At 34.7% G+C, this 57,671-nt stretch carries 61 protein-coding genes (2 of these 61 only partly in view); 31 read left to right on the forward strand and 30 right to left on the reverse strand.

Annotated elements, in window-relative coordinates:
• From treB to treR, 6 genes are all read right to left on the reverse strand, one after another.
• Window positions 1–1,098 carry the 5' portion of a PTS trehalose transporter subunit IIBC gene (treB, locus tag AC5LW9_RS02095; RefSeq protein WP_493456244.1) on the reverse strand. 330 nt of this gene lie to the left of the window's left edge, so the window shows 1,098 of its 1,428 coding nt (coding positions 1–1,098); the start codon lies at window positions 1,096–1,098; the stop codon falls past the left edge of the window.
• Window positions 1,099–1,272: 174 nt separating this feature from the next.
• Window positions 1,273–1,443, reverse strand: coding sequence for a hypothetical protein (locus AC5LW9_RS02100; RefSeq protein WP_493456245.1), 171 nt, complete (start codon window positions 1,441–1,443; stop codon window positions 1,273–1,275).
• Window positions 1,444–1,480: 37 nt separating this feature from the next.
• Window positions 1,481–2,443, reverse strand: coding sequence for a 5-methylcytosine restriction system specificity protein McrC (locus tag AC5LW9_RS02105; RefSeq protein ID WP_493456246.1), 963 nt, complete (start codon window positions 2,441–2,443; stop codon window positions 1,481–1,483).
• 125 nt (window positions 2,444–2,568) lie between these two features.
• On the reverse strand, window positions 2,569–4,956 hold the full coding sequence (locus AC5LW9_RS02110) for an AAA family ATPase (RefSeq protein WP_086327468.1): 2,388 nt from the start codon (window positions 4,954–4,956) through the stop codon (window positions 2,569–2,571).
• A gap of 195 nt (window positions 4,957–5,151) precedes the next feature.
• Entirely contained in the window at window positions 5,152–5,475 is a 324-nt protein-coding gene (locus AC5LW9_RS02115; RefSeq protein WP_493456247.1) for a winged helix-turn-helix transcriptional regulator, read from the reverse strand.
• A 191-nt stretch (window positions 5,476–5,666) separates the two neighbouring features.
• The gene (treR, locus tag AC5LW9_RS02120; protein ID WP_493456248.1) at window positions 5,667–6,635 is read right to left on the reverse strand and encodes a trehalose operon repressor TreR; all 969 of its coding nucleotides are present in this window, start codon (window positions 6,633–6,635) and stop codon (window positions 5,667–5,669) included.
• A gap of 616 nt (window positions 6,636–7,251) precedes the next feature.
• Here treR and AC5LW9_RS02125 point away from each other — a divergent pair.
• Window positions 7,252–7,464 carry a hypothetical protein gene (locus tag AC5LW9_RS02125; protein ID WP_411627547.1) on the forward strand — a complete coding sequence of 71 codons (213 nt, stop codon included), beginning with the start codon at window positions 7,252–7,254 and terminating at the stop codon, window positions 7,462–7,464.
• A 46-nt stretch (window positions 7,465–7,510) separates the two neighbouring features.
• Here the strand turns inward: AC5LW9_RS02125 and AC5LW9_RS02130 are convergent, their stop codons facing one another.
• Window positions 7,511–7,855 (reverse strand): winged helix-turn-helix transcriptional regulator, encoded by a 345-nt coding sequence (locus AC5LW9_RS02130; protein WP_086325988.1) that lies wholly within the window; start codon window positions 7,853–7,855, stop codon window positions 7,511–7,513.
• A gap of 189 nt (window positions 7,856–8,044) precedes the next feature.
• On the opposite strand from AC5LW9_RS02130, the gene AC5LW9_RS02135 reads away from it, so the two are divergent.
• The 3 genes from AC5LW9_RS02135 (at window position 8,045) to AC5LW9_RS02145 (ending at window position 11,817) form a co-directional block, all read left to right on the forward strand.
• A complete protein-coding gene (locus AC5LW9_RS02135; protein WP_493456249.1) occupies window positions 8,045–8,680 on the forward strand; it encodes an NAD(P)-dependent oxidoreductase in 636 nt (211 codons plus the stop codon).
• 340 nt (window positions 8,681–9,020) lie between these two features.
• Complete coding sequence (gene allB / locus AC5LW9_RS02140; protein WP_493456250.1) at window positions 9,021–10,388, forward strand: allantoinase AllB; 1,368 nt, start codon at window positions 9,021–9,023, stop codon at window positions 10,386–10,388.
• A gap of 46 nt (window positions 10,389–10,434) precedes the next feature.
• The gene (locus AC5LW9_RS02145) at window positions 10,435–11,817 is read left to right on the forward strand and encodes an NCS1 family transporter (RefSeq protein WP_493456251.1); all 1,383 of its coding nucleotides are present in this window, start codon (window positions 10,435–10,437) and stop codon (window positions 11,815–11,817) included.
• Window positions 11,818–11,867: 50 nt separating this feature from the next.
• On the opposite strand, the gene flhA is transcribed toward AC5LW9_RS02145, so the two are convergent.
• The 5 genes from flhA to flgA form a co-directional block, all read right to left on the reverse strand.
• Complete coding sequence (gene flhA, locus AC5LW9_RS02150) at window positions 11,868–13,958, reverse strand: flagellar biosynthesis protein FlhA (RefSeq protein WP_039126503.1); 2,091 nt, start codon at window positions 13,956–13,958, stop codon at window positions 11,868–11,870.
• A gap of 17 nt (window positions 13,959–13,975) precedes the next feature.
• On the reverse strand, window positions 13,976–15,106 hold the full coding sequence (gene flhB, locus AC5LW9_RS02155) for a flagellar biosynthesis protein FlhB (protein WP_493456252.1): 1,131 nt from the start codon (window positions 15,104–15,106) through the stop codon (window positions 13,976–13,978).
• Between the two features lie 151 nt (window positions 15,107–15,257).
• Window positions 15,258–15,692, reverse strand: coding sequence for a flagella synthesis protein FlgN (locus AC5LW9_RS02160; RefSeq protein WP_039126497.1), 435 nt, complete (start codon window positions 15,690–15,692; stop codon window positions 15,258–15,260).
• Between the two features lie 22 nt (window positions 15,693–15,714).
• The gene (flgM, locus tag AC5LW9_RS02165; RefSeq protein ID WP_039126494.1) at window positions 15,715–16,014 is read right to left on the reverse strand and encodes a flagellar biosynthesis anti-sigma factor FlgM; all 300 of its coding nucleotides are present in this window, start codon (window positions 16,012–16,014) and stop codon (window positions 15,715–15,717) included.
• Window positions 16,015–16,087: 73 nt separating this feature from the next.
• Window positions 16,088–16,741, reverse strand: a complete 654-nt coding sequence (gene flgA / locus AC5LW9_RS02170; protein ID WP_493456253.1) for a flagellar basal body P-ring formation chaperone FlgA — start codon at window positions 16,739–16,741, stop codon at window positions 16,088–16,090.
• A gap of 166 nt (window positions 16,742–16,907) precedes the next feature.
• Between flgA and flgB the strand changes: the two genes are divergently transcribed.
• The 9 genes from flgB to flgJ are packed head-to-tail and all read left to right on the forward strand — an operon-like array spanning window position 16,908 to window position 24,104.
• Window positions 16,908–17,318 carry a flagellar basal body rod protein FlgB gene (flgB, locus tag AC5LW9_RS02175; RefSeq protein ID WP_086325981.1) on the forward strand — a complete coding sequence of 137 codons (411 nt, stop codon included), beginning with the start codon at window positions 16,908–16,910 and terminating at the stop codon, window positions 17,316–17,318.
• Between the two features lie 2 nt (window positions 17,319–17,320).
• Entirely contained in the window at window positions 17,321–17,728 is a 408-nt protein-coding gene (gene flgC, locus AC5LW9_RS02180) for a flagellar basal body rod protein FlgC (RefSeq protein ID WP_144092480.1), read from the forward strand.
• Window positions 17,729–17,741: 13 nt separating this feature from the next.
• On the forward strand, window positions 17,742–18,455 hold the full coding sequence (gene flgD / locus AC5LW9_RS02185) for a flagellar hook assembly protein FlgD (RefSeq protein WP_039126483.1): 714 nt from the start codon (window positions 17,742–17,744) through the stop codon (window positions 18,453–18,455).
• Between the two features lie 16 nt (window positions 18,456–18,471).
• The gene (flgE, locus tag AC5LW9_RS02190) at window positions 18,472–19,683 is read left to right on the forward strand and encodes a flagellar hook protein FlgE (RefSeq protein WP_086325979.1); all 1,212 of its coding nucleotides are present in this window, start codon (window positions 18,472–18,474) and stop codon (window positions 19,681–19,683) included.
• 14 nt (window positions 19,684–19,697) lie between these two features.
• Window positions 19,698–20,453, forward strand: a complete 756-nt coding sequence (locus AC5LW9_RS02195; RefSeq protein WP_493456254.1) for a flagellar basal body rod protein FlgF — start codon at window positions 19,698–19,700, stop codon at window positions 20,451–20,453.
• Between the two features lie 12 nt (window positions 20,454–20,465).
• Complete coding sequence (gene flgG / locus AC5LW9_RS02200) at window positions 20,466–21,248, forward strand: flagellar basal-body rod protein FlgG (protein WP_039126475.1); 783 nt, start codon at window positions 20,466–20,468, stop codon at window positions 21,246–21,248.
• A gap of 10 nt (window positions 21,249–21,258) precedes the next feature.
• Window positions 21,259–21,948: a flagellar basal body L-ring protein FlgH gene (locus AC5LW9_RS02205; protein ID WP_039126472.1), complete on the forward strand. Its 690-nt coding sequence runs from the start codon at window positions 21,259–21,261 to the stop codon at window positions 21,946–21,948.
• An 11-nt stretch (window positions 21,949–21,959) separates the two neighbouring features.
• Window positions 21,960–23,069 (forward strand): flagellar basal body P-ring protein FlgI, encoded by a 1,110-nt coding sequence (locus AC5LW9_RS02210; RefSeq protein WP_493456255.1) that lies wholly within the window; start codon window positions 21,960–21,962, stop codon window positions 23,067–23,069.
• Window positions 23,070–23,084: 15 nt separating this feature from the next.
• Window positions 23,085–24,104 (forward strand): flagellar assembly peptidoglycan hydrolase FlgJ, encoded by a 1,020-nt coding sequence (gene flgJ, locus AC5LW9_RS02215; protein ID WP_493456256.1) that lies wholly within the window; start codon window positions 23,085–23,087, stop codon window positions 24,102–24,104.
• Between the two features lie 129 nt (window positions 24,105–24,233).
• On the opposite strand, the gene flgL is transcribed toward flgJ, so the two are convergent.
• The 8 genes from flgL to AC5LW9_RS02255 form a co-directional block, all read right to left on the reverse strand.
• Window positions 24,234–25,172, reverse strand: a complete 939-nt coding sequence (gene flgL, locus AC5LW9_RS02220; RefSeq protein ID WP_086325976.1) for a flagellar hook-associated protein FlgL — start codon at window positions 25,170–25,172, stop codon at window positions 24,234–24,236.
• Between the two features lie 15 nt (window positions 25,173–25,187).
• Window positions 25,188–26,831 (reverse strand): flagellar hook-associated protein FlgK, encoded by a 1,644-nt coding sequence (gene flgK / locus AC5LW9_RS02225; RefSeq protein ID WP_493456257.1) that lies wholly within the window; start codon window positions 26,829–26,831, stop codon window positions 25,188–25,190.
• A 164-nt stretch (window positions 26,832–26,995) separates the two neighbouring features.
• The gene (gene motB, locus AC5LW9_RS02230) at window positions 26,996–27,889 is read right to left on the reverse strand and encodes a flagellar motor protein MotB (protein ID WP_086325974.1); all 894 of its coding nucleotides are present in this window, start codon (window positions 27,887–27,889) and stop codon (window positions 26,996–26,998) included.
• Window positions 27,889–28,776, reverse strand: coding sequence for a flagellar motor stator protein MotA (gene motA / locus AC5LW9_RS02235; RefSeq protein ID WP_039126458.1), 888 nt, complete (start codon window positions 28,774–28,776; stop codon window positions 27,889–27,891). The genes motB and motA overlap by 1 nt, the downstream gene beginning before the upstream one ends.
• 43 nt (window positions 28,777–28,819) lie before the next feature.
• A complete protein-coding gene (gene flhC / locus AC5LW9_RS02240) occupies window positions 28,820–29,425 on the reverse strand; it encodes a flagellar transcriptional regulator FlhC (protein WP_086325973.1) in 606 nt (201 codons plus the stop codon).
• A gap of 15 nt (window positions 29,426–29,440) precedes the next feature.
• Window positions 29,441–29,761 carry a flagellar transcriptional regulator FlhD gene (gene flhD / locus AC5LW9_RS02245; protein ID WP_039126561.1) on the reverse strand — a complete coding sequence of 107 codons (321 nt, stop codon included), beginning with the start codon at window positions 29,759–29,761 and terminating at the stop codon, window positions 29,441–29,443.
• 184 nt (window positions 29,762–29,945) lie between these two features.
• The gene (locus AC5LW9_RS02250; protein ID WP_144092472.1) at window positions 29,946–30,662 is read right to left on the reverse strand and encodes an RNA polymerase sigma factor FliA; all 717 of its coding nucleotides are present in this window, start codon (window positions 30,660–30,662) and stop codon (window positions 29,946–29,948) included.
• A 175-nt stretch (window positions 30,663–30,837) separates the two neighbouring features.
• The gene (locus tag AC5LW9_RS02255; protein WP_039126453.1) at window positions 30,838–31,650 is read right to left on the reverse strand and encodes a flagellin N-terminal helical domain-containing protein; all 813 of its coding nucleotides are present in this window, start codon (window positions 31,648–31,650) and stop codon (window positions 30,838–30,840) included.
• A gap of 335 nt (window positions 31,651–31,985) precedes the next feature.
• On the opposite strand from AC5LW9_RS02255, the gene fliD reads away from it, so the two are divergent.
• Genes fliD through fliT form a run of 3 tightly spaced genes read left to right on the forward strand, consistent with a single transcriptional unit; the run spans window position 31,986 to window position 34,168 of the window.
• Window positions 31,986–33,419 (forward strand): flagellar filament capping protein FliD, encoded by a 1,434-nt coding sequence (gene fliD, locus AC5LW9_RS02260; RefSeq protein WP_144092470.1) that lies wholly within the window; start codon window positions 31,986–31,988, stop codon window positions 33,417–33,419.
• Window positions 33,420–33,428: 9 nt separating this feature from the next.
• Entirely contained in the window at window positions 33,429–33,806 is a 378-nt protein-coding gene (fliS, locus tag AC5LW9_RS02265) for a flagellar export chaperone FliS (RefSeq protein ID WP_039126450.1), read from the forward strand.
• Between the two features lie 14 nt (window positions 33,807–33,820).
• The gene (fliT, locus tag AC5LW9_RS02270; RefSeq protein ID WP_493456258.1) at window positions 33,821–34,168 is read left to right on the forward strand and encodes a flagellar protein FliT; all 348 of its coding nucleotides are present in this window, start codon (window positions 33,821–33,823) and stop codon (window positions 34,166–34,168) included.
• Between the two features lie 680 nt (window positions 34,169–34,848).
• Here the strand turns inward: fliT and fliE are convergent.
• A complete protein-coding gene (fliE, locus tag AC5LW9_RS02275) occupies window positions 34,849–35,154 on the reverse strand; it encodes a flagellar hook-basal body complex protein FliE (protein ID WP_493456259.1) in 306 nt (101 codons plus the stop codon).
• Between the two features lie 172 nt (window positions 35,155–35,326).
• Between fliE and fliF the strand changes: the two genes are divergently transcribed.
• The 13 genes from fliF to fliR all read left to right on the forward strand — a co-directional run bounded on the left by fliF (window position 35,327) and on the right by fliR (window position 46,232).
• Window positions 35,327–37,039, forward strand: coding sequence for a flagellar basal-body MS-ring/collar protein FliF (gene fliF / locus AC5LW9_RS02280; protein ID WP_493456260.1), 1,713 nt, complete (start codon window positions 35,327–35,329; stop codon window positions 37,037–37,039).
• Window positions 37,039–38,037 (forward strand): flagellar motor switch protein FliG, encoded by a 999-nt coding sequence (fliG, locus tag AC5LW9_RS02285; protein ID WP_039126443.1) that lies wholly within the window; start codon window positions 37,039–37,041, stop codon window positions 38,035–38,037. The genes fliF and fliG overlap by 1 nt, the downstream gene beginning before the upstream one ends.
• Entirely contained in the window at window positions 38,030–38,782 is a 753-nt protein-coding gene (locus tag AC5LW9_RS02290; protein WP_493456261.1) for a flagellar assembly protein FliH, read from the forward strand. The genes fliG and AC5LW9_RS02290 overlap by 8 nt, the downstream gene beginning before the upstream one ends.
• Before the next feature lie 8 nt (window positions 38,783–38,790).
• Window positions 38,791–40,155, forward strand: a complete 1,365-nt coding sequence (gene fliI, locus AC5LW9_RS02295; RefSeq protein ID WP_198236508.1) for a flagellar protein export ATPase FliI — start codon at window positions 38,791–38,793, stop codon at window positions 40,153–40,155.
• Window positions 40,156–40,173: 18 nt separating this feature from the next.
• Window positions 40,174–40,635 carry a flagellar export protein FliJ gene (fliJ, locus tag AC5LW9_RS02300; protein ID WP_039126434.1) on the forward strand — a complete coding sequence of 154 codons (462 nt, stop codon included), beginning with the start codon at window positions 40,174–40,176 and terminating at the stop codon, window positions 40,633–40,635.
• Complete coding sequence (locus AC5LW9_RS02305) at window positions 40,625–41,839, forward strand: flagellar hook-length control protein FliK (RefSeq protein WP_493456262.1); 1,215 nt, start codon at window positions 40,625–40,627, stop codon at window positions 41,837–41,839. The genes fliJ and AC5LW9_RS02305 overlap by 11 nt, the downstream gene beginning before the upstream one ends.
• Before the next feature lie 173 nt (window positions 41,840–42,012).
• Window positions 42,013–42,480, forward strand: coding sequence for a flagellar basal body-associated FliL family protein (locus tag AC5LW9_RS02310; RefSeq protein WP_411627564.1), 468 nt, complete (start codon window positions 42,013–42,015; stop codon window positions 42,478–42,480).
• A gap of 5 nt (window positions 42,481–42,485) precedes the next feature.
• On the forward strand, window positions 42,486–43,532 hold the full coding sequence (fliM, locus tag AC5LW9_RS02315; RefSeq protein WP_493456263.1) for a flagellar motor switch protein FliM: 1,047 nt from the start codon (window positions 42,486–42,488) through the stop codon (window positions 43,530–43,532).
• Complete coding sequence (gene fliN, locus AC5LW9_RS02320; protein WP_493456264.1) at window positions 43,525–43,905, forward strand: flagellar motor switch protein FliN; 381 nt, start codon at window positions 43,525–43,527, stop codon at window positions 43,903–43,905. Before fliM ends, fliN begins: the two co-directional genes overlap by 8 nt.
• Complete coding sequence (gene fliO, locus AC5LW9_RS02325) at window positions 43,905–44,345, forward strand: flagellar biosynthetic protein FliO (RefSeq protein WP_144092456.1); 441 nt, start codon at window positions 43,905–43,907, stop codon at window positions 44,343–44,345. The genes fliN and fliO overlap by 1 nt, the downstream gene beginning before the upstream one ends.
• Window positions 44,346–44,390: 45 nt before the next feature.
• Entirely contained in the window at window positions 44,391–45,092 is a 702-nt protein-coding gene (gene fliP / locus AC5LW9_RS02330; RefSeq protein ID WP_370528576.1) for a flagellar type III secretion system pore protein FliP, read from the forward strand.
• A gap of 64 nt (window positions 45,093–45,156) precedes the next feature.
• Complete coding sequence (gene fliQ / locus AC5LW9_RS02335) at window positions 45,157–45,426, forward strand: flagellar biosynthesis protein FliQ (protein ID WP_039129046.1); 270 nt, start codon at window positions 45,157–45,159, stop codon at window positions 45,424–45,426.
• A gap of 2 nt (window positions 45,427–45,428) precedes the next feature.
• Window positions 45,429–46,232, forward strand: a complete 804-nt coding sequence (gene fliR / locus AC5LW9_RS02340; protein ID WP_493456265.1) for a flagellar biosynthetic protein FliR — start codon at window positions 45,429–45,431, stop codon at window positions 46,230–46,232.
• 230 nt (window positions 46,233–46,462) lie between these two features.
• On the opposite strand, the gene AC5LW9_RS02345 is transcribed toward fliR, so the two are convergent.
• The 3 genes from AC5LW9_RS02345 to AC5LW9_RS02355 form a co-directional block, all read right to left on the reverse strand.
• Window positions 46,463–46,798, reverse strand: a complete 336-nt coding sequence (locus AC5LW9_RS02345; RefSeq protein WP_065602954.1) for a zinc ribbon domain-containing protein YjdM — start codon at window positions 46,796–46,798, stop codon at window positions 46,463–46,465.
• Window positions 46,799–46,899: 101 nt separating this feature from the next.
• On the reverse strand, window positions 46,900–47,679 hold the full coding sequence (locus AC5LW9_RS02350; protein WP_039129052.1) for a class I SAM-dependent methyltransferase: 780 nt from the start codon (window positions 47,677–47,679) through the stop codon (window positions 46,900–46,902).
• A gap of 11 nt (window positions 47,680–47,690) precedes the next feature.
• Window positions 47,691–48,038 carry a cupin domain-containing protein gene (locus tag AC5LW9_RS02355; protein WP_493456266.1) on the reverse strand — a complete coding sequence of 116 codons (348 nt, stop codon included), beginning with the start codon at window positions 48,036–48,038 and terminating at the stop codon, window positions 47,691–47,693.
• 165 nt (window positions 48,039–48,203) lie between these two features.
• On the opposite strand from AC5LW9_RS02355, the gene AC5LW9_RS02360 reads away from it, so the two are divergent.
• A complete protein-coding gene (locus AC5LW9_RS02360; protein WP_144092453.1) occupies window positions 48,204–48,920 on the forward strand; it encodes a Crp/Fnr family transcriptional regulator in 717 nt (238 codons plus the stop codon).
• A 180-nt stretch (window positions 48,921–49,100) separates the two neighbouring features.
• On the opposite strand, the gene tuf is transcribed toward AC5LW9_RS02360, so the two are convergent.
• The 4 genes from tuf to rpsL form a co-directional block, all read right to left on the reverse strand.
• On the reverse strand, window positions 49,101–50,285 hold the full coding sequence (gene tuf / locus AC5LW9_RS02365) for an elongation factor Tu (RefSeq protein WP_065737967.1): 1,185 nt from the start codon (window positions 50,283–50,285) through the stop codon (window positions 49,101–49,103).
• A 69-nt stretch (window positions 50,286–50,354) separates the two neighbouring features.
• Window positions 50,355–52,457, reverse strand: a complete 2,103-nt coding sequence (fusA, locus tag AC5LW9_RS02370) for an elongation factor G (RefSeq protein ID WP_334321363.1) — start codon at window positions 52,455–52,457, stop codon at window positions 50,355–50,357.
• Window positions 52,458–52,566: 109 nt separating this feature from the next.
• Window positions 52,567–53,037, reverse strand: coding sequence for a 30S ribosomal protein S7 (rpsG, locus tag AC5LW9_RS02375; protein ID WP_065737965.1), 471 nt, complete (start codon window positions 53,035–53,037; stop codon window positions 52,567–52,569).
• Between the two features lie 100 nt (window positions 53,038–53,137).
• Window positions 53,138–53,512 (reverse strand): 30S ribosomal protein S12, encoded by a 375-nt coding sequence (rpsL, locus tag AC5LW9_RS02380; protein WP_025316630.1) that lies wholly within the window; start codon window positions 53,510–53,512, stop codon window positions 53,138–53,140.
• 441 nt (window positions 53,513–53,953) lie between these two features.
• Between rpsL and AC5LW9_RS02385 the strand changes: the two genes are divergently transcribed.
• Complete coding sequence (locus tag AC5LW9_RS02385) at window positions 53,954–55,144, forward strand: XylR family transcriptional regulator (RefSeq protein WP_493456267.1); 1,191 nt, start codon at window positions 53,954–53,956, stop codon at window positions 55,142–55,144.
• A gap of 80 nt (window positions 55,145–55,224) precedes the next feature.
• Here AC5LW9_RS02385 and AC5LW9_RS02390 read toward each other — a convergent pair whose 3' ends face one another.
• Window positions 55,225–56,460: an MFS transporter gene (locus AC5LW9_RS02390; RefSeq protein ID WP_334321365.1), complete on the reverse strand. Its 1,236-nt coding sequence runs from the start codon at window positions 56,458–56,460 to the stop codon at window positions 55,225–55,227.
• Window positions 56,461–56,476: 16 nt separating this feature from the next.
• On the reverse strand, window positions 56,477–57,671 hold the 3' portion of the coding sequence (locus AC5LW9_RS02395; protein ID WP_493456268.1) for a glycoside hydrolase family 43 protein. It continues 455 nt past the right edge of the window; only the last 1,195 of its 1,650 coding nucleotides appear in the window; its start codon lies beyond the right edge, outside the window; the stop codon is at window positions 56,477–56,479.

Below are 57,671 nucleotides of genomic sequence, written 5' to 3' on the forward strand. Positions count from 1 at the left end.
TTTACTCACTAAAATAATACCCACGACAGCAGATGCTTGAGCAATATTGGATAAGGCGATAATCGGCCAAATCGGTGTTCCACCTATACTTTCAGTCATCTGCATATCGATAGCTAAAGTGGTATGGTGAATGCCTGTAATCACTAGTGGTGAATAGAAGAATCCAAAAATAGCCGATCCAATGAAAGCATAATCACCCGTCATTAAATATTTAACGATGTAGGCAATACCATTACCTAACATACGACCGAAAGGACCTAACAAGAAGTGAGCTAAAAAGACAGAAAGCAATAATGCAACAATTGGCACAATCACTAACGTCAAATAATCAGGTACGATTTTGCGTAAACGGGTTTCAATCCAGCCTAATGCTAAACCAGCAAAAATAGAGGGGATCACTTGCGCTTGATAACCAACCTTTTCAATGCTAAACCAACCAAAATCCCAGACTTCAGGTATTTTGCTACCAAGATCATAAGCATTCATCAGTTGTGGTGAAACTAATGTGATGCCTAATACAATTCCTAAAATAGGTGATCCACCCATTTTTTTCACCGTAGACCAGCAAATTGCTACCGGTAAGAAGTGGAAAATAGCTTCACAAGGTAGCCAAAGAATATTATAGATAGGCACTAACCAAGCATAAGTTTGAATAAGAGGCTTATCATCAATGGTTGGCATTTCACCAATAATGTTACGCAATCCAAGCAATAAACCACCCGCAATTAAAGCGGGTAAAAGTGGCACAAATATTTCAGCAAGATTAGAAATAAATCTTTCAAAGAGAGACATATTCTTTTTAGCTGCCGCTTTTGTTTGTTCTTTGCTTGCTTCATCTAAATTTAATTGTTGAATTAACGATTTATAATAACTATCAACATTGGTACCAATAATGACTTGAAATTGCCCAGCATTGTTAAAACAACCTTTCACAAAAGGGAGTTCTTCAATGGCATCCACATTCGCTGCTTTGGGATCGACCAAAGCAAACCGTAATCGTGTTAAACAGTGGGTAACACTGGCAACATTCTCTTTTCCTCCTATTAAATCGATAAGTTTTGTTATCGCTTCGGTTAGGTTTTTTGAATCTTTAGCCATAAAAGTCTCCTTGTTATTAGAACATTAGCTTTTGCTCTATCAATAGTTTGGCTATTTTTTAATATTTATTAAGCATAAATTGAATTTGATTAATAATAAATGGGAACGTTCCCTATTTGTGATTGAACTCACAAATTTTTATTTAACTTAAAGAATTTTAATGAATTATGTTATTCAGTTAATAGCTTGCTGACCAAAAGACGCATTTGCTAGAATAAAATCAATATATTCACCTTCAGACAGATAAGGTTTGATTATTTCAGCTAAATTCTGAAAGATATTTTTTGGAGCAACATCTTGATTGATATCAATGACAGTTAAGTGGCATTCTTGTCGATTTTGCAACATCAATCTTAAATAAGAAGATTGTACTTTAGCTTGGCTATAGATTAGAAAATAGAGAAAATAAATTTTTTTTAATGGAGTTAGCATTTTGAGTTAAATCAATAGTACAAAAAATTAATTTATGTTCTTGAATTGTCACCTGTTCATTTATTGATTTGTTTATTGTTGGATATAGTAACATTCCTGATGCCGATAAAGATAATGGATCATTAATTTGTTCTTGGCTTCTTACATAAGCATAAAGCTGATAAAGATGAGATGTTTTAAATGAGTGGCTTTTTTTCGAAAAAATTGAGGTACATTTTGTATCAACAATTAATCGATAATTTTTCTTTGTATTTTCAATAATTAAATCAGTTATCATATCAGGCATAAATTTTTCAATATTTGCTGTTGACTGTGTGCATGGCCATTTGAATTTTTTATTCGATAATATCGAGTATTTAGAGGAATCAAAATTGACATGACAAAAACCAACTATTGCTTTTTCAAACAAATTTCTTAACCATGCATCTGTTTTATCGATTTTTTTAAATATATAGTTACCTGATAATTCAGTGGGAATAGATAAACTAAATATAAGGTTTGCCAATGAAATTAATAAAATATCTTGACGATTAGATCGATTAAAATAATCTTCTTTATAATTATAGTTTTTTGATTGTTCAATTTTGAACTCATTAAAACGATTTATAATTTTTTTACATTGATAAATTAACTCATTTTCGGTTAACTGATTTAATAAAACATGAGCAGCAGCATGAATATATTGATTTTTAGGTATATTGCTTGTTAAATCGTTATATAAGCATTGAACTTTACCCTTTTCTAATAATAATTTTCTTGCTGTAACTAAAGTATCAATTTTTCCTCTAATTCTCGATAACTTCTGTTTACATGGTTTATAACCTTTAGATAATGAAGAACGAAATCGTTTATTAACCTCTTTAAAATAAATTTTTGCAACAAGATCTATTATTTTCTCTGGGTTTTTTTCCAATGCTATTCTTTGTTGTTTATCTATTTCCTTATAAAGTCTTGAAGCATAAAGTATAAGTAACCATATATTTGTTATAGGTATTTTATTAATGGTTGTATAAGATGAATGATTAAGATCCATATTTTTTATAAATTTTTAATAAATAACTTTTTCAAAGCAGTATCAAGCTTATTGCTATCATCAAACCAATATTCTTCTAATAAAGGTTTAATTTCTGAATCAATAATATCTTTATACCATGACATCGCATCAGGTATCACGCTATCACAAGTTAAATAACTATGACCGATAGTAAATGCATTTCCTAACATTTCTTCTTTTGCAATATATTGATTTAAATTATTCATTACATGTCTAATTTTTTCTAAACTTTTGCGAGAAAGTTTGGTTTTATCAATCATATAATTCAACCATTTCTCATCAAAGTTAGGTGCTAAATAAAAAAAGGCAAAACGGCGACGCAATGCAAAATCAACCATTGCCAGTGATCGATCAGCAAGATTCATCGTTCCTATCACATATAAATTATTAGGAATGAAAATACCATTTTCATGTTCTCGTCGATAAGTTAATTCTAAAGCTTCTGTAGGTGTTCGTTTATCAACTTCAAGTAAAGTTAACATTTCACCTAAAATTTGGGTTGGATTACCTCGATTAATCTCTTCGATCACCATTACATAATTAGATTGAGAGTCATTTCTTGCTTTGTTGATCATCTCTAAAAATGGACCATCTATAAGCGCTAATCTTCCATCACCAGAAGGACGATAACCACGAATAAAATCCTCATAAGACATATTTGGATGAAATTGTATTGCTTTAATATTATTTGAATTTTTATAGCCGACAATAATATTAGCAAGACGCTTAGCAAGCCAAGTTTTACCTGTACCAGGTGGTCCTTGTAATATAATGCTTTTCTTTCGATTTAAACTGGATATTATTTTAGATAATTGTTCCTCTTCTACAAAACAACCTTCTTTTATTAAATCTTCTAAGTTATAAATTTCCTTAACAATTGATTGTTCGATTATATTTTCATTATCAATATCTTCATCTTCTTCGAAATCATTATTTAATAATTGATATTTACCTTTTTCCAAAAAAGACAAATTATTTTTTTCTCTTAGCCTTTGTAGAGTATTGCTTAAAGATTCACCTATGGTTTTATTATTTGGAAATTTTTCTTCAAATTGTTCGATGTAATTATTGAGTAGATCTTGTCTGGTAAATATATTTGTTCCATTTTTTTGACATAATTCTTTTATAAACTGCAATACAACAACTTGCCATTGATTATTAGATAAAAGTTCTTCATCATTGGTTACATAGCTTTCATATTTACGCAAAGCTGTTAAATATAGTTCTGGAAAAGAGTGAGCAGGAAAATAAATTTCTTTAAATCGAACTGACAAATCATTGAGTAAGTTAAGATAATCCTCTCCATTAAAATAACTTTTACTTAGATTTTTATTTTTAATAAAGCCTAAATCATCAGATAAATAGATTTTAGATATTTTGTCTAATACCGCGTAAGCATTAGGACGAATCCAAAATAATCCATTGGTTAATTGCCAAGAACAACAGGGTTGAGCTATAACATTATCAAATTGTTGTTTAAATTGCTCTTGATAACTCTCATTGGCATTTGAAAAATTTAATGCAACAACATAAAAATCCCATAAATCATTAATTTCTTTCTGCTGATTTTCAGAATTAGAAAAAAAACAAGAAAGCTGATTATTTAACAATGGGATACCCTCGAAAGAGTTAGGTATAGATTCTTTTACATCTAGAAATGTAGCCCATTTTTTTGCTATTTTTTTTCTAGTGGATTCTTTAATATTTCGATTAAAAGTACCTAAAATAGTGAAAGGGCAAATATCTTTTAATTCTTTATTGAGTAAATAAGATAAATTAAATTCTGTAGCCAGTTTATTAACAAATGAGATTAATTTAAGGCGTTTTTTCTTATCATGATAAACTGAGAGCTTATCAGCGATTTCTTCATAAAATGGTATCCATCTAAAAAATTGATTATTACTTTCATCTCCATAACGTGATTTCCAATAGGGTGCATTGCGAAAATAATCTATGTCTTGTGGTTTATCATAAAAAGTAAAATCAATTAACTGTTTCGATAACCAAAAATCATCTTTAACACGCCAAATAGATGCTATATTGGTATAAAAGTACCATTTTTTATTTAAATTAGTTTGTTGCCAGTCAATTTCTAATAATTTACCGTCTTGGTGGTTTTTAGTTACTATGCCAATGGCTTTAATTTCCATAACGGACACAGGCTGCCCTTTATTATTAAAAGGTAAATTATTTTTTAAATTATAAGTAGATTTGATAGCAACTTGATCACCAACAGAAATAGAACGAACTATATTTAGAAACTTATTTTCATAACCATTTTCCCAAATACCCATTTTAATAAATCGTTCTGTTTGATCTAAGCCACCACTAAATTTAGCACTTAAAAACCAGTATGTATTTACTCCGCCCAATTTGATTCCTTATATCCATTTATTTGATAATTAGCTAATTGAAAATTATTCTACTAAAACAGTTAATTTAAATTTATATAATTTATTTATTATTATTTGTGATGATATTTTAATATATACAATATTTATAGTTAATTTTATTACATATTGAATTTATATAATTACAATAAGAAATCGTAATTATAATTTCATCAATTAACTGTTTGATATTGATAACTTTCCCCAATCTAACATTGCATCGTGTACTTGCTTTAGGCTCTGTCCAACCCCAGTTAAGGTATATTCCATTTTAGGTAGCACTAGGGGAAACACTTTGAGGATGATTAAGCCATTTTTTTTCATAATGCGAAAATGTGAAGTGAGGCCTTTTTGTGATATAACGTTTATTGATTTTTTTAATTCACTAAAGCGTTTTGTTCTTGTAAGTAAATCTTGAACAATCATGGTTTTCCATTTGCCGCCCATTAACATTAATGTCGTTTCGATAGGGAAAGGTAGTAATTTTTCATTTAATGACATGACTAATAATTCCTTTAAATTCAATAACAATTTCCAATTAGAACATTAGCTTTTGCTCTATCAATAGTTTGGCTATTTTTTAATATTAGTTAAGCATAAATTGAATTTGATTAATAATAAATGGGAACGTTCCCTATTTGTGATTGAACTCACAAATTTTTATTTAACTTAAAGAATTTTAACGGATTATTTTATTCTTGAAAAATTAATCTGGATGGCACGGTTATGGTTTTAGCTAAGGCGCTATTTTGTAACATACAGAGTAATTCTTTAGCTGCATAGGTGCCCGCTTTATCAAAACCAAGCTCAACCGTCAGCGTATTAGGAAAAAGAAAATTAAGTAGCTCACTATTGCCAATGCTCGCCACAGTAATATGTTCTAATCGATTCTGGTGTAAATATTTGTTCAAGCCCAATGCGATGGCATCAGTGGCACAAATTATGGCTGTGGGGGCGTGTGATAAAATTGATTGTGCGAGTTCATAGCCAGAACGATAACTTAAATTGCCTAAATAGGCATTTGGGCTGATTTGATTTTGCTGGCAATAATCCATATAAGCTTGATAACGTAGTGCACCGGTTGTTTGGTCATGTTGCTCAATACCAATAAAACCGATTTTTTGATGGTGCTTTGATTGGTGTAAATATTTGAGTAACGTTGTGACTGCTCCAATATCATCATAGCAAACACAGGTAAAATCAGGATACGATCTTGCCATTATGACACTTTTACTTTTCCAGAATGATAATAATGAAGGTTCAAGCCCGGTAAAAGCAAAAATAATTACGCCATCTGCTTGCTTCTCTTTTAACATGGTTAAATGTTCTTCAACTTTATCAACGCTGAATTGACTTTCAATGATAATAGGATCGTAGCCAAACTGGTATAAGATAGGTAACATTGTGCGGACAGCTTGATTTTCTGACATTGAATCAAGGCGAGTAACAACAATGCCTATCACTTTGTTTCCATAACCTCGCATTGCTCTTGCCGACTTAGATGGCGTAAATTGATACTGCTCAACGATGGCCATTACTTTATTACGGGTGGTCTCTTTAACCATAGGATCATGATTAATAACCCGTGAAACAGTTGACTTGCTCACGCCACTCAATTTGGCAATATCTTTAATGGTTAAATGGTTAGAAAACTCATTCATAATCACATCATTATACGAAAATCAATTAAATCATAGTAATATAGATTGAAGAAAATAGCGATATTGACGTCTATTAAGTGTTTGCAAAAACGACTTCATTCCTCATACAGAAAATAAGATTAATATATTGTTGTATATCATTTTTAATTAAAACACTCAATGTGGTTTCTAACAATATTTTTAATTATTACATTAGAATTTTTCATACTGAAATTAATTATTCTTTTGGCAGCTATCATTTAAAAAATTAGATTTGCTCAATGAATCAGTATTGATCAACGTTATTTAGGTTATTAAAAGTAAAAAATGCAATGGCCATTTTTATTTGTAGCTAGCATGCTGTTTACCTTAAATTTATCAACATCAGTGTCAGCTATGGAAAAAGATCACACCATAGAATCTCAATTTGAAAATACTTGATTATCTTTAGCCGATGCTATTAATGGTAGAGAGCCAGAGATAGTACAAAAGTTTAAACAGCATAATATTGCTGTCAAAAATTTAGATGAAGATGGGCTTATTTATTTAGAGTATTACTTTACACAACCAGTCAAAGTCATGAATTAAATATTGGGGAAATAGTGGCTCACTCTTTTTAGCTATAGCTAAAGGTAATATGGATGAACTTGCCAAGTCTATCGATACCAAAATTATTCCAAATAACTTAAAAGATACCCTAATTGGTGAATATTATAAAGAAACCGCATTGCCAACGATAGAAGACCCTTTTGCAAATACGATAATTATTGGTCGTGATAAAAATCTAATGCCAGAGCTAAATCCAAATCCAAATCAGTTTTATTTTGGCTGCCAAATATTGGATAGATAATCATATTTATTTAAAAAAGGGTAAATATACCCTTTTCTAATTTAGATTAAGCTATACTGGTTCTCGCACTATATTTTAATTTATAGACACTTCCCCAATCTAACATCGCATCATGTACTTGCTTAAGGCTCTGTCCAACCTCAGTTAAGGTATATTCCACTTTAGGTGGCACTTGAGGATACACTTTGCGGGTGATTAAGCCATTTTTTTCCATAATGCGTAAATGTGAAGTGAGGACTTTTTGTGATATACCGTTTAGTGATTTTTTTAATTCACCAAAGCGTTTTGTGCCAGTCAGTAAATCTCGAACAATTAGGACTTTCCATTTGTCACCCATTAACATTAATGTCGTTTCAACAGGGCAAGGTGGTAATTTTTCATTTAATGACATTACTAATAATTCCTTTAAATTCAATAATAGTTTCTTGATAGATACTATGTTACATAGCGGTACCTACTTTACAATAGATACTTTGAATATTAATCTAAAAACATTCACTAAGCAAAAGACTTTTTTGTTTATAAGACAATATTAGAATCAAATTGAATACTAGCTTAAATAATATGACAGGAGTAAATAATGAAAATAGCTGTAATTGGTGCAAATGGTAAATCAGGTTCATTAATCGTTAAAGAAGCGCTTAGCCGTGGTCATGCAGTCACTGCAATTGTCCGTAAAGCTGATGCTAAAGTTGATCCTAAAGCTGATGTGTTAGTTAAAGATCTGTTTGATTTAACTTATGATGATTTAAAACCTTTTGATGTTATTGTTGATGCTTTTGCTACTTGGACACCTGAATCACTACCTTTACATCAAACGAGCTTAAAACATCTTACTGATATTTTAAGTGGTAAACCTAACCGATTATTAGTTGTTGGTGGTGCAGGTAGTTTATATGTCAATCCAGAACTTTCTGTTCGTTTAGTTGATACTCCTGAATTCCCAGAAGAGTTTAAACCGTTAGCAACTAATATGGCAAAAGCGTTAGATGAACTTAAAAAATGTGACAATGTTAACTGGACATACTTAAGCCCAGCGATTGAATTTGTTGCTGATGGTGCAAGAACAGGTCATTATACCGCTGGTGGTGAGCAGTTTATGGTTAACAGTCAAGGTAAGAGCCAAATTAGCTATGCTGATTATGCCATCGCTATGGTTGATGAAGCTGAAAATGCTAAACATACTAAACAACGTTTTACGGTTGTTGCTGAATAATCTATTTTTTAAGCCTTACATTAAGATAGTCTATAATCAAATCGCTATGTTATATGTAAGGCGATTAATTTAATCCGCACATATCAAAAATTTTTGATGACTTTTATCTATTCTAATATCCAATCATATTCTAATTTCCAAAAATGTAGCAAAAAATAATATTGCTATCCGTCGTTGGATCATTTTAGTGCATCACTAATCGAAATTATCAAACTATCATCGTGATGCTTAATACTTGATCCATTGGCATGTTAATTGCATTCATATTCTTATCAATCTTTCATAGTTGTATTAATTGTACTGTTTTTTATTTGTTATTATTTAACTTGGGAAAACTGTTATGCAATACGATCTAATCATAAAAAATGGTATTGTCATTCTCGAATCTGGTGAAACACATACCGACATTGCCATAAAAAACGGCAAAATTGCAGCTATTGGCCCTGATTTAGGGCAAGCCGATCAAACTATTGATGCTCATGGTTTAATTGTTAGTCCTGGTATGGTCGATGTTCATGTGCATATTAGTGAACCTGGTGGCGTTCGTCATGAATGGGAAGGCTATGTCACAGGAACCAAAGCATGTGCAAAAGGGGGGGTTACCACCTTTGTTGAAATGCCACTTAATCAACTTCCTGCCACAACGAGCGGTGAAACACTTCGTCAAAAATATGCTGCTGGAGACGGAAAACTTTATGTCGATGTTGCTTCTTATGGTGGCTTGGTTCCTTACAATTTAACCAATAATGGTATTGCTGAACAAGTTGCAGAAGGGGTCGCTGCCTTTAAATGCTTTATGGCGACCTGTGGCGATCCAAATCTTGACGGCGATTTTGCTAATGTAAATGATTATGCATTGTGGGAAGGGATGCGCCAAATTGCTAAGACTGGTAAAGTGTTAGCCATCCATGCAGAAAATGCTGCCATTACAGATATATTAGGGCAACAAGCCAAAGCACGAGGGGAAAGCAAATTATCACAATATGTAGCAACTCGTCCGGTATTTACTGAAGTCGAAGCCATTCGTCGAGCCATCTTTTTTGCTAAGCAAACGGGTTGCCCGATTCACATTTGCCATGTGGCTTGCCCCGAAGGGGTTGAGGAGGTGATCAAAGCTCGTCAAGAAGGCGTGAATGTGACGTGTGAAACGTGTATCCATTACCTCTATTTCACTACCGATCAATTAGATGCGATTGGACCTATTGCGAAATGTTCACCGCCAATCCGCGATCAGCAAGCTCAAGACGGATTATGGAAATACCTTTTTGCTGGACACATTATTACCGCCGTATCTGACCATTCACCTTGTACTTATGACTTAAAAAATAAAACCAATGCGTTTGATGCTTGGGGCGGAATTTCTGGTGTTCAAAATAATGTGGATATCTTTTTTGATGAAGCGGTACAAAAACGTGGGATGTCATTAAAGCAGTTTGCCGATATCATCGCCAAAAATCCCGCCGAACGATACAACTTACCCACCAAAGGATCAATTCAAGTTGGTAAAGATGCCGATCTCATCTTTATAAAACCTCATTCACACTATGTATTAAAAGAACAAGATCTTGAATATCGCAATAAATTTAGTCCTTATGTGGGTAGGGAAATTGGTGCACAAGTCATTCAAACATTGTTACGAGGAAAGACCATTTATCAGATTGATTCTGGTATTGATTTAACGCCAAGAGGGACATTTATTCGCCGTTAATCATAAAGACATAATAAAAAAATTCAGGTAATTAAGGGATAGGATTATGAAAAATCACACAAAGCAGTCATCATCTGATTCACTAACCATTGACAGATCATTACTACCTAAAGACAACAAAGATCGAACCATGAATTGTTTTACCTATGCGTTTATGTGGATCGGTGATGGTATGAATTTGGGTAATATGACTTTAGGTGCAAGCTTGGTCGTTGCGGGCGTTGCTACGATGAATATTTTTCAAACTTTCGTTGCAACATTCATAGCAATATTAATTATTACCACAATTTTTGTCTTTAATGATCGGTTAGGGTATCGCACTGGAATTCCTTATGTCGTGCAACTGCGAATGTCATTTGGAATAAAAGGAGCCATTATCTCATCGTTGCTGCGTGGTATTCCTGCTATTGTCTGGTATGGCTTTCAAAGCTGGATTGGTGCAACAGCACTTAATGAGATTATCAAAATATTGTCTAATGGCGAATTTAATCAGGTATTTATCTGTTTTCTTGTTTTGCAGTTTTTCCAAATCGCCCTCTCGCTCTATGGATTTCATGCCATAAAGTGGGTTGAAACCTTAATTTCAGTGGTTATTATTTGTGCATTAATTTATGTCTTTATTCTATTACTCAATAATCATCAAGCTATTATTATAGATAAATGGGTAAAACCTGAAGGAACTTGGGGACTGCCTTTTTATGGCTTTATTATGATGTTTTTAGGCAACTATGCCGCAATTTTTCTTAGTGCGGCCGATTATTCTCGAGAACTTAAATCAGGCTTTAGCAATCGTAAACGAGGATTACTCTATTTTCTACCGATTTTTATTGCTTATGGATTTATTATTACGATTGGGGTGATGTTGGCATCTGTCACAGGTAACTCCAATCCAGTGAAAGCCTTTGCAATTGTGGTCGATAATGCCTATATCACTCTGGTCGTATCAACTTTTATTGTGTTAGGAACTATTGCGGTAAATATTGTCGCTAACATTATTCCTCCAGCCTATGTGATTACTCTGTTAACTAAAGCCAATTATAAATTGGCGGTAACCATTACCGGGTTATTAGCGATTGCTTCTTTCCCTTGGATTTTAGTGCAAGATACATCAGCACAAGGATTAGGGTTATTTATTCTCATTTACTCCGCATTTTTGGGCCCCATTGTTGCGATATTATTGGTGGAATATTATCTATTACGTCGTCAACAAATTAATATAAATGCCTTATACGATAATAAAGGCCAGTTTGCAGGTTATAACCCTGCTGCTATTTTAGCGATGCTGATTGGTTCTGCAGCGGCATTTTATGAAGTAAGTTTATCGTGGGTTGTCGGTTTTTTTGTTGGTGGAATAAGTTATATCTTATTAACCAAATACGCGTTTAAGCAATCTCTTTTCAAAAAAGGGACGATCTTTGAAAAGAGATAGAGAGTTTAAAATAGCAAGCAAAACTGCTCTTTAACTGTCCTATTGTTATATTACGTTTCGCTGCCAATTTGACAGGTTACTTTGATCTCTCGATTATTTGGAATTTCTAAATTTGACAATACCGCTAATTGAGGAAAATTAGGTCTTAAAAATTGTGCAAGCATTGCTCGTAATGAGTGATTAACCAATAAAACAGGCGGAGCACCAATTGCTTCTTGTTGATGAAGAGCTTGTTGTAGTTGTTGAATGAGGTGTTCTGCTAACCCGGGCTCGAAATTACTGGTATTTTGTAGCGTTTGTAATAACAATCGTTCTAAATTGATATTTAAACAGATCACATTGATTTGCTCACTATCAGAAAACCATTGTTGTGTGATAACGCGTCCTAAAGCAATTCTGATCATGCTAAGTAATTGGTAAGCATCATTCTGAGTGGGTGCATGCTCACAAATGGTTTCTATAATGGTGCGCATATCACGAATAGAGACTTTTTCAGCAATCAAATTTTGCAATATTTTATGAAACGTTGTTAAGGTTATAACGCCCGGAATAAAATCTTCAACAAGTTTCGGTACTTCTTGCTTAATTCGATCGAGTAGTTCTTGCGTTTCTAATCGACCAAGTAAATCGCTCGCAAATTGTTGTAACAAGTGATTAAAGTGCGTTGCAATCATGGTACTGGTATCAACAACGGTATAACCTAATATCTGCGCATTTTCTTTATCATTTTTATCGATCCAAATAGCAGGTAATCCAAAAGCAGGTTCAATCGTTGGTGTGCCTTTAATGGTTTCAGTTACATTACCAGGATTAATGGCTAACCATTTGTTATTAACAATTTCACCTTTGCCAATCTCACCGCCTTTGATAAAGATTTTATATTGATAAGGCGCTAATGAAAGATTATCGCGAATATGCACTTGAGGCGGTAAAAAGCCGAGTGTTTGAGCAAATTTTTTGCGTAAACTACGAATTTTACCTAATAATTCGCCGTTCTGTGTTTGATCAACCATTGGGATAAGTCCGTATCCGACTTCCATAGCTAAAATATCTTCAATATTTACATCTGACCACGTTGCCTCTAAATTTGCTGGTGCAGTAGCGGGCATCTCTGTGGCTTTTGTGGTGTTTTGCGGTTCAGCACTTTTATGTTTGTTTAGCCACCATGCCAGTACGGTTAAAAAACCTGTGAACATTAAAAATACAATATTGGGCATGCCCGGAATCAATCCAAGTAAACCAATTACAACCGCTGTTAAAATTAATACTTTAGGGCTATTAAATAGCTGGTTAAGCATTTGCTCACTGATGCTATCTTGTGAGCTGACTCGAGTTACAATAACACCTGCTGCGGTTGAAATAATTAATGATGGGATTTGTGCAACTAAGCCATCACCAATTGTTAATAACACATAAGTGTGGCTTGCATCAGCAAAGGTCATGCCATGTTGCATAACACCGACTAATAAGCCACCAATAATGGTAATTGCCATAATGAGTAAACCCGCAATAGCATCACCGCGTACAAATTTACTGGCACCATCCATTGAGCCGTAAAAATCGGCTTCTTGGGTCACTTCTGCTCTTCGTGCTTTAGCTTCATCTTCACCGATTAATCCAGCATTAAGATCCGCATCAATGGCCATTTGTTTACCCGGCATACCATCTAATGCAAAGCGAGCGCCCACTTCAGCAATTCGCCCCGCACCTTTGGTAATAACCATGAAGTTAATGATGACCAGAATAATAAAGACCACGATACCAATTGCAAAATTTCCGCCAACTAAAAAATGGCCGAATGCTTCAATCACTCGCCCTGCGGCATCACTACCCGTATGACCTTTTAATAATACTACTCGTGTCGAGGCAACATTAAGCGATAAGCGCAATAAAGTAGCAAATAATAAAACCGTTGGAAATGCCGCAAAATCAAGCACTCTTTTAGTGAATAAAGCTACAATTAAAATAATAATGGATAAGGCAATATTAAATGTAAAAAAGAGGTCTAAAATAAATGCTGGCAAAGGTAATACCATCATCGACAGAATCAATAATATGAGTATTGGACCTGCTAAAATTTGATATTGACCGTTTTTTAAATTATTAAATGATAATAATGTCTGTAGCTTTGATTTAATCATAAAATTAGTAATTACTGTTATTTATTTTGGGATAGCGATTCAGGTACAGGTAAATTATTCGGCGCTAATGGCTTGTCACCACCATATTTATGCCAACGTTTTAACTGATAAACCCAAGCTAAAATTTGTGCGACAGCAGTATAGAGCTCGGTTGGAATCGTTTCGCCAATTTCACCATGATGATATAAAGCACGAGCTAATGGCGGTGCTTCTAATAAAGGGATATTATGTTCGCTTGCTATTTCTTTAATACGTTGCGCAATTTTGTCCGTACCTTTCGCCAATAATTTTGGCGCTGCCATGATTTTTTCATCATATTGTAGGGCAACGGCGTAGTGGGTTGGGTTAGTTACGATAACATTGGCTTTAGTGACATCTTTCATCATTCGACGTCTAGCTACCGCTTGTTGCATTTGTCGAATGCGTCCTTTTATTTGCGGATCACCTTCTTGTTCTTTAAACTCATCTTTTATCTCTTGTTTGGACATTTTTAATTTTTTTAAATTACTCCAAATTTGATAAAAAATATCAAATCCCACCATTGGTATTAAAGATAATACACTTAATATTCCACAAATAATGATTAACTGTATTGCATTGGTTAATGCATTATTTAAATACATATTGGGCAAGGAAAGTATATTTGGAAAATAATGCAACAAAAATAGGGCAACCGTTGTTGCAATCAATATAACTTTAAGTACGCTTTTAAGTAGTTCCGAAAAAATTCTAATGCTAAATAGCCGACCAAACCCAGCAATAGGGTTAAGTTTTGAAAAATTTGGTTTAATGGATTGTAGGCTAAAAAGCAATCCCCCGATAGCAAGGGGAGCAAATATGGCTGTAATGGCCAACCCTATGAGAATGGGCACAATAGACCAAATACCCGCTGTAACCAAATTAACTAAATATAAAATGGTTAATGAGTCATCTTTTGGTGAGTGTGATACTTTGATCGCCATTTTTATAATGGTGATCAATTGATTAATGGTATAAGGTCCGATTACTAAAAGTAGTGAAATACCGATTAACAGAATAAACAGCGAAGTTAATTCTCGAGATCGTGGTATTTGCCCCTTTTCCTTAGCCTTTTTTATTTTGCTATCCGTGGGTTGTTCGCTTTTATCTAGATCACTATCATTAGCCATGGCGAAAATAAAATTATACTGTTAAACGCGTTTTTGCATGTTAACAGTATGAACTTATTACTTAAGAATTATTGCTTTGAAAAGGCGATGATTTATGGGGTATTTATCTCGTTTAATGGTTTTCAATATCAATAGTTTGTTTCTTCTAATTTTAAACTTTCGCTCTTTTAGATGAAATAACTTCGGTTTGCTGATAGCCATTATTTGTATAAACTGCTGGATTATTTAAATTTTTAAGATAATTAATTGATTGTTCTGTCATGTTCATACGATTTTCAATAATCAAACCATTATCACGATTAATGTTTGCCAATAACTTGGTGGTATCGGTAATTGATTGCCATTGAGCAGCAACCGTTGGATTTTCACTATATGGTGGTTGCATATTCAGTTTTTGGCTTAATTTAACTCGTTTTTCATCCAATAATTTTAACTCAATAAGTAACTGACTTTTTCTATCGATAATATCAGGTAATTGATTGATTAACTTATTATCAATTAGTATTTGTTGTTCTGTTTGCAGAATTTCAGAGAGAGTTTGTAACATTTTTGTTACGTTATTTAAAATATCCTCTAATTCTAACATGTTTGCATTCCTTAAATTTTCATTATTTTTCAATGTTTTGTAGTATTTGCTCAATGAGTTCTTTAGCAATTTTTTGTGAATCAATCACTAATGAACCATCGGCAATGGCTTGTTTTATTTTTTCTATTTTTTTTACGTCAATATCATTGCTGGTCGTGCGTAATAGTGTCCTTGCATTTTGTGATAGGTTCACATTAGCACTTACTTTGGTATCATTTTGGGCAGGTATTACCGCTGTCTGATTTTTTTGTTGCTCAGTAATTGCATCACGACTAATAAGTCCTGATATGGCGGTAATAGATTTTGTTGCATCAATGCTCATAAAGTACCTTTAATCATATTTACGTTTTTATATAATTTGTTTAGTCCTATTATCGGCAATAATAGAAAAATCATTAGTATTTTTTGTTGAAAATTATTACACCTTGGTTTGTTAATATCCCCTCAACAATATTACCGGAACTAAGTTTAACACTGATTTTATCGTCTAATATGGCATTATTGAGCGCTTTACCATTTGTCGTTACTTGGTAATCTTCGCCATCAATAATAACCTTAACCATTTGACCGACTTTAACCAGCCAAATTTTTTGGAGTATTGCCGTTTTTATGGTTTCATTCTGATTGATATTGCGTGAAGCAATATGATTAATGGCATCAGATTTATTTAAAATCACTGAAGAGGGGAGTTTATCTAACCAACCAAATTTTAAATCTAGCAAATCTTCAGTGATAACAGAGCCTGCCGTTATAGGTTGTTTAGCAATAAGATAATGTCCGCTAACGGCAACATAAATTTGCATAAACCTTTTTTTATTTTCACATTGCACACTGATGGTCATATTGCCCCATGGCTTATTTTTATTAAGTAAAGATAAGGTGGGGGTGTCACAACTTAATTTAGGAATATCTTTGGCATAGCCAATGGTTATCGCTTCTGGTTTATGGTTAAATTGCTGCGCGATGAGATCTTTAACCTGTTTGCTAAGCGGGTTAGCTAACACGATAGGGCAGCTAAATAGCATAAATATACCGATTATTAATTTCACGATTGTAATCATTATTATTTTTTCTAAATTATTTATGAAGTAAATTCTACTTTATGCATGAAAAGTCTGAATGTTGAAATAAGGACAATTTTAATCGTTATTTGTAGGATGATTTTTTTTAGCTTCACTTAAAATCTTTTTTATCAAAAAAAATTAGGGTGATTTTATGTTTGATAAATTGGATAACTGGGTTCATTTTCACAGTCAGGCGCTCAATGTGCGTGAAACGCGGCAAAATATATTAGCGGCCAATATAGCTAATAGTGATACACCTAATTATCAAGCTCGAGATATTGATTTTAAGGCAGAATTAAATAACGCCTTAAAAAATCAAAGTAATACTAATAATATCGCACTTCGTACTACCTCTAATCATCATATTCAAGTGTCAAATTCAATGACTATCAATCAAAATCTACTGTATCGAATACCTTATCAAGCTTCAGCGGATGGTAACACGGTAGAGATGGATCAAGAGCGTACAGCGTTTATAGATAATAGTATCCACTATCAAAGTAACCTTACTTTTTTAAGTGAACAATTTAAAAATGTGATGTCAGTATTACAGCAAGGATAATTGTGATGAGTTTTTCTATTTTTACCATTTCCGGTTCAGCACTAATGGCGCAGACCCAACGTATGAATGTCAGTGCCAGCAATTTAGCCAATGCAGATAGTATTACCAGTACTTCAGGTCAAGCTTATCGAGCTAAACAAGTGATTTTTCAAGTTGATGATAAGGGTTATCAAAATAGTGTAGCAGGCGTAAAGGTATCACAGGTGATTGAAGATCCAGCACCAATGAATTTAGTTTATGAACCGAATCATCCTTTAGCCGACGAGAAAGGTTACATTCAAAAACCAAATGTTGATGTCGTGGCAGAAATGGTCAATACCATATCCGCATCTCGTAGCTATCAAGCCAATGTAGAAGTGATTAATACAGCAAAAAGTTTAATGCTAAAAACCCTTACTTTAGGGCAATAGAGGAACGTAATTCATGGGTATTTCTAATGTAGCAGTGTCAGAATCATCAAATATGACCAGTCCAGTGAGAAAAGGGACATCTGATGGGAACTCTAGTCAGGAATTACAAGATAATTTTTTAACATTACTTATTGCCCAAATGAAGAATCAAGATCCCACCAATCCAATGGACAACAGCCAGCTAACCTCACAACTTGCTCAAATCAATACATTAGCGGGTATTGAACGACTGAATACGACTTTGGGTATGGTTTCTGGTCAAATTGACGACAGTCTATCGGTCAATGCAAGTAATATGATTGGTAAAGGTGTCATGGTTCCCGGTAATAAAATTTTGGTTGCCACATCGGCAGTCGAAGGGTCAGAAACAGAAAAAGAGACCGTTACCACACCATTTGGCTTTGAACTTATGCGTGATGCTGATTCAGTGGTTGTTACTATAAAAGATGAAAACGGCAATGTTGTGCGTGAGGTCGATTTAGGTTCAATTCCTGCTGGGGTCAGCTCTTTTACTTGGGATGGTGAGCTTAACGATGGAACTAAGGCGCCAGACGGTAGCTACACGTTTTCGATTAATGCCAGCTACGATGGGCAAAAAGTATCATCAACACCATTATCTTACTCAGTTGTATACGGAGTAATTAACAGCAAAGTTAACAATAAAGTATTACTAGATTTAGGGATACTGGGTTCAATTAGTATTGACGAAGTGCGTCAAATTCTTTAAAGGGGAATAAGTTCATATGGGGTTTTCTCAAGCAATTAGTGGTATGAATGCCGCTTCAAAACAATTAGATGTTATTGGTAATAATATTGCCAATTCTGCAACAGTTGGCTTTAAAAGTGCCAGTATCTCATTTGCTGATATCTATGCTGGCTCAAAAGTTGGAATGGGCGTTAAAGTTGCATCGGTTCTGCAAAATTTTAATGATGGCACGACAACCTCAACCAATAATAGTTTAGATGTTGCCATTTCCGGTAATGGATTTTTTCGATTAGTCGATAGCAGCGGTCAAATCTATTATACCCGTAATGGTCAGTTCCAATTAGATGCTGAGCGTAATATCGTATCTGCCGATGGATTGAAATTAACGGGCTATTTAGCAACAGGTACGCCACCACAAATCCAACAAGGTGCGGCACCGGGACCATTAAAAATTTCGCAAGAGATGTTAAATGCATCCGCAACCAGTAAGGCTTCTTTGCAAACGAATTTAAATTCAAATAGTAAAGTCCCAGAAAAACAACCAATTAATGCAACAGATGCGGATACATTTAATTATTCAACCACCATTACAACTTATGATTCCTTAGGTAATCAACGTAATGTTCAGCTTTTCTATGTTAAAACCGCAGATAACCAATGGGATGTTCATTATCTTGATAGCAGCGATCCTAATGCAACTCTTCAGACATTAGGAAAAATGGAATTTGACTCATCTGGCAAATTAATCAGTGATCCAGAAATGACGATCAATCTTAATGGTCTAAATGGTTCAGCGGATAATACTTTTACATTGTCATTAGCAAGCAGTACTCAACAAAATATGGGTAAAGAACTCGGTAGTGTTAAAACGCCTATCGTTGATGGTTATGCGGCAGGTGATTTAGTTGGCTATAGTATTAATGATGATGGCACAATTTATGGTATTTATTCTAACCAACAAACCATGTTATTAGGTCAAATTGCCATGGCTGATTTTGCTAATGTCAATGGATTAGAATCAGCGGGCAATAATAACTGGCGATCAACTCTTAATTCTGGAGCAGAAGTATTAGGTTCCGCCAATAGTGGGACGTTTGGTTCACTAGCCAGTGGTGCGGTTGAATCGTCTAATGTTGATATGAGTCAAGAACTGGTCAATATGATTGTGGCTCAACGTAATTATCAATCGAATTCACAAACCATTAAAACTCAAGACCAAATACTTAATACATTGGTTAATTTGCGTTAGTTTAAGGATTATTTATGGATCGGGTTATTTATACTGCAATGTCGGGCGCAAGCCAAACTCTTAATCAGCAGGCGGTTACCTCACATAATCTGGCAAATGTATCAACGGTGGGATTTCGTGCTCAATTAACTGCAATGAAAGCCGTGCCAATAGTTGGCAATGATATGCCGACACGAACAATGGTTGCTGCAACCACACCAACCTACGATTCAACAATGGGGGCATTTAATTATACAGGGCGAAACTTAGATGTCGCCCTATCTCAAGACGATTGGCTCGCTGTTCAGTTAGCCGATGGTCGTGAGGGTTATACCCGTAATGGTGCAATTGAGATTAATGAAAACGGGGGGCTTTATATTCAAGGCCATCCATTAATAGGTGATAATGGTGTTTTAACTGTACCGCAACAATCTCAACTGAGTATTAGTAGTGATGGTACAGTTTCTGCTTTAGGTGCAGGTAATAAACCGACCACGATAGCTCAAGTCGGTAAAATAAAAAAAGTCCATCTTTTGCCACAAGAAATTGAGCGTGGCGATGATGGTTTTTTTCATTTAACGCAAGCGACACAAAATGAGCGTGGCGCAGTAATGCCAGATAATCCAAAAGCCCAATTAATGTCAGGGGTATTAGAAGGCAGTAATGTGAATCCTGTTACCGCTATGGTGGATTTAATCTCTCATGCTCGCCAATTTGAAATGCAAATGAAAGAAATCACGACTGCTGATGAAAATGCTCAAAAAGCCAATCAAATTTTATCACTTACATAGGAAGGAATAGCGATGATTAAATCATTATGGATTGCTAAAACGGGATTAACCGCCCAACAGATGAATATGGATATTATCTCTAACAATTTAGCCAACGTGAGTACCAGTGGTTTTAAACGTCAGAGAGCAGTATTTGAAGATTTACTTTATCAAACTGTTCGCCAACCAGGAGCGCAATCATCTGAGCAAACAACATTACCCTCTGGTTTGCAAATTGGTACGGGCGTTCGTCCTGTTGCAACCGAACGTATTCATAGCCAAGGTAATTTAGAAGCAACGGATAACAGCAGTGATGTGGCTATTAATGGACAAGGTTTTTTCCAAGTTTTATTACCTGATGGTACTCAAGCTTATACGCGTAATGGTGCGTTTCAAGTCAATCAAAATGGTCAATTGGTTACCGCAGCAGGTTATGAAATTCAGCCTACTATCAACATTCCATCCAATGCTATCAAAATGACTGTTGCACGCGATGGTGTGGTCAATGTGACATTAGCCAACCAATCAACACAAGTACAAGTTGGGCAGTTAACCTTACATACGTTTATTAACGATACTGGTCTAGAAAGTATGGGTGAAAATCTGTATTTAGAAACCGAAAGTTCAGGTGCACCAACAGAAAACACTCCAGGACTAAATGGAGCAGGTTTGCTGTATCAAGGTTATACCGAAACGTCTAACGTTAATGTTGCAGAAGAGTTAGTTAATATGATTCAAGTACAACGTGCTTACGAAATTAACAGTAAAGCCATTTCTGCATCGGACCAAATGCTACAACGTTTAAACCAACTTTAAAGATAATAACATGATAAATATAGTGAAATATCTTTATATTCTCATGGCGTTTTTTCTTTTAAGTTGTGCACAGTTGCCTAAAAAAGCATTGGTTGAGGGTGAAACCAGCATCGTGCCAAAAATGCCAGATATCGTCAATACCAGCGGTTCGATCTATCAGGCAGCCCAACCGACTAGTTTTGGTTATCAACCGATGTTTGAAGATCGTCGTCCACGCAACATTGGTGATGTATTAACAATTGTCTTACAAGAAAATGTTAGCGCCAGTAAAAGCTCATCAGTTAATGCCGGTCGTAATGGTGCGTTAAATGTCGGCGTAAAGACCGTTCCTCACTTTTTAGATGGACTTGTTGGTCGGGGTAAAGCCGATACAGATATCTCGGGCAGTAATGATTTTAAAGGATCAGGCGGTGCGAATGCCAAAAATACCTTTAGCGGCACAATCACAGTTACTGTGCAAAACGTCATGATTAATGGCAACTTGAAAGTTATTGGAGAGAAACAGATTGCGATTAATCAAGGCACCGAATTCATAAGGTTTTCTGGTGTAGTTAATCCAAGAACCATCAGTGGTAATAATACTGTTATTTCAACACAAGTTGCAGATGCCCGTATTGAATATGTCGGTAATGGCTACATAGATGAAGCGCAAACTATGGGCTGGTTACAGCGCCTATTTTTAAATTTTTCACCATTTTAATGAGTATCATTATGCTAAATAAGTTACGCATTTTTATCAATTTTATCGGTATGACTTTATTGGTTGTTCCTGTTTGTTATGCTGAACCTATTCGTGATCTTGTTACCATTCAAGGGGTAAGGGAAAACGCCTTAGTAGGTTATGGTATTGTGGTTGGACTTGATGGCACAGGCGATCAAACTTCACAAACGCCTTTTACTATTCAAAGTATCACAAATATGTTATCGCAATTGGGGATAACGGTTCCATCAGGCAGTAACATGCAACTAAAAAATGTGGCAGCAGTAATGGTGACAGCCAAATTACCTTCTTATGCACGAGTTGGACAACAAATTGATGTTGTAGTGTCTTCTTTGGGAAATGCTAAAAGTTTGCGTGGCGGTACATTAATTATGACTCCACTAAAAGGCACTGATAATCAAGTTTATGCTATTGCTCAAGGTAATTTATTTGTGGGTGGAATGGGAGCAAGTAGCAAAGGTTCAAGTGTCAGTGTGAATCAAACAGCAGGGGCGACCATTCCTAATGGCGCAACCATCGAACGTGAGCTTGCTACTCGTTTAGATGAACAAGATACGATTCATTTACACCTTAATCAATTTGATTTTACCCGTGCCTTAAAAATATCTGAGGCGATTAATAAGTTACAAAAAAATACCGCGGTTGCGATGGACGGCACTACCGTCACGGTAACAATGCCTAAGGATAATCAGGCGCGCGTACAGTTATTGTCACGCATACAAAATCTTGAAATTGGTAATACACCCATTTCAGCTAAAGTGGTGTTAAATACACGTACTGGCGTTGTGGTGATGAATCAAAAAGTTAAATTAGACAATTGTGCTGTGGCTCATGGTAATTTATCGGTTGTAGTCAATAACAAATTAAAAGTGAGTCAACCTAATACACCATTGACAGACGGAACAACTGTCGTTGTTCCGGATGAGGAAGTGAGCATTGAACAAGATGGTGGTGCACTGCATAATTTGGCTTCAGGTACCGACTTAAACCGAGTTATTCATTCACTTAATTTATTGGGCGCAAATCCTACGGAGTTAATGTCCATACTTGAAGCATTAAAAACGGCAGGTTGTTTACACGCCGCGCTGGAGACGATTTAAAACAGAATTATTAATATGAAAAATTTAGTTAATCAGTCCATTAACCGTTTTGCTTATGATTTTTCAAGCATTAACCAATTAAGACGCGATGCCGTTAGTGGATCAAATGAAAGCATTAAACAAGTTGCGGATCAGTTTGAAACATTATTCGTTAATATGATGATGCAATCTATGCGCAAGGCCGTTCCGAATGGTGGTTTATTTAATCAATCTGCCATGCAACTATTTACCTCTATGTTTGATCAGCAAATTGCTCAGCAAACAGCAGGAAAAGGCCTTGGGCTTGCCAATATTATTGCCAAACAATTAACGAATCAGCCCCATTCTGCGGTTAATATTAATGCGCAATCTCAAGCAAATAATAATCAAACTAATCTGCAATTAGCACAATCTCTATTTAGTGGAAATTCATCAAATCTATCGCCAGCGGCATTAGGTCAATTGCTCTATCAGCAACATAAAGCTAATAATTTAACTAATGCTGACGTCAACCAATTATCATCACCCACTAATCATTCTGATCAAGACCATATCACGCAATTTGTGGTTGAATGGTTTGAACCAGCTAAAAAAGCTGCTAAAGCTTCAGGTATTCCATATGAAGTTATTATTGCTCAAGCCGCATTAGAAACAGGATGGGGTAAAAAACAGATAAAAACAGCCGATAATCAGCTAAGTCATAACTATTTTGGTATCAAAGCGTCGCCATCATGGAAAGACAGTTCTACTCGTTTAACAACACAAGAATTTTTAAATAACAATAGAGTTAAAATTCAAGATGATTTTAGAGTCTATAATAGTAAACAACATGCAATAACGGATTACCTTAATTTACTCACTAAAAATCCACGTTATCGTGCAGTGGTTAATGCGCCCGACGCACGAACAGCCGCTAAAGCATTACAAGATGCTAATTATGCAACCGATCCTAACTATAGCGAAAAACTGATTCAAATTATCAATCGTATTGAGACAATTGCTAAAAGTATACCGCCTAAATCCCTATCGGGTTTTAGACAAATTGCTTTTAAATAGTATCGGGATAAATTGATTTTAACTTAAAGAAATTAATGAGCAGGAGGCTTTTGCCTCCTGTTTTTTTATGTATATTTTTAACTATAAAGTATTAACGTTTTTGTATAAATGAAATTTTGTGACAATCCGCTATTTCATTTGAAATAACGACATGTTTTGCATATTCATAAAGGTATATTGTGCCGCTTGTAAATTTGCTTGTAACATCACATAGTCTGAAATAGCTTCATACCAATCCACATCTTCGATTTGACTAATTTGCATTTCAAAATCGATGTCCAAGGTCTTACCAAGGGCTGTTAATCTTTCGACCTCTGCCAGTACATTACCGCCCGATGATCTTACGGTTGATATGTTTTCAAACGAGTTATCGATTCCTTGGCTGGCTTTGGATAGCCCCTCTCTAAATTGCGCAATCGAATCAGGATCGTTGTCATCTAAATCAATTTGTAATGCTTCAAGCGCATAATCAATGCTGGCAAAAATATTACTTTCAACAGCACTATTGGCACCGGTCATAAAAATTTGCTCACCAGTAAAACTCATTGCTACTTCACGTGTTTCATCAATAAATATGTTAATGGTTGTTGAGCCACCGACATAATTAACTTTGCCATTTTCATCGACAACAAAAGGAGGCGTGTCATTTTTGTTACCCGCAAATAGATAATTCCCATTTGTGTCTTTGGCATTGGCTAAGGATATTAACTGATCTTTTAATCCTTGTAGTTTATTGGCTAAATCAACTCTGTTTTCATCGTTTAGCGTTTCATTACCTGCATAAACTAATGTTTCTTGAATCGATTGGATAACGGTATTTGCTTCTTTTAGTATGGTATCTTGGCGACTTAACGAGTTATTAGCACTTTCACGTGCAGCTTGAAACTGATTATTTCTTGATTGGGAATGTTTTAATATTAACGCTTGTGATGAACCCATTGGATCATCCGACGGCGATAAGATTTTTTTTCCGGTTGCTAAATGTAATCCTGATTTTTGCCATTTATTATTGGTATCTAAAATACTATTTAAATTTTTTTGATACATTGAATTAGTACTAACACGCATATTTTCATCCTTTTATCATTTAGCCAAACCTAAAATGGTGTCGAATATTGTCGTTGCAGCATCAATAATCTTTGCATTAGCTTGGTAATACTGCATGTAAACTTGCATAGAAATATATTCTTCTTCAATATTCACACCCGAGATCGATTGATTTTGCTCATAAATTTCTTGGGTAATATTTTGACTCGATTGCGCTGAAATTTTAGCGGTTTGTGTTTCACTTCCCACATAACTGACCAACGCGTTATAAGCACTATTTAAGGTTTTTGTACCGTTAATTAATTTTTCGTTTTGAATATCAAGTAATTTAGCAACATTACGGTTGTCACCATTACCATTTTCATCGTCATTAATGCCTGTTGCGAATTTATTCACATCTTTCACTAATAGCTGTAATGATGATGCTACATCGGCAACAGGTTTAAGTAAAAAGCTATCGCCTGCAACTGGATTGCCATCTATTTCAATAGATAATCCATCAAATAATAACTTACCATCTTCAACTTGTGGTGTAATTTGTTTACTATCTGATAATCTGGTTACGACCCAGTCACTACCATTGAACTCAATTTTATAATCAGACGCTTTTACATCTGTTACTTTGTTGTAATTGATTTTAGCCGTAGCATTACCTTGATTTTTGGTGTTAGCAATACTGCTAGGAGACTGATAATCAAATAATTTTTCACCAGCATCGCCATTAATATCAACACCTGACATATGAACTTCATTAAAACGCTCAGCTAAATTTAAGGCAATTAAACCGAGCTGATTGCGTGCTTCAAGGAGTGGTCCATCACGAAAATTTAATAATCCATTTAACCGGCCTGACGCAATATTTTGGCTTGTCAGTTCTTGAGTTGCGCCAGAATTATGCGTGTAAATAATCGTATTTAAAGCAGGATCATCTTTAGACGGTTGTACCGATAATTGAGTTGCTGAAGATCCTTGTACTAGACTTAAACCATTAGGAAGCGAAATATTATATTCTCCATTTTGTTCGGTAACCGTTATTCCGATCATTTCGCTTAATTCATTAACCAATTGATCTCGTTCATCAAGTAGTGCATTTGGTTCTAGTCCACCACTTACTGCCTGTAATCTTGCAATTTTTTGATTAAGGTCAGCAATTTGTTTTGTGTATGAGTTAATCGTATCAACGTTATTAACAATTTCAGTATTGATATTGGCAATCTGATTTTTTAAATTTAACTCTGTTTTATTGAATTTACTTACTAAAGAGCTGAGATCATTAATGACAGTCTGTTTCGAAGCAGCGTTCCCTGCATTAGAGGAGAGTTTATTTAAACTAGTAAACAGATTATTTAATTGTGAAGAAATACTGTTTTCATTTTCAGCTAATAAATTATCGACTTTTGATAATTCGTTGTAATAAGCTTTTATCGAACCATTTTGTGACTGTGATTGGCGTAATTGCCCTACCACAAAACTATTATACGCTCGATTAACGGATGATACTGATACACCATTACCAACAAATCCATAATTATATTTAGTGCCATTTGCTTGCCGCAAAATTTGTTGCTGCCGATTATAACCAACGGTATGTGCATTACTAATGTTATTACTTATCACATTAAGCATATTTTGTGCTGCATTTAATCCACTAATACCTGTATTCATCAATGAATTTGACATAATAGCTCCTAAATATAATTTCAGTTAATAACCAAATTATTAACTTAAAAGGTTATCTTTTATATCGGTCTAAAATCGTAAAACTTTAGTTATTTTTAGATAAAATTGGATTTTTTTAGATTTTAATTTTTTTAGCGTATACAATTAAATTGTTTTTATTGGTATTACTCTGATTTAATTGGTTTTGCTTGTTTTAAAAAATCTATTCCCGTCATCGTATTTTCATCTTCAATATATTGTTGTGCCGACTTATTCAAAATTAAAATACTAATACGACGATTAGCATCTTTGCTGTAATTTTTATTATTTAAACTAACTGTATCGGCAAGAGCAATAATGCGAATAATCTTGCCAGAATCTAATCCGCCAGCAATAAGTTCCCTTCTTGATGAATTAGCTCTATCAGCCGATAGCTCCCAGTTACTATACCCTCGATCACCCGTTACATATTGACGCTCATCGGTGTGACCAGATAATGTCATTTTGTTTGGCAAAGAATTTAAAATGGGTGCAAGTGCATGTAAAATGTGTTGCATGTCAGAATGAATAACGGCACTTCCTACTTCAAACATGGGGTTGTCATCCGTTGCTAGAATTTGAATCCGTAATCCCAATTCAGTTAATTCAATAATCAGGTTGGCCGCTAAATTTTTTAACCTCGGATCGATTTCAAACACTTCATAGATTTTTTGAGCTGTTTTTATAAGCTCTAATCTTTCAAGTTGTTTAGATTCAGATTCTGTTAGGCTTTGGTTTGGAAGCGTATTTGTTTCTTCACCTAAGTTTTTAATAACATCGTCACCACCACCTGGAATAGGACTTTCACTATCACTTAGGTTTTTACCGCCATTTTGCCCTAAAATAAGCGGTGTTCTAAAATATTCTGCAATACCTTGTAATTCTTGCGGACTCGCTTTGGAAATTAACCACATGACCAAAAAAAGTGCCATCATCGCTGTCATAAAGTCAGCATAAGCGATTTTCCACGAACCTCCATGGTGACTGCCACCATGTCCGGATTTTTTCTTAGTGATTATTCTTACAGAGTTCTCTTTCATTATTTATTATTTTCATTTGAGTTGGCATTTTTATCTTTTACATCTTGGATATATTTTTCTAATTCAAAGAAAGATGGTCTTTCATGAGAAAATAACGTTTTTCGTCCAAATTCAATGCAAATTTGCGGAGCATAGTCGTGCATACTTGCAATCAGTATAACTTTGGTACACTCCAGCGTTTTGATCACACCGGCGTTTCTTTGCTTTAATAACGCCGCTAGTGGTGAGACAAATCCATAAGCAAGCAAAATACCTAGAAAAGTTCCTACCATGGCATGTGCAATAAGTTCTCCCAATTCACTCGCAGGTCTGTCGGCTTGTGCTAACGTATTGATAACCCCCATAACCGCAGCCACAATACCAAAAGCAGGTAATCCATCTCCAACAGCTGAAATTGCATCCGCAGGTTTTTCTAATTCGTGAATATAAGTCTCAATCTCCTCATCCATCAGTGCTTCAATTTCAAATACATTCATGTTGCCACTAATCATTAATCGCAAATAATCAGTAATAAAGTCGCAGATTTGAGGATTGGCTAAAATAAGCGGATATTTTTTAAATAATTCACTTTCTTTTGGATTATCAATATCAGATTCAATAGATAATGTACCATTTTGTCGAATTTGGGTAAGAATGGTGTACATTAAATTAATCAGTGTTAGATAAAGTGTTTTATTATATTTGGATGATTTAAACAATTGACCTAATGCTTTAAGTGTCGATTTAATTACTTTCTTTTCATTGCTGACAATAAAAGCCCCGATTGCTGTTCCTCCAATAATTAGAAACTCTAATGGTTGAAAAAGAACTGCTAAATAACCACCACTTAAAACATAACCAAGTAGTGCAGAAGCGATAACAACAATATAACCTATAATTATTAGCATTGGATTTCCTTTTTCTCCATAATTTATGTTTCTACTATTAATTTCAAACTGTCATTTTTCTAGCAATTGCTGAATTAAAACCACTAGGTATTGATAGTACCTGCAAACACTTTTCATGGTTTTCTTTAGGGGTTTTATTATTCTTTTCCGCTCTTGATGGTGGCTGACATAAACTGCATATAAAACTGTTGTATGGCTGGTAAGCATGGGTGATAAATCGTCCATGACACTCTTTACAACAGGATTGTTGCATGACATTACTTTCAACAAATTTGACTAAAATCCAAGCACGAGTTATTCCTAAGACGGGTTTGTTTTCATGTGAGAATGAACATTGTTCTAAATAAAGTTGGTAGGCTTTTAAAATTGTTTGAATACCGGGCTTTGTGCCATGTTTCACCAAAAAACGGTAAGCATTGTAAAATATACTAGAGTGAATATTGGGTTCCCAAGTCATAAACCAGGTAGTGGAGAACGGTAATAAACCTTTAGGAGGAGGACAGCCTTGAATTTCTTTATACAGTTTTATTAGTTTACCTCGACTTAAATTTGTTTCACTTTCTAGCATTTGAATTCTTGCACCAAGTGAAATTAATCGGGTAGCTAATTGAACTTCCTTATATTTTTGAATGATACTTGTATCTTTCATCCTGATTCCTTTCCACTACTTATTTAATGAATCTAAAAGTAAACTTGATAAAAGTATGCCCGTATGCATTTGTTTTATATCACTTATGCGCGAGTCTTCTGTGAGTTTCTTCATCATTTCTGCGTTTTCAAATCGCAATTGAAATGTTAATTGATTGGTTTCGGATAAAACTAACATTTGCGACGTATTTAAACTGCTGAGTATATCGGCTGTTTCTTCATCAATACCTAATCGATACATTGCCATCGCTTTATCTTTTTCAAGCATCTTTTGACTTAACAAGAGTGTTGAAAGATTCAAGTGGTGTATAGATTTCAAAATATCATCATCTAATATATTTCCCAATTTAATCACCCATCCATATTTATATCCGTATAAAAAAACGAATATTTGATAAAATAAAACAACAATAATTTTTTTATACTTAAAATTACATTTTTAAATGAAAAACGTCAATAAAAAAATCATATCAATTTATTTTCGAATTATTTTTCTGCGCTTTTCTCTTTTAATTCTGTTTTTATAAGGTAATCTTACTTTGTATTCGTTTAATTGCTTGACTATGTAACTGACTTACACGAGACTCACTAATATTCATCACGTTACCAATCTCTTTTAAATTCAGCTCTTCTTGATAATAAAGTGCTAAAACCATTTTTTCTTTTTCAGGTAATTTATCAATCTGTTGAATCATAATATTGCGAATTTCATCATTAATGATTGAAGAAAAAGGGTTATTATCAGAGCCTGATTCAATTAATGTGTCGATGTTATCGCCTAATTTTTTTTGTATTTCATCATAGGAAAATATCTGACTATAATTTGAATCTAATAATACTTTGTGATATTCAGTAATCGATAATTGCAAATATGCCGCTATCTGATGGTCATTAGGAGGTACACCTAGTTTTTTTTCTAACTCATTAATTGCATTTGTCACATCTTTAATTTTTTTCCGCGTTTGTCTTGGTAACCAATCTCGACTACGCAGTTCATCTAGCATAGCGCCTTTTATTCTAGGAATGGCAAATGTGGTAAAAGAATAACCTTGGGAAGCATCATACCGCTTTATGGTCTCTAGCAAACCGATATAACCTACTTGTAATAAGTCATCAAGTTCAATTGTGGTTGGCAAACGAACCGCTAATTTAAGTGCTTCATTACGAACTAAATAGATATACTGTTGCCAATCAATTTGATTCACTATACCTTGAGAGTTATACAGGCTATCACTCATTTTCTGAACCAATATAAAAAAATGCTAACGAATATTATCACGCTAATTGATTGAATTAATGGCTAGAATAAGATGAAAAAAATAGGTAATTAACTTTTTTAACAATAATGGTATTAAAAAATACCATTATTGCTACAGTACAAATTAGAGTGACCATAAATTCTAATTGTATACTCTATTGTAGTAGAGAAAGTACAGATTGAGGTACTTGATTTGCTTGTGCTAATACTGAAGTACCTGCTTGTTGTAAGATTTGACCGCGAGTCATATTAGATACTTCTTCCGCGTAATCTGCATCTTCAATACGGCTGCGTGCTGAACTTAGGTTATTTACAGTATTGTTGATGTTATTTACAGTTGACTCAAAACGATTTTGTACCGCACCAAGCTCACCACGTAATTCATCAATTGTTGATAATGCCGCATCAATTGTTTTTAATGGATCAGCAGTTGGCGCATCTGATACATTGAAACCATTTAAACCTAATTTTTCACTGTCAATTTGTTTCAAGTTGATAGCAATGATTTCACCATCATTTGCACCTACTTGAATGTTAAGCGTTTTATCTTCAGATAATACTTTAGTACCATTAAAGTCAGTTTGTGCAGATACACGGTCGATCTCTTGTAAACGTTGATCGATTTCATTTTGAATTGATGCAAGATCGCTTTCAGAGTTAGTACCGTTTGCTGCTTGAACAGTTAGCTCACGAATACGTTGTACGTTATTGTTGATTTCGTTTAATGCACCTTCAGTTGTTTGTGCAATTGAGATACCGTCATTTGCATTACGTGCTGCTTGAGTTAAACCACGAATACTTGAAGAAAAACGGTTAGCAATTGCTTGACCTGCAGCATCATCTTTAGCACTGTTGATACGCATACCAGATGATAAACGCTCAATTGCAGTTCCAAGAACGCTTTGAGAATGATTTAGATTATTTCTTGCCATTAAAGACATACTATTGGTATTAATTACCTGTGCCATTTTTATCTCCTTTAATATAATAAGTTTGATCAACACGATATTGAAGAGAGTTATTCAATATGTTTGCTGATACTTTAGTTATCGGTTTTAAAAAAAGAAACTTTAGTATTTTTTTCCACGAATATTGGTTTTAAAAAAATTTTTTAAAAAATAAATGATATTATTTTTATTTTTCAATTAGTTATGTAAATATTATTTTTATAAAATATATCCTACTGCATTAAACAATCTCAGATTGTTACTTTTAACCTGTGAATTTATTCTCAATACTAAACTTTTTATTACATTGGTCGATAAAACAAGTGATGAAAGAATTTATATTAGGATAATTAATCATGGCAATGAGTATTTTAGGAATTGGTTCTGGTATTGATTTAAATGAAGTATTAGATCAATTAGAAGCCGTTGAAAAAAATCGTCTTACCCCAATAAAAGCGCAGCAAAAAGCAATAAATAATAAGATTAGTGGTTTTGGCAAGTTAAAAAGTGCGTTATCCACATTTAATAATGCGACAGCCAAATTGCAAAAAAAAGAAATTTTTCATGGTCGTACCGTATCAGGTAATGACAATTATTTTACGACTAATGTCAGAAGTAATGCTCAATTGGGTAATTACTCCGTTAGTGTTGAACAACTTGCTCGTGCACACAGCGTTGCAACTAATGCGGTAAACGATAAAAATGCAGCGCTCGGCAATGATAATGAAACTCGAACACTTACCATTGAACAAGCCAATGGCCAAAAGTTAAATGTTACTTTATCCAAAGATGAGACGTCATTAGAGTCGATTGCCAATGCGATCAATCAAGCGAAAGTGGTTAATGAAGATGGTTCAACCAGTGAATCAACCGTAAATGCAACCATTGTGCGTTCAGGAAAGGATAGTTATCAGTTAGTTATTACATCAAAAGAAACCGGTGAGCAACAAACCATTACTTCTGTTTCATCCGATGATGATAAGCTTAATTCACTCATTGGCTTTGATATTAATCAAGCTGATTCATCGGCAATGAGTGAAGTCGCTAAAGCGCAAGATGCCAAATTTAGTTTCAATGGTATTACAGTTAATAGTGCATCAAATACTGTTAAAGATGTTATTCCGGGTGTTGATATCACGTTAAAAGCGGTCACAACCACCTCACAAAATTTAACTATCGCGGCGGATAATGAAAAAACGCAAGAGGCACTTAAAGAGTGGGTGGATGCATTCAATCAATTGCAATCAACCATATCAACTTTAACGCAATTTACTGCCAGCGATGCCAATTCAGATGAATTAAATAGTAATAATGGACCACTGATTGGAGATTCCACACTACGTAATATTGATCAAAGCATTCGCTCTATATTTTCGAAAGGTCAAGCAGGTGAATTATCGGTACTGTCACAAATTGGTATCAATATGGATAGCAACGGCAAGTTGGTGATTAAAGAAAACGAATTGGAAAAAGCCCTTAAAGAAAACAGTGATGCGGTAGCCATTTTATTTACAGGCGATGGTGAAACAACAGGCATTGCTAACGAAGTGTTTGCCAAAGTCAGTAGCTTTATTGATAGTGATGGCATGATTGATACTGCAACGAACGGTTTAAATTCAACGTTAAAATCATTAGATAAACGTTATGATCAAGTTAATAACTCCATTGACCAAACGATCGAGCGTTATCGAGTGCAATTTACCAAACTAGATATATTAATCAATCAATTAAATGGTATGAGTAATTACCTTACTACCCAATTTGAAATGATGGCGAATTTAAAAAAATAAGGCATAACAATGTATAAAATGGGATCTCAAGCTTATAAACAAGTTAATTTAGAAACCAGTGTCAGTCAGGCATCACCACATCAGCTTATTGTTTTGTTATTTGACGGTGCACTTAATGCTATTCGACTCGCTGATTTATATATACAGAAAGGTGATATTGCAGGTAAAGGAAAAGCCATTTCCAAAGCAATTAATATCATTGATAATGGGCTTAAAAGTTGTCTTAATTTAGAGCAGGGTGGTGAAATTGCCGAAAACTTAGATCAGCTTTATCACTACATTAGCCAGCAATTGGTTTTAGCTAACTTACATAATGATAGGGAAAAACTGCAAACCTGTTTTGATTTGCTTGATAATATTGCTCAAGCTTGGCGAGAGATAGCATAGTGGGAGTATTGGCTTTGAATACTAATTTATTATTAGAACAATATGAGCAACTTAATTATATTGTTGGACAAATGCTAATTGATAGTCAAAAAGAAGATTGGGAATCTTTAATCAATTGGCAAGCGAAATATCATCAATTAACGGAGGATGTTAAATTATCTGAGGGTTTGACTGTTATTGAAAATATGTCTACACAACAGCAAGATATTATGAAAATGTATTTCAACAATATCATTAGTAATCATCAGCAATTAGTCCAATTAATGCATGTGCGGCGTAGTGAACTGAGCAAGCTTATTGGCGAACAAGTTGATTATCAAACCAAAATAGGCAGTTATCAAAAAGTTGCCAACCTAGTATAAGTAACTAAATACCCTTGACCTTATTTATTAAATTAGTAATTAACTAAAAGTAATTGAGGAAAAGGGTTTTTAACATATAAAAAGCACCTTTCCTCAAACTTTTTATTGATTAATTTTACATCTTTAAAGCATACACTGTGCTTGCAATGGCGACTCGCTCATTTCACAATAACGTGCACCTTTTGCATCAAGCACTGGATAACTTCTGGGGTTGCTATATGTATATTCACAAACGAATAAATTACCTAAAGGATCATTAGGATTGATTGTCTATTTTAGGTAACCATTATCAAACTCTTCAGGCCTTAGTTCTGTTTATAAACATACCTTGCCAATAAATAAACGAGCATTATAAAGTTTATAAGTGGCATTGCCCGTTGAAAAGATTGCCGGGAAACTGATCACCTGAGTCTTAACTTGATCCAGACTATTTATTAATGTAAAACTAAATGGCAAACTTTACCATGCCGATTGTATGTAATAACTTGCATGGTGTTAAAAATTAATAATCTTAATTTTTTCAAATAATAAAAATTTAAAAGGAGAGCGATTGATTAGTCGTTGTTGCAACAATAGTGGTAAGGTTAAGCCAATTTACTATAAAAATTGGCAGTTAATTAATCATATTTTTTAAACCAAAATACCATCATCTAGTAGATGATTAGCTATCCGATAATGGTTTAAACATTCATATTCATGATTTCTTGATATGCTGAAACTAATTTATTTCGAACTTGAATACCAAATTGTAACGAAACTGAAGATTTTTGCATGTTAACCATTACTTCATTTAGAGAAACATTCGGTTCTCCCATTTCAAACGCTTTAGCCGAATGATTGGCTTGTATTTGTAATTGGCTAATGTTATACAATGCGGTTTTTAACTCATTGATAAAGTTATTCTCATCGGTTAATTGAGGCTTTGTGGCATAGGGTGCATTTAAATTTGTAAGTTCATTTGTATTTAATGTATTGATCGTTGTCATAACGGCTTGGTAATTCCCATTTTGTCACTTTACTGTGCAATTTATCATACAAGGCAAAAACTAAATGGCATAAGTAAGGGGAAAATGCTGTGTTTTTTTAGCTATTGATTTTTATTAATACAAAGATAATAGAGCCTAGAATTAATCTAATCAGCTTAGCATTAGGATTTTTATGGCTAGCCAAACAGTCGACGGTAAAGGTGAATCAATATTAAATAAATTACCTTTTATTAACCAAATAAAACACAATGCCAAAATGGCAGGGTCAATTGCAGCTGTTATTGCTATTGCTATTATCAGTATCATCTATTTATGGGTTAAAGATGACTCTTATAGTGTTTTATTTAGTAATTTAAATGATAAAGATGGTGGCGAGATTATCAGCCAGCTCGATAAGATGAATATCCCCTATAAATTTTCATCGTCGGGATCGACCATCTTAATTCCTGAAGATAAAGTTTATGATACGCGTTTGCGTATTGCTCAACAAGGATTGCCTAAAGGTGGTGCTGTTGGCTTTGAATTACTCGATAAAGAAAGTTTTGGTATGAGTCAATTCAATGAACAGGTTAATTACCAACGTGCTTTGGAGGGCGAATTATCCAGAACAATATCAATTATAAGTAGTATTAATGATGCTAGAGTGCATTTGGCGATGCCTAAACCATCATTATTTGTCCGAGAACGAAAATTTCCTTCCGCATCTGTGGCATTAACGTTATTACCTGGTCGCAGTCTATCACAAGGGCAAATTGATGCCATTATTCATTTAATTTCAAGTAGTGTACCCGAATTACAGGCCGATAAAGTTACGATTATTGATCAACATGGTCATCTATTAACCGGTGAAAATTATCGTGACCGAAATGCCAATGTGGCGCAATTAGAATTTAGTGAACGCATTGAAAACAGTGTTCGTGAGCGCGTTGAAAAAATTATTATCCCTATTTTGGGTAAAAATAATGTTCGGGTGCAAGTGAATGCTGAGGTTGATTTTAGCCGACAAGAATCGACTTCAGAAATTTATGATCCTAATAGTGATATTGCCAAGCAAACTATTCGCAGTAAACAGTTAACGGAAAATCGGCAATTAATTAATAATTATGGCATAGGTGGTGTGCCAGGTGCGTTATCTAATCAACCTGTACCTACATCAAGTGCCCCTATTGATGAAGACAAGGAATCCAACGATATTGCCGATAAGCAGCAGCCGAGCAACTGGCAATCCAATAATACTTTAAATTATGAAGTGAATCGGCAAGTTGTACACAGCAAAATACCTGAAGGGCGCATTAAACGTTTATCGGTTGCAGTACTAGTTAACTATAAGCTTGTGACCAATGAATCAGAGAATAATGAGACAAATGAGAGTGATGATGAAAATAAATTATCACTTCCAACCGAACAATGGGTAAAACTTGATAGTAATGAATTAAACGACATTGAATTATTAGCTCGTCAAGCGATGGGTTTTTCCCAATTACGTGGTGATAGTTTGACTGTTGCCAATTTAAAATTTACAGATCAAGAGTTTGATGAAGAGAGTGGTATCGCGTTTTGGAAAACGTCTGAATTTTATGATTCTCTCAAAACAGGCGGTAAATATTTAATCTATATTTTAATCATTTGGATTATCTGGCGAAAAGTATTGCGTTCAGTATGGCTGAAACTACAAAGACATTACTTAAGTGTTAATAATAAATCGACGGATGCTCAAGCAACGCTAGATGAGAAATTAGATTATAAAGCGCACAGTAAACAGCAGCAGAAAATGTTTGAAGATAATATGCAACAACAACAATATATTAGAAAAATTGTCGAGAAAGAGCCTCGGGTAATGGCATTAATTATTCGTGGTTGGATGAACAAGAGGGACACAGAATAATGAATTTAAGTGAAACTCAAAAAGCCGCTACAGTAATGATGGTATTGGGTGAAGATCTTGCTGCCAAAGTGATGCAATATCTTAACCCTAAAGAAGTACAACATATCAGTAGTGCAATGATGTCTTTACCACAGCTTTCGCAAGAGCAATTGAAAAGTATTCTTAATGAATGTCAATTTACACTTGAAAATTGTGCCGTTTTAACTACCGATGCCGATGGTTATTTACGTTCAGTACTCGAAAAATCCATTGGTAGTGAAAAAACCGAACGTTTACTTGATGAGTTGTTAGAAACTGATCGAGAAGAAGCCACCGATGGTCTTGAAATGCTTAATTTTGTTGATGCTGCACGGGCAGTTGATCTGGTTAAAAAAGAGCACCCACAAATTATTGCTACTATTTTAATTCATCTGAATCGGGATTTAGCTGCTGAAGTTTTAAATCTGTTTGATGACGAATTACGTAATGATGTCATGTTACGTATTGCAACTTTTGGAGGTGTTGAACCATCAGCGCTACAAGTTTTATCGACATCATTATCTACATTATTACATGGTCAAAATCTTAAACTTAATAATATGGGTGGCATTCGTACCGCAGCAGAAATTATTAACTTAATGAAATCTCATCAAGAAGAGCTTGTTATCAATGCGTTACGTGATTATGACCACGAACTTGCTCAAAAAATTATTGATGAAATGTTCTTATTTGAAAATCTCATTGAAGTTGATGACAGAAGTATCCAACGTCTACTTAGAGATGTTGATAATGAAACATTAATTATTGCTTTGAAAGGCGCATCAGTCGCATTACGTGATAAGTTATTAAGTAATATGTCACAACGTGCCGCCTCTATTTTACGTGAAGATCTGGAAAACAGACCACCTGTGCGCCTATCGCAAGTTGAAACTGAACAGAAGAAAATTTTGGTTATTGCGCGTCGCTTAGCGGAAAGTGGTGAAGTTATCTTGAGTCGTGGTGATGATGAGTATGTATAATCAATCCCATAGATTGAACTGGAAACCACTTATTTTTCAGGATTTAACTTCGGCAACGTTATCACAACTCAGTACCAACGACAGTACCCAAGAAAGTGAAATTTGCCAGCCTGAACAGGAATTAGAGTTAATTGAATCGAATAAAGAACCTGATGTTGACCAAGAAACACTTGAGCAGTTAAAGCAAGAAGTTAAAGCACAAGCTTATCAAGAAGGGTTCACATTAGGTCAAACGGAAGGTTTTGATGTGGGTAAACACTCTGGTTATGAACAGGGATTTGCGCTTGGACAGCAAGAAGGACGTCAACAGATAGAGCAGCAACTTAGTGATGAAAAGTTAAAAGCAGTAGAGAACATCACTGATTTAATACGCAATTTTCAGCAGTCAATTAATGATATCGATGAGTTAATCGTGCCCAAATTAATTGATTTAGCATTGGTTGCTGCACAAAAAACCGTTGGCACTCTTTCTAAAGTCAAACAAAAGCAGCTGGTCTTTACGATACAAATGCTTATTGAACAGTGTTCGATGTTATCCGAACCGATTTTATTGCATCTTAACCCTGATGATCTGTTGTGGTTAGAGCCAATAATAAGTGAAGAAATTAAACAATATCATTGGCAATTTATCGCCGATCCTAATATTGAAAGTGGTAGCTGTAAAATTTTTACAGATACCAATGAAATTGATACCAATGTTGACAATCATTGGCAAATCATGTCCGATTGTTTACATGAAAGGTGAGCATTAATATGACTTACTCATCGCAATGGATCAACAAAATTAGCCAAGCTACGCAGAAACTTCAATCTTTATCCTTAATTCGCCAATATGGACGATTAGTCAAAGCATCGGGATTAGTGCTTGAAGCTGTGGGGTTAAAATTACCATTAGGTTCAAACTGTTTTGTTGAGCGACAATCTAATGGTCAACTGGATGCGGTCGAGTGTGAAGTGGTTGGATTCAATGGGCAAACTTTATTTTTGATGCCATTTGAGGCAACCGATGGCATTTTATTAGGTGCTCGAGTTTATACTTTACAATATGATTTAGCGCATTTTAGCCATAAATTATTACCCGTCGGTATGGCGTTATTAGGTCGAGTCGTTGATGCCATGGGTAAACCGTTAGATGGTAAGCCATTACCAGAACATGTTGAATATGCTGGTTTAGTCAATAAAACACTCAATCCTTTAAATCGCACCCCCATTCATCAAGTTCTGGATGTTGGGGTAAGAGCCATCAACGCATTATTAACTGTCGGACAAGGCCAACGGATGGGGTTATTTGCTGGTTCGGGTGTTGGTAAAAGTGTTTTACTCGGTATGATGGCTCGTTATACACAAGCCGATATTATTGTAGTGGGCTTGATTGGTGAACGTGGACGGGAAGTTAAAGATTTTATCGAAAATATTTTAGGTGAAGAGGGTTTAGCCCGTGCTGTTGTGGTCGCTGCACCAGCCGATGTATCACCATTATTACGTTTGCAAGGCGCTGCCTATGCAACAAGAATTGCTGAAAGTTTTCGCGATCAGGGTTTTAATGTTTTATTAATCATGGATTCTTTGACTCGCTACGCTATGGCGCAACGAGAAATTGCCTTAGCAATCGGTGAACCACCAGCCACCAAAGGATATCCACCTTCTGTATTTGCAAAATTACCGGCTCTTGTTGAAAGGGCAGGCAATGACGAACATGGTAAAGGGGCCATTACTGCTTTTTATACGGTTTTAACCGAAGGCGATGATCAACAAGATCCGATAGCTGATTCGGCTAGGGCAATATTAGATGGGCATATTGTTTTGTCGCGTGCGCTTGCTGAGTCAGGCCACTATCCCGCTATTGATATTGAAGCATCCATTAGTCGAGTAATGACCGAACTTACCGCTACTGAAGATGAAAAGAAATCACGCTTATTTAAACAGCTATTTTCCAGTTTTCAACGTAATCGCGATTTAATTAATGTTGGCGCCTATGTGGCAGGTACTGATCCTTTGCTAGATAAGGCGATAAATTTATATCCAGCCATGCAAAAATTTTTGCAACAAGGTATTTACGAACATTGTGGATATGAAGAGGCGTGCCAACAATTAGCCGCGATTGTGAGTCAACATTAATCGGTTAGGAAAGTACTCATGAATGAAAATCCTTCACAATTAGCTTTTACAACATTAAAAAAATTAGCGCAAAAATCGGTTGACGATAATTTACTTAAGTTAAAAAAAGCAAATGAGAATCAAGATAAAGCACAGTCACAACTCAATGTCTTAAATGATTACTATGTTGAGTATCAACAAAAACTGAATGATGCCTTATCTGATGGTATAAAAGGATATGAATTAAATAATTTTAATGCTTTTATTGCCACAATTGAGCAAGGGATAGAGCAGCAAAAAAAACTGTTATTAACCTTAGATATCAAACAAAAGCAGATTACTAACCAGCTTAATCAATCACAAAAAAGTTTGAACACCTATACAACATTGTTAAGTAAGCAATATAACAAATATTTACAACAGCAAAATCGTTTACAACAAAAACTGACCGATGAATTTGCCCAGCAGCAATTAGCAAGGAGGATATTGAGTGAGTATTAATTTGATTGGTAATTTAAACTTAATGCCAGCGCATCAATCAGAGGTTGTTACTAAAGATACCATCGATAATGATAGTAATCTGTTTGAGCAGTTATTGTTACTGAGTGAACAATATAGTCAACCTGCTAATAAGCCAACTCAAACCCAATCCAGCGATATTGATAATGAGGAACTTGATGATAATAACGCTAAGGATGATGAGTTAATTATTGGCGGTTATCCCCTTGCTGTTGAGTATTTCGAACAGGAAAAATTGGCTATTATCAGTTCGACAGCGGTAAACAGTGTAGACAATAGGGATATACCTACCAACTCATCTTCACTGCCAACAAATAAGATAAATTCTGAAATATTAGAAGCCAACTTATTGACTAATCTACCGACAAATCTATCGACAAATCCATTAGACAGTGAGCCAGCCAACGAATTTATTCATGATGAAAGGAGTGTCATTCACTCGATAACGCAACAAAATAATTTTATGTCATTATTTGAAGCAAAACGTCGAGCAGACACCACACTTATCAACCATAAAAATACTGAAATTAACCATGATACGAGTAATTATTTATTTAATTCATCAAATAACTTATCAAGTATTAGTGATGTGATGCCAAAAGTGACCTCTCCGCAAACTGATTTTGCTATGAATTTAGGGGGTAACGATGTAATAACGCCTATCCATCAAGCTTCGTCTTTGTCACCGATGACCAATGAACCGAACTTGTTATCATCAGCGAATTCGACTGTAACGCCTTATACAATGGATCTATCTATGCCTGTTGATGTAGCGCAATGGCAAAAATCGTTAACTCAGCACATTGTGATGTTTAACCGTCAGGGAATGCAAACTGCCGAAATTAAATTACATCCTCAAGAATTAGGTTCGTTACATATTAAACTTGATATGACCGATGATAATATCAATCTTCATATGATGGCTGCACATAATATGGTAAAAGGGTTGTTAGAATCTGCAATACCATTTTTACGAACTTCATTACAAGAACAAGGTTTTACCTTACAACAAACTGATATAAGTGATTTTTCGATGATGAGTGATGGCGAGCAATCAGCGATGCATCATCAAAATAATCATCATCAACAATCGAATACCGTTGTATCAAGCACGGTAGACAAAATTACTGAGCAGTCAAACAACGAAAAACATATTGTTAAGTCAGGTTTGAGCGTATTTGCTTAAAAGATAGTTTGTGATTTATTGTACTGTTTAGTACCTTAAAAATAAATTGAAAACGTTAAATAGGTAATATTTTTATTGCCTATTCTTCAAATCAATTTTACATGTTTGATTTATTATTCTTATCATTATTACCATTTAATGGTTATAAATTTTTTATTGGGATAAGAATAAATATGCCAACTACTCCAAAGAAAGTGAATATTTTGAACTTAATACTTATTCTCATCACGCTGCTTGCATTAAGTACAGCTGCTTATTTATGGTTTAAAAATCAACCAAAAACCAAGGCTAAAAAGCAAGATGAAATAACTATCGTATCGCCGGTTTTTTTAACCTTAAAACCATTTACTGTATCATTACCTGCATCAGAAGATAATGGTGATATTAATAAAATTCTTTATGTTGGTATGGTACTGCGTGTTGCCGATGAAGACCAAAAAACCGCATTATTAGAATATTTACCTGAAGTTAGAAGCGATATCCTTTTTTTATTATCTAAACAATATGTTAGTAAATTAAAACAAGAAACGGGTAAATTTGAATTACAAGAACAGATAAAAGATACATTATCACGCCAATATGATATCAAACACTCAGTAAAAATCGACGAAGTACTCTTTACTGATTTTATTATACGGTGATTGTTATGTCTGATAAGCGTGAACCGATAACCGACATTAATGGCAACAAGAATACTAACCCTGTATCAGGAAGCTCAATTGCCACTAAAGATAACGTTACTGATACAAGTGTTGTATCATTACCATCAGGCAAAAAAGCCGATGTTAAACCTTACGATTTATCGGTCAAACATAGCTTTGTTCCTGAACGTTTAACCGCATTAGAAATTATTAATGAACGTTTTGCTCGCCAGTTCAGAATAAGTTTATTTAATCTGTTACGCCGCAATACTGATGTGATTGCATCTCCAATTGAAACACAAAACTTTAAATATTTTTCCGATATTTCATCAACATATCATTTAAATTTAGTACATCTTAATCCTTTAAGAGGCTCTGCTTTATTTTCGTTTTCACCTGAATTAGTGTTTATTGTGGTTGATACATTATTTGGTGGGGATGGACGTACAAATAAGGTTGCAACAGAAGATCGTGAGTTTACTCATACTGAACAACAAATCATTAAACGAGTCTTAGAGTTAGCATTAACTATATATCAAAATGCGTGGGCAGATATCTATTCAATTGAAACTGAGTATATCCGCTCTGAGATACAAAGTAAGTTTACTAATATTACTACTTCTCCTGATGATGTGGTTTTAACTACCAAATTTAAAATTGAAATTGGTAGCTTTAAAGCGACATTTTATATTTGTATACCTTATGCCATGGTTGAGCCAATTAAAGAATCTTTAATCAAACCGCCTATCGAGCAGCAAACTTATAAAGATGATAATATTTGGATGAGTTCATTAACCTCTGGCATTAAACAATCCACTGTCGAATTAGTTGCTAACTTTACTCGTATTCAAACTACTGTCTCTAAACTATTAGCGTTAAAAACTAACGATATTTTAGTGATCGATAAACCGACAAATTTAGATGTTACCGTCGGGGGGGTACCAGTATTAAAAGGTCATTACGGTAAAGTTAATAAACAATATGCAATTAAAGTAGAACAGGTTATTAATCCTGTAATAGAACAATTAAATGAGGGAATGCAAAATGACTGATATCAGACAAGATAGTGAAGAGATCCCGAAAGTCGATGAAAGCGGTGATGAATTATCTACTAAAGGCGTTATTTTTGAAACACTATCACCACAACAAACTGAAGAACAAAAGCAGGATATTAATCTTATTTTAGATATTCCGATTGATTTGAGTGTCGAACTTGGTCGAACCAAGATGGCAATTAAAGATTTATTGAATTTAACTCAAGGATCAGTCATTGCATTAGATGGTCTTGCTGGTGAACCTTTAGATATATTAATTAATGGTTATTTAATTGCCCAAGGCGAAATTGTGGTTGTCGGTGATAATTATGGCATACGCATCACTGATATTATAACTCCATCAGAGCGTGTACGTAGGTTGAGTCGTTAATGGATATTATATACGAAAATAAGGCTCAGCCTTCAATATCTGCAACAGATACAATTGCGATAACTTCTGTATCACCTGAATTAAAAGTAAACACGCAAATAGTTACATCAATGGGGATGTCGCTTATCGGTGTGATTGCAGTGATTTTATTATTAGGGTGGATAGTAAAACGTTTTAATTGGAAAACGCCAAATAAACAATTGATTGAGGTAAAAGCCACTTACAATATCAATCCTAAAGAGCGAATTGTTTTGGTTCATGTCGATAATCAATTATTAGTTGTTGGTGTGACTGGGCAGCAGATGACTTTACTGCATACCATAAATGAACAACGAACCGATATGCTACTAGCAGAACCTTCTTCAAGAGTGAAAGATTTTTCCAGAAATAGGATATTTGAGCAAATGTTACAGTCCATTTTGAAATTAAGAAAGGAGTAATGGGTAGTGCGGTTAAAATCTGTTATTTTGCTGAGCTTATTGTCGATTAGCCAATATAGTTTTGCTGAAATCTCACCGTTATCTATCATTTCTCGTACTACGTTGGACAATGAACAAAGCTGGTCATTACCCGTAGAAACATTGGTCTTTTTGACCTTACTCACTTTTATTCCTGCAATACTACTGCTAATGACGAGTTTCACCCGCATTATTATTGTATTGGGTTTATTGCGTAATGCTTTAGGGACACAATCTGCTCCACCTAACCAAGTTATTTTAGGTATTGCTCTTTTTATGACATTTTTTATTATGTCACCGGTGACTGATAAAATTTATCAAGATGCTTATATACCTTATTCACAAAATCAAATCACTATGCAAGAAGCTTTATCCACCGCAACTAAACCATTGCAGGCGTTTATGCTTACTCAAACCCGCGAAAATGATTTAGCGTTATTTGTGAATATGTCCCACCAAAACGAGATCCAAAGCCGAGAAGATATTCCGTTAAAAATTTTGGTACCTGCCTTTGTAGTCAGTGAGTTAAAAACCGCTTTTCAAATAGGTTTTACGATTTTTATTCCTTTCTTAATTATCGATTTAGTGGTAGCCAGTACACTTATGGCATTAGGGATGATGATGGTTCCACCTGCAACGGTATCATTACCCTTTAAGTTAATGTTGTTTGTATTAGCAGATGGTTGGCACTTATTACTTGGTTCATTAGCGCAAAGCTTTTTTAGTTAGGGAATTTTAGTTAAGTAATTTTAGTCAAAAAATTCTAGTTAAGAAATTCGAATGAAGGAATAGTATGTCACCTGAGTATATTAGTACCTTAGCAATGCAAGCCATAAAAGTTGCAGCCTCTCTTGCTGGCCCTTTACTGTTAGCCGCTTTAGTTACTGGTTTAGTCATTAGTTTATTGCAAGCGGCTACGCAAATTAACGAAATGACCTTATCATTTATTCCCAAAATTTTAGCAGTGATCGTGGTTTTAATTATTTTGGGACCATCAATGTTGTCAACAATGATTGACTACATTCAAATTGTTATCACCGATATTCCTAACTTAACTCATTAAAAATGATGGATTTTAATATTAACAGTCTATTTAATATTGATTTCTTTTCTTGGATTAAAGATGTTTTTTTTCCGTTTGTGCGCATTTTGGCATTAATTATGGTTGCGCCAATTTTTGGTGAAAAAGAAGTACCAAATCGCATAAAGGTTGGTTTAGCATTAGTAATTGTTATGCTTCTACCCATTCCTCATCTTGATGAAAATATAAAAATCTATTCTTTAACGGGGGTATGGGTTATCGCTCAGCAAATAATGATTGGCGTGTTGATTGGTTTTACTATGCAACTTGCGTTTATAACCGTCAGAATTTCGGGTGAATTAATTGGAATGCAAATGGGATTGGGAATGGCAACTTTTTTTGATCCAATCGGGGGGCCATCCACTTCAGTTTTATCTCGCTTAATTAATATTATAGCGTTACTGATTTTTTTAAGTTTAGATGGTCACTTATGGTTATTATATGGTATTTCAAATAGCTTTGATATTGTTCCAATTAGACTTATGACATTGCCTGCAAATGGTTATTTAGCCTTAATTGATGTAAGTAACCAACTGTTTATTAATGGTATTATGTTAGCGCTTCCTTTGATGACTTTACTGTTGATCATCAATATATCATTGGGGTTATTAAATAGAATTACACCACAATTATCCATTTTTGTGGTCGGTTATCCACTAACACTATTGTTAGGATTAATCATGTTAAGCTATTTAATTTCGATGTTGCCAACATTTACTGAGTATGTTTTTGAACAGATGTTTAATCACATTTCTGTTATTTTATGGTTTTTAAGTGATGTTCAGTAATGTGATATTGATGATATAATTGAGAAATTTATTAATTTAATTCTTATTTAATTACTCTTTTCATTAGCTATTCATCACATTCAATGTTCATTTTTGTAAAAAAGTTTCAGGTTAACTATACGTTTCAGTATAAAAATAGGTTGAATTACATTAAATAATAATTTAAAAAAGATGCGTTAAAACTAAACAAGAAAGGAATGCTGATATAATCAGCATTTTATTGATATCAATTAAGCTTTTTTTACAAAACAAGCTTTAAGCATGATTTTCATGCCATCAATTTTACAATCGATCTCATGATCGCCTTCAACTAAACGAATGCCTTTGGCTTTAGCACCTTTTTTCAAAACGGTAGAAGAACCTTTTAATTTAAGGTCTTTAATTAAAATAATATCGTCGCCATCAGCAAGTAAATTACCATTACTGTCTTTCACTTGTAATCCTTCATCGGTTGAAGCAACATCGTTCGGATCCCATTCGTGAGCACATTCAGGGCAAACATAAAATGAACCATCATGATAAGTATGTTCAGACTGGCAAACAGGGCAGTTAGGTATAGATTCCATAGTTATGAATAATCCAAATTAAATAAAATGGCGTTTACTATAGCAAAAAAACGCTATAAAGTCATGGTATTCCCCCCTCTTTGATAGCGTTATAGTGGTTGTCAAATCGCTGATTTAGGTTTGACTGAACAGATGGCAATATAATTAAGTTGGTTTCGGTATTGTTTGAATGTTTTAAACATTTTAAAAAATTGTGGTCGATTTTGTTTACGTAGTGCATTGCGAATAATTCTGCATGTTCCTAATAAACCTTCATCATGAATCATGCCTTTAGGAGACATTAATGTCATGGCAGCATGTTGTGAATGAATATCAACAAATCCAACATCCGCAAAAAGGGCGTGCCAAGATTCATTGCTAATCGGCTGGGCATTAACATTAATTGCTTGATGAATTCGTTGTATAACTTCCTGTGATTGTGCTGGATTAACTAGCATAATATCGTGAGTGAGGAGTTTGCCTCCTGGTTTTAATACTCGATAATATTCTTTAATTAAATGCGTTTTAGCTTTATTCGCATACATTGTTAACATCGCTTCATTAATCACTATGTCAAAACTATTATCAGCAAAGGGCAATGTTGATGCATTGGCTTGTTGTATATCTACTAAATGAGTAACTTTATTTTTAATAACATTTTGCTTTGCTTTTTCTAAAGCAAGTTTATCCATATCTACACCAATTATATGGCAACCGAAACGTTGAGCAATTTCGATGGATGTTGTACCCATGTTGCATGCAATTTCAAGCACCTGACTTTGTGGTGTAAAGTGTGCTTGTTTAAATAACCATTCGGTAGCTTTTTTACCGCCCGGGCGTAATCTGGTTTTACCTAAGCGAGCAAGAAATTTATGCCCAGCTTCTTTTTTTATGTCGTCCATTATATAGCACCTCAATTGGTAGTTTGCATCATTTCTCGTAACATGATTAATAACATTTTAGCTGCTTGTGGAGCTTCAACCGCGTGAGGAATGTTAGCAGGCATTCTGACAAGGGTACCGGGTACAGCCTTAACGGGTTGGCCATCAATAATTAAGGTTAGTTCACCTTCAATAACCATGACAATGGCATCAAAAGGGGCACTGTGTTCGGATAATCCTTGCCCTTTATCAAAAGCAAAGAGCGTTAAATTGCCACCTGTCGTTTTAGCTAAAATCCGACTGGCAATACTTTGTCCTGTTGCGTTAATTAATGAAGTGATTTCGAATGCTTGAGCAGGGCTAATGGTATTATTTGTCATAAACAACTCCTATATTTATTGAGTAGACGATTTGTTGCAGTTTTGCGAATAAAGCCATATATTTCATAAGGTTATTTCAATGATTTAAAGTAATTATGAGTATTGAAATAAGAACTATTATCAATTATATTGAATTTATTCTAGAAGCATCTTCAGGCAAAACCTATGATATTTGTCAAAAATATACCAACTGAACAACAGATTTTTGGTTGGTTAACTCAAGTTGAGCTGTTTCAAGGATTAACCAAAGAGGCATTAATGCCTATTATTGAAAGTGCTAGCTATAAGAAATTGTCGAAAGGGGATATGATCAGTTATGAAGGTAAACCCTCATCTTGTTGTGTGCTTGTTTTAACTGGGGAGGTTGAAGTTTATCGCAGTACTTATTTAGGTGAAGAAAAGATTTTTGGTATTTTTAATCATTATCAATTAGTGGCTATTGCTGCTATCTTTATGCCGCATAATCGTTTTCCAATGACGATTCGGGCTAAAACAGATTGCTCGGTATTATTAATTGAAAAACAGAGTTTATTGCAAGTTTGCAAAACTAATCCCATTATTATGCAACGTTTATTAATACGTTTCAGTACTAAATTATATGAGCAAATAAATAATATCGATTGGTTAACGTCAAGTTCCTCAGAACAGCGTTTGGCTAGTTATTTGTTGTCATTATGTTCCTCTGATAACACTTATCAATTTATATTGCCTATTTCTCGTGGTCAGTTAGCAACAAAGTTAGGTATTCGTTATGAAACGTTAAGCCGATTAATGTCGAGCTGGCGAAAACAACAAATTATTCAAGTTGAAAATAATCGAATTAATATACTAAATGAAACTTATTTGAAAGAGCTTACTCTACCTTTTCAACGTTCATTTTAAAAAAGTGGTTAGTGTTTAGAAATAATCTTTTATAAAAGACAAATAAAGTTTATAAAAATTAAAATGACAAATTGCCGTTATTAAAGCAATCGAGATAAACATAAAAAAGGCGCGTATTATACGCGCCTCTTGTACTGATAAAGAGCATTAAGCATAATGCTCTAAATAAGTTAGCATAGATTATTTGATAACCTTAGCAACAACACCAGCACCAACAGTACGTCCACCTTCACGGATAGCGAAACGTAAGCCGTCTGCCATCGCGATTGGGTGAATTAATGATACAGTCATTTTGATGTTATCACCTGGCATTACCATCTCTACGCCTTCAGGTAATTCGATAGTACCTGTTACGTCAGTTGTACGGAAGTAGAACTGTGGACGGTAACCTTTGAAGAATGGAGTATGACGACCACCTTCATCTTTGCTTAGGATATACACTTCTGATTCAAAATCTGTATGTGGAGTGATTGAACCTGGTTTTGCTAATACTTGACCACGTTCGATTTCTTCACGTTTTGTACCACGTAATAATACACCAACGTTTTCACCTGCACGGCCTTCGTCTAGTAATTTACGGAACATTTCTACACCAGTACATGTTGTTTTTGCTGTTGGTTTGATACCTACGATTTCAACTTCTTCACCAACTTTGATTACACCGCGCTCTACACGTCCTGTTACTACTGTACCACGACCTGAGATTGAGAATACGTCTTCGATTGGTAATAAGAATGGTTTATCAATGTCACGCTCTGGTTCTGGAATATAGCTGTCTAATGCTTCTGCTAATTCAACAATTTTTTCTTCCCATTCTGCATCGCCTTCTAACGCTTTTAGCGCTGAACCACGAATTACTGGTGTGTCATCACCTGGGAAATCGTATTGAGATAGAAGTTCACGTACTTCCATTTCAACTAATTCTAATAATTCTTCATCATCAACCATATCGCATTTGTTTAAGAATACGATGATGTAAGGAACACCTACTTGACGACCTAAAAGAATGTGCTCACGAGTTTGTGGCATAGGACCATCTGTTGCTGCTACTACTAAGATAGCACCGTCCATTTGTGCTGCACCAGTGATCATGTTTTTAACATAGTCAGCATGGCCCGGGCAGTCTACGTGTGCGTAGTGACGAGTTGGTGTATCGTATTCAACGTGTGAAGTGTTGATGGTGATACCACGAGCTTTTTCTTCTGGTGCGTTATCGATTTGATCGAATGCACGAGCTTGACCACCGTATTTTTTAGAAAGTACAGAAGTAATAGCTGCAGTTAAAGTTGTTTTACCATGGTCAACGTGGCCGATTGTACCAACGTTAACGTGGGGTTTTGTACGTTCAAATTTTTCTTTAGACATCTTAATGTTCCTTTATTAAATCACTCCCCTTCTAAATAAAAGGGAAGTGTTACTTTATTTATATAAAAATTATTTCGCTTTACGAGCTTCAATAATTGCTGTAGCAATATTGGTTGGCGCTTCATTGTACTTCAAGAACTCCATAGAGTAAGAAGCACGACCTTGTGTTTGTGAACGAAGATCTGTTGCATAACCAAACATTTCTGAAAGTGGAACTTGTGCTTTAACTGTTTTACCAGTAGCGGTATCTTCCATTCCTTCGATCATACCACGACGACGGTTTAAGTCACCAATTACGTCACCCATATAATCTTCTGGAGTTTCAACTTCTACTTTCATAATCGGTTCTAAAAGCACCGGTTTAGCTTTCATGAAACCGTCTTTAAATGCCATTGAACCGGCAATTTTAAATGCCATTTCTGATGAGTCGACATCATGGTAAGAACCATCAAAGATAGTAACTTCAACATCAACAATTGGGTAACCAGCAAGAACACCATTTTTCATTTGTTCTTGACAGCCTTTATCAACTGCAGGGATGTATTCTTTAGGAACCACACCACCAACAATTTCATTGTTGAATTTGTAGCCTTCGCCGCCAGCTTCCAATGGTTTGATTTTTAACCATACATGACCATATTGACCACGACCACCAGATTGACGAACAAATTTACCTTCTTGTTCAACTTCATTACGAATGGTTTCACGGTAAGCAACTTGTGGTTTACCGACATTCGCTTCAACTTTGAATTCACGTTTCATACGGTCAACGATGATTTCTAAGTGAAGCTCACCCATACCAGAAATGATTGTTTGACCTGATTCTTCATCTGTGTGAACACGGAATGAAGGGTCTTCTTGTGCTAGTCGACCTAAAGCAAGGCCCATTTTTTCTTGGTCAGCTTTGGTTTTTGGTTCAACTGCAACTGAAATTACTGGTTCAGGGAATTCCATTCTTTCAAGAATGATTGGTGCGCTTTCAGCACAAAGAGTATCACCAGTAGTCACATCTTTTAGACCGATTGCAGCAGCAATGTCACCCGCGCGAACTTCTTTAATTTCTTCACGTTTGTTAGCGTGCATCTGAACGATACGACCAAAACGTTCTTTTTTATCTTTAACAGAGTTAAGAACAGTATCACCTGAGTTTACAACACCAGAGTAAACACGGAAGAATGTTAAGTTACCAACAAATGGGTCAGTTGCAATTTTGAATGCTAATGATGAGAATGGTTCATCATCACTTGAATGACGTTCAGCCGCTTCACCATTTGCTAATTCACCTTTAATTGCAGGTACGTCAGTTGGTGCAGGTAGATATTCAATAACTGCATCAAGCATGAATTGAACACCTTTATTTTTAAAGGCACTACCACAAGTTACTAGGATGATTTCATTAGCAAGTACGCGTTCACGTAATGCAGCTTTAACTTCTTCTTCAGTTAACTCTTCACCACCAAGGTATTTTTCCATTAACTCTTCATTTGCTTCAGCCGCAGCTTCCATTAAGTAAGCACGCCATTCTTCGACTTGCTCAACCATGTCAGCAGGTACATCTTCATAAGTGAATGTTACGCCTTGATCAGCATCATTCCAGTTAATTGCTTTACGTTTAAGTAAATCAACTACACCAGTAAAGCCTTCTTCTGCACCGATAGGTAAAACTAAAGGAACTGGTACTGCTGCTAAACGAGTTTTGATTTGATCAACAACACGTAAGAAGTTAGCACCCATACGGTCCATTTTGTTTACGAAAGCGATACGTGGAACTTTATATTTGTTTGCTTGACGCCATACTGTTTCTGATTGAGGTTGAACACCACCAACCGCACAGTAAACCATTACTGCACCATCAAGAACACGCATTGAACGTTCTACTTCGATTGTGAAGTCAACGTGTCCCGGGGTGTCGATAATGTTGATACGGTGTGGTTCAAATTGTTGACCCATACCAGACCAGAATGCAGTTGTTGCAGCAGAAGTGATAGTAATACCACGTTCTTGTTCTTGTTCCATCCAGTCCATGGTAGCTGCGCCATCATGAACCTCACCAATTTTGTGACTTACACCAGTGTAAAACAAAATACGTTCAGTTGTTGTTGTTTTACCTGCGTCAATATGTGCACTAATACCAATATTGCGGTAGCGTACTATAGGGGTTGTACGAGCCATATTAATCCTCTACTTAGAATCGTTTGCTTAATAAAATATCATTTAGGTTGGCTGACAGTAGATATGTACTACCAGCCGAATCCTCAGCCATTTAATTGAATGGCGATAATTACCAACGATAATGTGCAAACGCTTTATTAGCTTCAGCCATACGATGAACATCTTCGCGTTTTTTCACAGCGGTACCTTTGTTTTCAAAAGCATCCATAAGTTCATTCGCTAGGCGTAAAGCCATTGATTTATCGCCACGTTTACGTGCTGCATCTACAATCCAACGCATTGCAAGTGCATTACGACGAACAGGGCGCACTTCAACAGGAACTTGGTATGTAGAACCACCAACGCGACGAGACTTAACTTCTAGAGTTGGTCTTACGTTATCTAATGCAACTTCGAAAGCTGCTAAGTGGTCTTTTCCACTACGCTCAGCTAATTTATCAAGAGCTGAATATACGATTGATTCTGCGATAGATTTTTTTCCATCTATCATTAAAATATTTACAAATTTCGCCAGCAAATCTGAACCGAATTTCGGATCAGGTAAAATTTTTCTTTGACCAGCAACATGACGACGTGGCATTGGAATACTCCGTTTATATGTTATAAATTTTTCAGGTTTACCCAAAACTCAAGTGAGTTAAATGGAATTATTTAGTTTGGCCTTACTTAACGGAGTTCCATTAAGCTTTAGGTCGTTTCACACCGTATTTAGAACGGCTTTGTTTGCGATCTTTAACACCTGCGCAGTCTAATGCACCGCGAACAGTGTGATAACGAACACCAGGTAAGTCTTTAACACGACCACCGCGGATTAAAATCACGCTGTGTTCTTGTAAGTTGTGACCTTCACCACCGATATATGAAGTTACTTCAAAACCGTTGGTTAAACGTACACGGCATACTTTACGTAATGCTGAGTTTGGTTTTTTCGGTGTAGTAGTGTAAACACGTGTACAAACACCGCGTTTTTGCGGGCATGCTTCAAGAGCAGGAACGTTACTTTTTACTTCCTTTAGTGCTCTCGGTTTGCGTACCAGCTGATTAATTGTTGCCATTAATAAGCTCCTGATTAATTAAAATAAATTTAAAATTGCTTTTTAGATACGTAATTAATAACTGTAGACCAAAAATTATGTATATAAGTTTTGGGTCGCAAGATTCTAGACCCCAACAGCCATAATGTCAAGTATTACCACAAGTTCTTTGCCTGTTTCAATTAAATTTTATTAGTATTAGGTAAAAATAATAAAAATGTTTTAATTTTATTTTGTTACTCTTTTTGTTGTTTAAATTATTTAATGTAATTTATGCTTATTTTGATATCACTCATGTTTAGTGATTAAGAAGATCGCCAAAAAGCTAATTAGAGTGAGTATTTTTTATAAAATTGATCGATTTCATTTTATGTCAGTTAATATTATGTGATTTTACTCAAATTTTTATACATTAAAAAACAGTAATAATATATTGATTGTGAACATATTTAACGTGTAACAATGATGAATATAAAGAATGAATCTTACAAAGTTGTTTTATTATTTAATGCAAATAATATCTACGATCGACAAATTCTTAAAGGTATTGGCGATTTTTTGAAATTAAATAATATTCACTGGAATATTTATATATCAGAAACTCTGCGTTACGATAAAAAAGCTTCTTTCCATTTAGATTGTGATGGCATTATTGCTAATTTTGATGATCCTGATATTGAAGATTTGCTTACCAAGGTTGATATTCCGATAATTGGTGTGGGTAGCTCGTATCATGATGATTTTAGTTATCCTAAAGTTCCTTATGTGGCGGCTGATAATTATGCCATCATTGAAAGTGCTTTTAATCACTTATGCGACAAAGGAATACATCAATTTGCTTTTTATAGTATACCACTAACTCGATATTGTCGTTGGGCAGGCGTAAGGGAAAAAATCTTTGAAAAAATTTTAACCCAGAAAGGTTATCAAGGCGTTATCTATCAAGGAATGATAACTTCTTTAGATAATTGGCAAGAAAGTTTAGATAAATTGTCCAAATGGTTATTATCATTACCTGTTAATACCGGTATTATCGCGGTAAATGATGCTAGAGCGCATCATATTTTACAAGCTTGTGATATAGTCGGCTTAAAAATACCAGAAGAACTATGTTTGATTGGTATTGATAATGAAGAAGTGATAAATAATTTATCAATGGTTTCTTTATCGACCGTAAAACAAGGCACAGAAGAGATGGGCTTTAACGCAGCGAGTCTATTGCATAAACGCTTAACTAAAGGGAAAGTTTCCACCTCTCCTTTATTGATTGAGCCCAAAAAAATTATTGCGAGGCGTTCAACAGATTATCGTTCAATACAAGATCCGTATGTTATTCAAGCAATGCATTATATTCGAAAATATGCCTGTAAAGGCATTAAAGTCGAGCAAGTTATTTCTGATATGCAAATTTCTCGGTCTAATTTAGAAATACGTTTTAAAGAGTCATTAGGTAAAACCATTCATTCAGTGATTCATGAAGAAAAGTTTAATCGAGCTAAATATCTATTAATTGAATCATCATTGTCTATTCAGGCTATTTCCCAGCAATGTGGATATCCATCAGTACAATATTTTTATTTTTTATTTAAAAAGTTTTATGCAATGACTCCTAAAGATTTTAGAAGTAAATTTGCAACCATTAATCATCTATAGGCGTCATATTATTAAGATCATTTTTTATAAAATGAAAGGAAAACAGAATATTTATTCACATTTTCCTAACTTCTAGATGTTTATCTTTTTACTGAACGGATTGAAAGTATTGATATTCCTCCCAACATTGCAAAAACAAAGGACGTAATAAATATTGCTCCAAAACCGAATAGTGATATTACACAAGCTGCAATTATTGGTGCTAAAGCTTGAGTTGCTGTATTACCTAAATTATAAACGCCTAGAAAGAATGCAATTCTATTTTTGTCGGGAATAACTTCTAAATTTAATAAATTATCTAAAGAGTTCCAAACGCCCATACCAATTCCAGCTGCGAATGCATAAATCAAAATACCAATATGATTAGGAGCAATAACTAAACTTAACGCGCCAATACCTAAAAATATTGTTGATAACCCAACTGGAATTTTGAGAATTTTCAATTTATCGGAGATTGGTCCAGCAATGAATCCCATCAAAATGCCAAATATAAGCATAACCAAATTAATTAACTGAATTGAGTTTTGAGTTTCAGATGAGTCAGTATGCATAAAGTCAGTCATAATAAATAGCAAATAACCAGTGATTGTAAAATTGCCAATTCCTTGAAAAAGTTTACCTATTAATGCTAGGTAGTAATCACGACCAATTGACCATCTCGGAAATATAGCTAACGAGCTTTTTTGTTTATTATCATCTTGTTTTACCTGATTTTGGTTTTTTTTGTCCAAATTAGAAGGTTCACGAACAATAAAGACTGATATTAATGTACCGATAAAAGTGATTATCCCAAATACAATGAAACCTAATCGGAAACTACCTAAGAACATTGCAGCAATAATTGTAAATCCATTATTACCCAGTGCCATACCCAGGCCACCATAAGCACCTGATGCGGTTCCTTTTTTATCCTCTGCCGCAAAATCAAGCCAAGCAACCATTGGCGCCACAATAAAATTTAAGGCAGTTTGCGCTAATATCCAACAAAATAATAAAAAGGGTATACTGTTGGCGGTTGATGTTAATATCATTGATAACATAAACCCAATTGCTCCAATTATAATCCATGGTGTGCGACTGCCAAATCTAGAATAAGTCCTATCAGATACATAACCTGCCAACATGTTTGATATTGTTGCAGCAACCATACCACAACTTGAAAATAGCGCTAATAATGTAATTTTATTTGTTTCATCAAGTTGTTGAATTAAAGCGGGTAAAAATAGACTTGCTGCTGCAATGTAGGGACCTAACCAAGTGGCAGGTCCAATAATAAGTCCAGGAACTAGTCGAGTTAATGGAATTGTTATTTTCATGATGTCTTCCTTAATATTATTGATTATTTTTCACGTAGTAATAATCAAAATCGGCGTAGGATTGATGTTGGTAGGTATCAACTGAGGCGATAAAATTAAATAATCCTGTAAAACCGCCTATTTCTCCAGGTTCTCCATTTACTCCTTCATCAGACAAATAAGTAGCATCTATCTGATTAATGATATTATTCCACTCCTCTTTCTCAATTCGATAAAAGAGTGAAACAAATCCATCTCGATATGATAATTTGAGTTCAACTTGTTCATTAGGTATTACTATTCTATGATTAACAAATTCAATTCGAGACCCAAGTTTTGCTTGTAAAATAGTAAGGATGGTAGCGTTTAGTTGTTCACTGTGAGTTAAATGTAAGTAGATCCAATTATTAGAATCATAATACACTCCAACTCCAGCCGTTTGTGAATAATGCTCAGGATGAAACTCTACTTTAGTTTGAATATCATAATTAAAAGATGTTGCTCTTGTTGCCATAATTGATGGGTTAAATTGGGAGAATAGTGAATTTTGTCCATATATTCGCAAATGTCCCGGTCGTTCATGGGTATTTACCCAATTAGGTGTTTGCGCTCTATATGGTGTCATAAATTCTAATTGATACTCTTTATCAAAATCATCAATAACATCATGGCTTACTTCATTACCAATAGGTAATGAATAATCAAACTCCATTTTAGCTAAATTTGTACCGTCAGCCATTTCTAACCAGCCATCATTGGTCCATCTCATCTTTTGTATGGACGTTTCTCGACCCAAAGGATTTAACAATGTCCCACTAAGCGGTCTAGACATTAAGTGAGCAATGTACCACTCACCATCTTGTGCCTCAAATAATGAACCATGACCGGCTTTTTGCATTATTGAATTTGGATTGTACATTTCAAAATGACCAGCATCGGGGTCACCTAATGAAAATAAATGATTGGGTGATGACGTGACTATTGGTTCTCTTGACGGATGTGGTTCATAAGGTCCATAAATATTTTTAGAGCGACCTATTTCAATGCCATGAGCATAACCAGTTCCACCAGCAGCAATTATTAGATAATAATAGTCGAATTTTTTATAAATTTGTGGAGCTTCAGAACATCCTCGAGTAGTAAATCCATTGGTCACTCTTGTCCATGGGCTAATGACTTTACCTGTATTTAAATCTACTTCTGCTATTACTATATTTCCAGGTGCTTGATAA

The organism is Gilliamella sp. LMG 34360 (assembly GCF_984568995.1).

Excerpts from the sequence above, each read along its gene's own strand:
- flgJ (WP_493456256.1), top strand. The coding sequence starts at position 23,085 with ATGAAAAATTTAGTTAATCAGTCCATTAACCGTTTTGCTTATGATTTT.
- AC5LW9_RS02210 (WP_493456255.1), top strand. The coding sequence starts at position 21,960 with ATGCTAAATAAGTTACGCATTTTTATCAATTTTATCGGTATGACTTTA.
- AC5LW9_RS02160 (WP_039126497.1), bottom strand. The coding sequence starts at position 15,692 with ATGTTAGAATTAGAGGATATTTTAAATAACGTAACAAAAATGTTACAA.
- flgG (WP_039126475.1), top strand. The coding sequence starts at position 20,466 with ATGATTAAATCATTATGGATTGCTAAAACGGGATTAACCGCCCAACAG.
- AC5LW9_RS02390 (WP_334321365.1), bottom strand. The coding sequence starts at position 56,460 with ATGAAAATAACAATTCCATTAACTCGACTAGTTCCTGGACTTATTATT.
- AC5LW9_RS02290 (WP_493456261.1), top strand. The coding sequence starts at position 38,030 with ATGTATAATCAATCCCATAGATTGAACTGGAAACCACTTATTTTTCAG.
- fliJ (WP_039126434.1), top strand. The coding sequence starts at position 40,174 with ATGAATGAAAATCCTTCACAATTAGCTTTTACAACATTAAAAAAATTA.
- AC5LW9_RS02135 (WP_493456249.1), top strand. The coding sequence starts at position 8,045 with ATGAAAATAGCTGTAATTGGTGCAAATGGTAAATCAGGTTCATTAATC.
- AC5LW9_RS02130 (WP_086325988.1), bottom strand. The coding sequence starts at position 7,855 with ATGTCATTAAATGAAAAATTACCACCTTGCCCTGTTGAAACGACATTA.
- AC5LW9_RS02350 (WP_039129052.1), bottom strand. The coding sequence starts at position 47,679 with ATGGACGACATAAAAAAAGAAGCTGGGCATAAATTTCTTGCTCGCTTA.
- AC5LW9_RS02205 (WP_039126472.1), top strand. The coding sequence starts at position 21,259 with ATGATAAATATAGTGAAATATCTTTATATTCTCATGGCGTTTTTTCTT.
- fliG (WP_039126443.1), top strand. The coding sequence starts at position 37,039 with ATGAATTTAAGTGAAACTCAAAAAGCCGCTACAGTAATGATGGTATTG.
- rpsL (WP_025316630.1), bottom strand. The coding sequence starts at position 53,512 with ATGGCAACAATTAATCAGCTGGTACGCAAACCGAGAGCACTAAAGGAA.
- fliO (WP_144092456.1), top strand. The coding sequence starts at position 43,905 with ATGGATATTATATACGAAAATAAGGCTCAGCCTTCAATATCTGCAACA.
- fliE (WP_493456259.1), bottom strand. The coding sequence starts at position 35,154 with ATGACAACGATCAATACATTAAATACAAATGAACTTACAAATTTAAAT.
- AC5LW9_RS02250 (WP_144092472.1), bottom strand. The coding sequence starts at position 30,662 with ATGAGTGATAGCCTGTATAACTCTCAAGGTATAGTGAATCAAATTGAT.
- AC5LW9_RS02145 (WP_493456251.1), top strand. The coding sequence starts at position 10,435 with ATGAAAAATCACACAAAGCAGTCATCATCTGATTCACTAACCATTGAC.
- rpsG (WP_065737965.1), bottom strand. The coding sequence starts at position 53,037 with ATGCCACGTCGTCATGTTGCTGGTCAAAGAAAAATTTTACCTGATCCG.
- fusA (WP_334321363.1), bottom strand. The coding sequence starts at position 52,457 with ATGGCTCGTACAACCCCTATAGTACGCTACCGCAATATTGGTATTAGT.
- fliF (WP_493456260.1), top strand. The coding sequence starts at position 35,327 with ATGGCTAGCCAAACAGTCGACGGTAAAGGTGAATCAATATTAAATAAA.
- AC5LW9_RS02385 (WP_493456267.1), top strand. The coding sequence starts at position 53,954 with ATGATGAATATAAAGAATGAATCTTACAAAGTTGTTTTATTATTTAAT.
- flhA (WP_039126503.1), bottom strand. The coding sequence starts at position 13,958 with ATGATTAAATCAAAGCTACAGACATTATTATCATTTAATAATTTAAAA.
- flgM (WP_039126494.1), bottom strand. The coding sequence starts at position 16,014 with ATGAGCATTGATGCAACAAAATCTATTACCGCCATATCAGGACTTATT.
- fliN (WP_493456264.1), top strand. The coding sequence starts at position 43,525 with ATGACTGATATCAGACAAGATAGTGAAGAGATCCCGAAAGTCGATGAA.
- fliS (WP_039126450.1), top strand. The coding sequence starts at position 33,429 with ATGTATAAAATGGGATCTCAAGCTTATAAACAAGTTAATTTAGAAACC.
- AC5LW9_RS02345 (WP_065602954.1), bottom strand. The coding sequence starts at position 46,798 with ATGGAATCTATACCTAACTGCCCTGTTTGCCAGTCTGAACATACTTAT.
- tuf (WP_065737967.1), bottom strand. The coding sequence starts at position 50,285 with ATGTCTAAAGAAAAATTTGAACGTACAAAACCCCACGTTAACGTTGGT.
- AC5LW9_RS02310 (WP_411627564.1), top strand. The coding sequence starts at position 42,013 with ATGCCAACTACTCCAAAGAAAGTGAATATTTTGAACTTAATACTTATT.
- treR (WP_493456248.1), bottom strand. The coding sequence starts at position 6,635 with ATGAATGAGTTTTCTAACCATTTAACCATTAAAGATATTGCCAAATTG.
- fliQ (WP_039129046.1), top strand. The coding sequence starts at position 45,157 with ATGTCACCTGAGTATATTAGTACCTTAGCAATGCAAGCCATAAAAGTT.
- flgL (WP_086325976.1), bottom strand. The coding sequence starts at position 25,172 with ATGCGTGTTAGTACTAATTCAATGTATCAAAAAAATTTAAATAGTATT.
- fliM (WP_493456263.1), top strand. The coding sequence starts at position 42,486 with ATGTCTGATAAGCGTGAACCGATAACCGACATTAATGGCAACAAGAAT.
- flhB (WP_493456252.1), bottom strand. The coding sequence starts at position 15,106 with ATGGCTAATGATAGTGATCTAGATAAAAGCGAACAACCCACGGATAGC.
- allB (WP_493456250.1), top strand. The coding sequence starts at position 9,021 with ATGCAATACGATCTAATCATAAAAAATGGTATTGTCATTCTCGAATCT.
- flgD (WP_039126483.1), top strand. The coding sequence starts at position 17,742 with ATGGGTATTTCTAATGTAGCAGTGTCAGAATCATCAAATATGACCAGT.
- AC5LW9_RS02360 (WP_144092453.1), top strand. The coding sequence starts at position 48,204 with ATGATATTTGTCAAAAATATACCAACTGAACAACAGATTTTTGGTTGG.
- flhC (WP_086325973.1), bottom strand. The coding sequence starts at position 29,425 with ATGAAAGATACAAGTATCATTCAAAAATATAAGGAAGTTCAATTAGCT.
- motB (WP_086325974.1), bottom strand. The coding sequence starts at position 27,889 with ATGAAAGAGAACTCTGTAAGAATAATCACTAAGAAAAAATCCGGACAT.
- fliR (WP_493456265.1), top strand. The coding sequence starts at position 45,429 with ATGATGGATTTTAATATTAACAGTCTATTTAATATTGATTTCTTTTCT.
- fliI (WP_198236508.1), top strand. The coding sequence starts at position 38,791 with ATGACTTACTCATCGCAATGGATCAACAAAATTAGCCAAGCTACGCAG.
- flgK (WP_493456257.1), bottom strand. The coding sequence starts at position 26,831 with ATGTCAAATTCATTGATGAATACAGGTATTAGTGGATTAAATGCAGCA.
- AC5LW9_RS02125 (WP_411627547.1), top strand. The coding sequence starts at position 7,252 with ATGGATGAACTTGCCAAGTCTATCGATACCAAAATTATTCCAAATAAC.
- flgE (WP_086325979.1), top strand. The coding sequence starts at position 18,472 with ATGGGGTTTTCTCAAGCAATTAGTGGTATGAATGCCGCTTCAAAACAA.
- AC5LW9_RS02255 (WP_039126453.1), bottom strand. The coding sequence starts at position 31,650 with ATGGCACAGGTAATTAATACCAATAGTATGTCTTTAATGGCAAGAAAT.
- flgB (WP_086325981.1), top strand. The coding sequence starts at position 16,908 with ATGTTTGATAAATTGGATAACTGGGTTCATTTTCACAGTCAGGCGCTC.
- AC5LW9_RS02115 (WP_493456247.1), bottom strand. The coding sequence starts at position 5,475 with ATGTCATTAAATGAAAAATTACTACCTTTCCCTATCGAAACGACATTA.
- motA (WP_039126458.1), bottom strand. The coding sequence starts at position 28,776 with ATGCTAATAATTATAGGTTATATTGTTGTTATCGCTTCTGCACTACTT.
- fliD (WP_144092470.1), top strand. The coding sequence starts at position 31,986 with ATGGCAATGAGTATTTTAGGAATTGGTTCTGGTATTGATTTAAATGAA.
- AC5LW9_RS02195 (WP_493456254.1), top strand. The coding sequence starts at position 19,698 with ATGGATCGGGTTATTTATACTGCAATGTCGGGCGCAAGCCAAACTCTT.
- AC5LW9_RS02355 (WP_493456266.1), bottom strand. The coding sequence starts at position 48,038 with ATGACAAATAATACCATTAGCCCTGCTCAAGCATTCGAAATCACTTCA.